The organism is Vibrio sp. 1069 (assembly GCF_033340555.1).
This window is the reverse complement of the sequence record NZ_JAWOWP010000002.1, coordinates 346,028-403,698: the sequence shown is the minus strand read 5'-3', so window position 1 is coordinate 403,698 and position 57,671 is coordinate 346,028. Positions and strand designations below refer to the sequence as shown.

Below are 57,671 nucleotides of genomic sequence, written 5' to 3'. Positions count from 1 at the left end.
AATAATGATAAGCAGCCCTGTTAGCGTAAACATGGTGCTTGATATGTACTGCACATCAAAGAAAATGAACGTCGCAGACGCCAATACCATGGCAGAGTAGGTCATCGCATGGATAATTTCATTCTTCTTTAAAACAAGGATTCCAAGAAAACAGACAATACCCACGCAATATAAAACAAGAATTAAAGGCAGTTTAGAGACCGTAGGTACAATAAATAAAATACCGCTTGTCCATTGTTCAAACCCTCCTTCAACGTAATATGCTAGCGTTAGATAAGACCAAAGAACGAACATTGCTAACATCAAGATGTAAGTCAACATGGCTCTAGAGTCAAAACCTTCTTTACTAAACAAAAATACCGTAAGAAACGAGACAGGAAGTAACGTGGCTAAAATGGTTAGCTCAAGTAAAGCGGTACCACTTTGAAGCGGGACTTGTAGGCGGTGCTGTATCACGAAGTAGGCTAGCAACATTGCCAAGCACACCATGGACTCTCTGCCTTGCTTAAATGAATAACAAAGGAGTAGCGCACAACCTAATAGTATGTACGGCAAGTTTGCGGCAATGCCCCAGTTTGCCTGAGTCATCTGAATAATGCTGTCCATGCCCGAACTCACTATGCCCAGTAGCAAAAAAGGGGATAAGAATCTGAAGCCTGATGAAGTCATTGACGATGAGGACATCTATTACAAACTGCCTGAAAATAGTTGACTATATAATTGGTTAGGTAAATCGTTTTATCAATATGGATATTTATCCGTTATTGAATTTCGAACTTTGAGAACTAGCAAGAATACGTCTATTTGTTCCTTTTCCCAAGTATTTTGGAAGACATTACGGCAAAAAGAGAGAGATTGATTAAATTAAGAGCAATCAATAAGTTGTTATAAACAAGTCGTTGCTATACTCATTTCATAGGAAAAAGGAGATTTACAGATGCAGATAAGCTCAGATGTGCACAATTACATGGAAACATTAGTAGGCCAGGTTCTCAGTTTGCCCGAATTTTTAGAACAGTATGACAACGAACAGTTAGCCGATATTGCTTGCCTTGCGCTTATCCAGCTCAAGCCTGTCTATATCCGTCATGATATTGATTTTTTGTCTTCACTTCCTGAACAAAAATTAAGCCAGTTTAAGCAAAGCGCGGATATAGCGGTGAAAAACGCCGCAGAAATGGTGAAAGAAGACAGGCGTAAGAACCGAGAGTATGATGTGCCTGTAATTTTTTCCCATACTAGTTATGATGATGACAAAGAGTTGGATTGGTATGAAAAACCGATCCTTAACGTTAATATTAAGTAAGAGTCGCTCAGTTGACTAGTGAGCTGACCCAAGGAGGAATCGTGGGATTTTTTTCGCGTTTGTTTGGTGGTAGTGAGAAAACGGTTGAAGCCAAAAATATCGAACCAGTTGAGTATAAAGGTTTCCTTATTTACCCAGAGAGCCTTTCAGAGGGCGGACAATATCGCATCGCTGGTCGAATAGAAAAGCATGACAATGATGAAGTGAAAACACATCGGTTTATTCGCTCCGATTTGCTTGGCTCAGAGCAAGATGCCAATGACCTTATGTTGAAGAAATCTCAAATGTTTATTGATCAAATGGGCGATAAAATCTTCGACTAGCAATTTACTGCAATTTGATTCCAGTCATCATAAAAAGAGCCATTAGTGTATATGCTAGTGGCTCTTTCTTTTTAACGCTTAAATCTCTGTTAAGTCAGTATTTAATCGTCACCTGGTTAGACCTCAGTCTAGTACGGTGTTGCGTTGTTATTTTTCGTGCACAGAGCGACAATCATTCATTACTTAGCGTTATATGTAATGAAATTTAGTATTTAAATTACAAAACACTTGAAGTAATGAGACGCGTTCGATACAAACAGAATAATAACAGGGCTGTTAGTCAAGGTGTTATTGTGCAAATGGGTGTCCCCAAACATCATCTTTCGTTTGCAATTGTCTTGCGTGGTAAACAGATAGAAATAAAAAAGAATTAGAGTAGAGCGACGCTCTGTTTTGGGACTAATTTATTGATATGTATACAAGGAGTATGCGTTTTGCAAATCGGTGTACCTAAAGAGATACTCGCGGGTGAATCGCGAGTGGCTGCATCGCCGAAGTCGGTTGAGCAGTTAATAAAATTGGGATTCGATGTCGCGATTGAATCCCAAGCGGGGGTGCTAGCGAGTTTCGATGATGCCGCTTATGAAGCAGCTGGTGCGAAAATCGTTTCTAGTGAAGAAGTTTGGGCATCTGGCCTTATTTTAAAAGTTAATGCGCCAATTGTGGATGATGAGCAAGGCATTGACGAAATTGCGTTACTGCAAGATGGAGCAACACTGGTTAGCTTTATTTGGCCGGCTCAAAATGCTGAGTTGATGGAACAACTTTCAAGTAAGAACATTAACGTTCTTGCCATGGATTCCGTTCCTCGTATCTCACGTGCACAAGCCTTAGACGCGCTATCTTCGATGGCTAATATCGCTGGTTATCGTGCAGTGGTTGAGGCAGCTCATGAGTTTGGTCGTTTCTTTACAGGTCAAATTACGGCTGCCGGTAAAGTACCTCCAGCGAAAGTATTGGTTGCGGGTGCTGGCGTCGCTGGCTTGGCGGCTATCGGTGCTGCAGGTAGCTTAGGTGCCATTGTCCGTGCGTTTGACGTCCGCCCAGAAGTAAAAGAGCAAGTTGAATCGATGGGCGCTGAGTTCCTGACCGTTGACTTTCAAGAAGAGTCAGGCTCTGGGGATGGCTACGCAAAAGAAATGTCTGATGACTTCAACAAAAAAGCGGCAGAGTTATACGCAGAGCAAGCTAAAGATGTTGATATCATTATTACGACCGCGCTCATCCCTGGTAAACCTGCGCCGAAGTTGATCACCAAAGAAATGGTCGACAGCATGAAAGCGGGCAGTGTAATTGTTGACTTGGCAGCCGCTAATGGCGGTAACTGTGAATATACAGTGAAAGACCAAGTTATCATGACGGATAACGGGGTAAAAATTGTTGGTTACACTGACATGGTTGGTCGTTTGCCTACACAATCTTCTCAGCTTTACGCGACAAACCTTGTTAACCTTCTAAAACTGCTGTGTAAAGAGAAAGATGGCAACATCAATATTGATTTTGAAGATGTTGTTATCCGTGGCGTTACCGTGGTGAAAGAAGGTGAAGTTACTTGGCCAGCGCCACCAATTCAGGTTTCAGCTCAGCCGCAAGTGAAACAAGAACAGCCTGTGAAGCCAGAGCCTAAAGTAGAAGAACCTACGTCTCCAACGAAGAAAATTATTGGTGTGGCAGCGGCTGTTGGAGCCTTTGCTTGGGTTGCTTCTGTTGCTCCAGCGGCGTTTCTCTCTCACTTTACTGTATTTGTTCTAGCGTGTGTTGTCGGATACTACGTAGTATGGAATGTTACCCATGCACTTCATACTCCACTAATGTCAGTAACGAATGCTATCTCTGGCATTATTGTCGTTGGTGCATTACTGCAAATTGGACAAGGTAATGGCGTCGTTTCATTCCTATCTTTTATTGCTGTATTGATCGCGAGTATCAATATCTTCGGTGGTTTCACCGTCACCAAGCGTATGCTTGAAATGTTCCGCAAAGATAAATAGGAGTCACAATGTCTGCAGGATTAGTACAAGCAGCTTACATTGTTGCTGCATTATTTTTCATCATGAGTTTGGCGGGGCTTTCAAAGCAAGAGTCTGCTCGTAATGGTAACTACTACGGTATCGCTGGTATGACGATCGCGCTGATAGCGACGATCTTTAGCCCAGATGCGCAAGGTTTTGGTTGGATCATTATCGCGATGGCGATAGGTGGTGCGATCGGTATTTTCTATGCGAAGAAAGTAGAAATGACCGAGATGCCAGAACTGGTTGCGATTCTACACAGCTTTGTAGGTTTAGCTGCGGTTTTAGTTGGCTACAACAGCTACCTAGATGCGCCAGAAGCAGCAACACATGCTGAGCATGTTATCCACCTTGTAGAAGTATTCTTGGGTGTGTTCATCGGTGCCGTAACTTTCACCGGTTCAATTGTCGCATTTGGTAAGCTGCGTGGTGTGATTTCTTCGTCGCCACTTAACCTGCCTCATAAGCACAAAATGAACCTCGCAGCGGTTGTTATTTCTACGCTTCTTATGATCTACTTCGTAAAAGCAGATGGCAGCATGTTCGCTCTTATTGTGATGACTTTGATCGCGTTCGCATTCGGCTACCATTTAGTCGCTTCAATCGGTGGTGCTGATATGCCAGTTGTTGTCTCTATGTTGAACTCATACTCAGGTTGGGCAGCAGCGGCAGCAGGTTTCATGCTAGCAAATGATCTATTGATTGTAACAGGTGCTTTGGTAGGTTCATCAGGTGCGATTCTTTCTTACATCATGTGTAAAGCAATGAACCGTTCGTTTATCAGTGTTATTGCCGGTGGTTTTGGTCAAGAGATAGTGATTTCAGGTGACGAAGAGCAGGGCGAATATCGTGAAACAACGGCTGAAGAAGTTGCAGAGATGTTGAAGAACTCAAAATCAGTAATCATCACTCCAGGATATGGCATGGCAGTAGCTCAGGCACAATACCCTGTTCATGAAATTACTGATGTACTTCGTTCACAAGGTATTGAAGTTCGCTTTGGGATTCACCCAGTAGCGGGTCGTCTACCGGGGCATATGAATGTGTTACTCGCTGAAGCAAAAGTACCGTATGATATCGTTCTTGAAATGGATGAAATCAATGATGACTTTGCTGAAACCGATACCGTATTGGTTATCGGTGCTAACGATACGGTCAACCCAGCCGCACTGGAAGATCCGAACAGCCCAATCGCTGGTATGCCCGTATTGGAGGTATGGAATGCGAAAAACGTAGTGGTATTCAAGCGCTCAATGAATACGGGTTACGCAGGGGTACAGAACCCACTGTTCTTCAAAGAAAATACATCAATGCTATTTGGTGATGCGAAAGAAAGTGTTGAGTCTATTTTTAAAGCACTTTAACCATTCTTGATTTAAAACTATACAGGGTCAGCAATCGCTGGCCCTTTTTTGTTCCGTTTCAATGTTATAGTAATGCAAATCCTTCTGTTAGCTGATGTCAATTGCTTGTAGATTGATGTATAGTTTTGGCTAATGTAATAAGTGACGGTAACAGTTTGATTAAAAAGTTTTTGCTCGGTTTTGCAACTGTATTGCCGCTTTTTTCGGCACCTGCATTTTCCGATTCACTACCAGAAAGAATAGATACGTTTACAGAGCTATTTAACTATGAAGTAGCTCTTAAGTCGTACGATATTCGTATTCTGCAATCAAATTATCCTACCAAGTTACTTGCGCCAGATTCGCTTCTGCCGCAAACGTCTGACTATCCGTTAAAAGATATCCAACAGCTTTACAGCTTGGCGAATACTTGTCGTGGCAAATTACCATTAAGTCCTTTAATTACTGAGCCTTTAGTATTTACAAGAGCGATTTGTAAAGGGACGCAGCTGACACCTCGTTGGTTCTCGCGTAGTGGTCTCATTCACCCTGGTGGTGGGACGTACGCGGCACGTTATGTGGATAAGTATCCAGAACTCAAACCCAAACTATCTCAGTACATGCATATAAAAGAGCGTGATAACGAGGAAGGGGATGAGTTGCTAGAAAGCTTGAAAAACATGGATGACGACGCCATTAATGCTTTGATTGCAGGCGCGAGCATGTTTATTGAAGGTAATGAACTTTGGCTAAGACGTGGTGACCGTTACTTTGTTTTCGAGAAAGATATCTGGCAAGAGAACGTAGCGAATGCGGGTCTGTCATACGCTCTAGCCTCTCAAAGCAAAAGTTGCTTTGTTAAACGAGGCAATATTTGTTGGGATGTAGAAGATCACTCGCAAGTTTTGCGGATCAGTATGATCATACTGGTAATCGCCAATATTCTTTTGGTGATTGGTTGGGCGGTGTACCGTTGGAATAGCAAGCGAGAAGAACTACGTAGTAGAATGCTCGTGTTGCAAATTTTAACGCATGAGCTCAGAACACCGATTGCATCCCTGTCACTAACGGTTGAGGGCTTTCGTCGAGAGTTCGAGCATTTGCCTGAAAGTGTGTATGACGAATTCCGCAGATTGTGTGAAGATACGCGCCGCCTGCGTCAATTGGCAGAAGCGAGTAAAGATTATTTGCAATCTGATAACCAAATGCTTGCAACAGACTGGGTACCATCCGTTGCAGATTGGTTAGAATTTAAGATCGAAGAAGAATTTGATAGTGCCGTGCTTTTTAACATCAATGAAGATGTGGCTGCTAAAGTTAATGTGTACTGGTTAGGAACTTGTATCGATAACTTGCTTCGTAATGCGCTTAAGTACGGTGTCGCACCGGTTGAATTGGATGTCTCAACTAGTGAAGAAAAAATAGTATTCCAAGTCCGAGATGCAGGAGGCCTAACGGCTAAAGATTGGGCAAATTTGAAGAAACCGTTCGTAAGTAAGAGCGGGTTAGGACTTGGATTAACAATCGTTGAATCTATGGTAGGCCGCATGGGCGGAAAAATGTCCTTAATGGGACCACCTACAACTTTTATATTGGAGATACCTTGTGAAACAGACACTGCTTCTCGTTGAGGACGATAAAAACTTGGCTGACGGCCTGTTAGTAAGCCTGGAACAAGCAGGATATGAGTGTTTACATGTGGAGCGTATTGCAGACGTAGAGCCACAATGGAAAAAAGCTGACTTGGTAATTCTCGATCGCCAACTCCCAGATGGTGACTCTGTACAATGTCTCCCAGAATGGAAACAGATTAAAGACGTACCAGTTATCTTGTTAACGGCACTTGTTACCGTAAAAGATAAAGTTGCAGGCCTTGATTCCGGCGCGAACGACTACTTAACAAAGCCTTTTGCTGAGGCGGAGCTTTTTGCGAGAATCCGTGCACAGCTACGAGCACCGGATTCAGCAGAACAAAGCAACGCTGATAAAGTGATTACAAAAGACTTAGAGATTGACCGCTCGACTCGTGAAGTGACTTATAAAGACGAGCTAATTACGCTTACTCGAACAGAGTTTGATTTGCTGCTATTTTTGGCGTCAAACTTAGGTCGCGTGTTTACTCGTGATGAGCTACTTGACCACGTTTGGGGTTACAATCACTTCCCGACAACACGTACGGTTGATACACATGTACTACAGCTTCGTCAAAAACTGCCAGGACTGGAAATTGAAACACTTCGTGGTGTTGGCTACAAGATGAAAGCATAAGTCGTAATGAAAATACTACTCCCTGTAGTTGTCTCATTAGCGTTAGTGAAACCAGTCCATGCGATGGACTGGTTTCAAACTAACACGCCTTTAACACAGGCACATCAACACTTACTTGAAGATGATCTTGCGGGTATGTTCAACTCTCTTGTTGAACTCTGGCAAACGGAACCAAGTAAAGATTTGACTCCTCACCTTAATGATCTTCTTGGTCAGTCACTATCTAAAAACTGTGGCAAGGCTCTCACTGGTGTAACGCTGCCTGATTGGATAAGTGGTGTGAACGTTATTCGTCAGACTATTCAAAGCCCTGGGCGAGATACATTTAGATTGGTGATCAAGCTAAGAGCTACAACTGACATCGAAAATATTTCATTTAATCGATGGGTGGATGATTCTATATCCGCGGACAGTTCATTCAGCTATGAACAACAGCCGAACGGGACAGAACTTGCCAACGAGCGTAGTTACTCGAAACGCTATAACTTAACAGGCAAGCTTGAAGCTGGTTTATATCACTTAACCGTTGTTTCTACTGATAAACAAGAGTATCGAACTTGGGTAATACTTGGAGATTCAAACTCTTCTCAATATGTTCGTTGGACATCTAAAGAGAATTGGAAAGTAGAAAAGAGCGCACTTCGTAATCCCCATTGTCCATTACCGCAACTTGAAGTTGGTTTGTATGACTACATTGATGGCCAGTACGAGCAAATGTGGAAAAAGACTTATGAGTCTAACTATCCAAATTCATTGGAGCTAGCGGGTGTCCCAAACGATAGATACGTATTGGCGGTAAGTATCAATAGTCGCCGTTGGCAGGGCGATATAATTGTTGAGCAGGCTCAAACTATTAGCCGAACCTATGATCTTTCCCAGGAAGAATAGTTAAAGAAATACTACTTGTGCCGATAAAGGTTCAGGACGAACTAAAATCACAAGTGTAGTATGAAAAACAAATATAAAATTCTTGCCACTTCTGTTGCTACTATTCTTTTCGCTAATGCTGCCTCTGCTGCTACTTATGCGATAGAGGCTCGTAGTGATGCAATGGGTGGCGTTGGTACCGTATCAGCAACTTATCTAACTGCGCCTTTTTTCAACCCCGCTCTTACTGCGATTTATCGCCGAAATGACGATGCAGGCATGATCGTGCCAAGTTTTGGTGGCAGCTACGATGATCAATATGATCTAGTTGATGAGATCGAACGCATCAGCAAATTGACAGACGTCGATGAAATCAAAAAATCGATGGATGCTATCGATGGGAAAAAGACAGACTTTGATCTTGGTGGTGTCGTTGCCATTGGTATTCCCAACAAATTCTTATCTGCAACTGCATACGGTAAGCTATACACTGAATCATTCGTACAACCAAATGTTGATACCTCAGGTACTAATCCATTAGATGATAGCTATGTACAAGGTGTTTCTATTGGCGTGGCTGAAGCAGGTATTTCACTTGCTAAATACACTAATTTCATGAACCAACACCTTTCTTTTGGTGTTACTCCTAAACTTCAGCGTATATACACATACTCATACGCCACGAGTTTTCAGAATTTTGATACTAAAGACTTACGTGAAAATGAGACCGCGGAAACGATGTTTAACTTAGACGCCGGCGCACTTTGGTTCTTTGGCCCATATCGTCTCGGTATTTCAGCGAAAAATTTGATCGGAAGAGACGTTAAAACAAAGTCATTCCAATATGGCAGCGATACGATAAAATCATACGAATATAGCATGCGTCCTGTATACACCGTTGGGGCAGGGATTGTTGCCGATTACTTTACGATGAGTGTTGACTACGATCTTAACGAAGAAAAACGTTTTTCATCCTTTGATGATAATACGCAAATGATTCGAGCTGGTATTGAATTTGATATTTTGCGTCAAATGGCATTACGAGCAGGGTATATGAAGAACTTAGCTCGAAGTAATGACGAAGGAACCATTACTGCTGGTATCGGGTTGTCTCCACTTAAGTTGTTCGAATTGGATATCGCAGCTCAGTACACAAACGAGAACGCTATGGGTGCATCCATTAATTTCCTTGCTACCTATTAATTGAATCGTTATAGTCAGCTCCTCAAAATGAGGAGCTTTTTATGTTTGACGATTTACCCCCTCTATCTCACCAAGAGCAACAACAAGCTGTAGAGAGAATTCAAGAATTGATGGCGAAGGGCACAAGTACTGCAGAAGCTATCAAAATTGTTGCCGAACGGATTCGATCTGAGTACGCAGAAAAACAACAGCAACAAAACTAATCAATTCATGGACAGGGCATACGCCCTGTTTTTTTTGCGTTTCTATTTTCTATTCCTTTACATTCCCAAATACCACCATGGTTACGCTGTAACTACAATTTACTATACCTATATGATTTTAATCTTGCTCAATTACCTTTAAGACTAAATAGTGAGTTGGTAAAATTTTACCTCATTATTTTAACCTTGGTTTGCATAGTGCAGGTAATTAGGCATTTTTTAAAGAACTTATAAATTAAACTCAATTATATCAATTATTTACCTCGGTCTTTTAATCTGCCAACCATATTGGTCGCGATTGATCTTGTAATTTAATTACAAAGCCCAAGAGAGCCTCGTTCTCAGGCAGAAGATTATGCTAAAAAAAGAAAAAAGAGACACCGTAACTTATAACGATAATTCAACTGGAGTTATTAAATAAGCGATATAAAAACAGTAAGCACTCGCAGACATATGTAATAGATGAAGCGAAATTCATCTTATTGAGCTGCTTTTTTTAGCCGAAATACGTCTCCTGGATTTGAGCGGAGCGTTACATATTGAGCATGCTTAATCTAAAGTAGTTTTACTAAACTAGGCGACGTTGAAGTGGGTAATATGAAACCTCAAGAGTAGTAGAAATCAAGAGTAGTAACGCGTGTTACAACGTAATGTTTTCTGGCATCCTTCCTGTTAAATAGTCCGATAATTAGAGAAGAAATTGGAAAAACATCGTTGATCTTTGGATGAGAGGAAGCAACAAGGTTGCAATGAAAACTATTTGCCTGTTTTACACTAAACTCCTTTAACTATCATGTAGCAGTAGTTTTGATGTTGTGTTCGCTCTATGTGGACTAGACTTAATATGAGAACAAAAACTAACCTAGGGAGGAATGATGGGTTATAAGCACGTTTTGGTTGCTGTCGACTTATCTCAATCTAGCCAAGCCGTTATCGAAAAAGCAATAATGCAAGCAGATAACTCAAGCAGCAAACTCTCATTTGTTTACGTAGATGTTGATCGCATAGTCATGGAAGCGAAGGAAGAGCAAGAATTGGAAAGAAGGCTGCAAGAGCTCGCTGATAAATGCTTATACCCAGTAAACGAGACCATGGTAGTAATAGGCGATCTTCATATAAAACTATCGGGAATCGTCAAAAAAGAGGGGATAGATTTAGTTGTCTGTGGTCATCATCACAACTTATTGAGTCGCTTTTTTTCATCGATACCAAAGGTTGTGAACGAAGTTGAAGCTGATTTATTAATCGTCTATTTAGACGAGTGATCGACAACTCTTGTTCGCACTCATCATTTTTTGTCACTAAAAAGCCGAACTTTTATGTTCGGCTTGGTGTATCGGTGATAATAAAAGTTTTTAGCCAGGAATGATTGATGTCTCATGAGATAAAACAGATGCAGACTCCGCGTTTGACTGCAGATCAAAATGTACGTTAACTTGCACGCCTTCTCGCTCAAAAGTGACATCATCAAAATCGGTCATAGCGATTTTGAATCCATTTCTAGCAAAAAAGCCAGTCACCATAGTTCGCTGCTTAATTTCTAATGCAGACGCGAGTAGCTTATCCATGGCATTCTCCTTGGTTATTGTGGGGATATGGGTAGAAGATACACATAGATTGGTATGAAATCAATTTTATATAAAGTTGCCTTTGATGAAAATTTTAATGTAAGTCAATCTATCGTTTACCCCACGTGATTTATTCCACGCAAAACCTTGATAACAAGACGGCAGAGCATCTCACATTGTGATAGCAAGCATAAAGATGGGGGTGTTAATAAATACCTCTGAAACAATATGTTACAAAGATTAGCGTTAGGCCTAGTTGAGTAGACAACGCATCTGAACAACCGCCCTAAAATGACTCACTCTTCAATACTTGTGATAACTCAGACCTAATAAAAGTAGATATCTCAGCTAGCTTTCTTGGCAAAGGGTTTTGATAAGGGTAGGCAATATACATGGAACGTTCTATATCAAAAGTTTTCGATATTCGGATGTTTTTGTCTATATAGTTACTTTTAACAAGATAGTTTGGAATGACACCAACCCCAACTCCCTCAGAAACAAAGTTTATTAAAATAGAGGTGTTATCAACTTCGATAACATCAGTATATTGATTTTTAATTGATTCCTTATTCGAATGATGTTTGTAGATTAATAGTGTTTTGTTGTTAGCATTACTTACCCTAGATATCAAAACATCACTATAATCACCAATTTTATGTGCAATAAGAGTGTCATCAATAACATTATTAAGCCTAATCGCTAAATCTACATTGCTTTCTAATAAATTTTCTACATTGTTACTTGATGATATTTCAAAATCAACTTTTGGATATCGTTCTTTTAAGTCTTTAAGAACAGAACCAAAAATAGAAGAGGCTATAGAGTTGGGCATTGTGATTTTGAACTTTCCATCAATGCATTCACTCAACGAGCTAGCTCTGTAATTTAACTCGTGCAAACTCTCTAACGTCTTGATAGCAAGCTCTCTAATGCTTTCGCCATGATCAGTTAAAACGAGTTTCCTTGTTGTCCTGTGGACGAGTGTTACGCCAAGTTGTCTTTCTAATGCTGCTAGCTGCCTGCTGACTTGAGCTTTCGACTTTCCAAGTTCTTTTGATGCCTCTGTAAGAGAGAGGTGTTTACAAATGGCAGCAAAGCAGATCAGCTCATTGTTCATCAATTCCATGATTGTTACCTTTTTGCAACTCTGAGTCACGTTGTCTTTTAACTGGTGGGAAAGTATAACTTGCATCATCGGAGGGGGACAATGATATTTAAAAGCCGCCATGAAATAATGGCAGACTACTATCTTAATAAAACCATATTGGATATTAAGTTAAACCGATATCCTGAAGGAATTAACTCAATCGGATTAAATATAGAAAATAAAGATTTAAAAATAAAAAAATTGTCTCGCAAAATTACTAAGTTGGATTCGGGTGATTTAATGTTGATTGTGCATCATTGATAAAGACTCATTTCATATCGGAAAAAGTAATAATAAAAGTTGAAATTGATTCTTTAAATTATAAAGTTAAACGTGTGAGGATATTTAAATATGAAGACTGCAACACAAAATTCGAAAAGATCTGTTTATCAGAAAGATACATTGTATAGAATTATAAATAATATTAGTACTTTGTATACCAAATCACTAGTAAAATTATTTGGTGAAGAGTTGAGAGTCCATCATTGCAAACATAAGATTAATGTAAGAACCACTAACGAGTTGAGTGAACATATGAAGAAAGATCTAGGTATAGATTGAAAAGTAGCGAGTTTACACTTGTTAGATTCCTTGTTCCTATAAAGATAATCTAGTACTTACACTTTTGGGTTAAGCAAATGCGTGTCCATGTTGACTCATATTGAACGAGCAAGATGCAAAACCAACGTGCATGGTGTCGGACGTAACCAAAGATACAGTTCAAGTGGTCGCTGTGGTGGAATCGAAACCAAAGATACATTTCAAGTGGTCGCTGTGGTGGAATCGAAGTTCATGGCCCATACAAGACAGCTGATGAAGCTTGCAAAGCAGCAACAGCCAAATACGGTGTAACTAAACTGACTTCACCAATGCTAATCTTCTTACCCTTAAGTTCGTATTATATGTGTTATGTTAAATAGCCTGGGTTTATGGTTAGGTTCATGACTATGCTTAAATCAACCACTTACCAACCAGATCACGTACTTGCCAATTTATTATGATGAGTCTACGATAACTTCATAAGTAAAAATTATGTGGTTTTCGTTAGGTTCATAAATAAGTTTATTTAACAGTATTCTGATTTACCATAAAATAGCTAATATCGATCTATCAATCTACGATTGCTTGCTCTTCAATTAGCAACTTATAAAAAATGGCGTCTATTTCTTTAGACGCCATTTTTGTTTACTGGAAATATTAAATTAGCCACCGGCTAATTTGACTGTCATGCCTTTCTTTTCAAGATGTGCCTTGATCTTGTCTCTAGCATCACCTTGAATCTCGATATTGCCATCTTTTACAGAGCCACCACAGCCACAGACTTTTTTGAGTTCTGCCGCTAATAACTTTAAAGGTGCATCATCCAAGTCTAAACCTGTAACAATGCATACGCCTTTACCTTTACGGCCTTTCGTTTGGCGCTGAATCCGAACAACACCATCGCCTTTAGGGCGAGATACTTTTTCTTCTTCCGGTTTAATTCGACCGGTTTCTGTTGAATATACCAGAGTCATTCTATTGTTTCTTTTGTTGTTGAGCTTGCATCGCTTTTTGCTTTGCAACCAAATAAGCTTCGATATGGCGTTGAATAGCGGCTTTACTGCCCTTAATCAGTTTACCATTAAACATACAGTACCAAGAGTTAGGTTGGCCTGTATCGTTTTGAATAGTATAGCCGTTAAAGACCTCTGATTTTGCAACACCAGTTTGCTGCACTCTTTGTCCGAGTGAAGCAAACTCTTTGGGATCAATAATCGATGCGGTGTCACACCACCAATCAATGCTTTTCTTTACCGCCGTCAAACTGCCCTGTAAAACGTGGTTCTTGATTTTAACCTTCCAAACACTGCCATCTGATCCGACTGACTGCAGGTTAAAACCTCTATAATTTGAAATCGCCATACCACTGAGTCATCTGTTTAATGCGTTGATATAATCATAATTGCTACTGAGCAATATTCAAATACGGCTTGAATAATCCTTGCTCTAGAAAACAACTTGTATCATAAAACGCGTCTCGATAACGTTAATCACTTTGCACTGTTTATACAATCTTCCAAGAACTCATGAAATTTGTGCCCGTTGTTTTGAAGCATTTTAGGGAACATTGAGATCGGAGTCATTCCTGGAAATGTGTTTACTTCGTTTAAGTAAATCTCATCATCTTCCGTTAGGAAAAAGTCGATACGAGATAAATGACGAAGATTCATTTGTTTAAATACCGTCTCTGACGCGTGTTGGATGGAATCTAATTGTATTTGAGTTAGATTCTTCGCCTCAACTTCTGTGAGCGAGTGACTTGAACTGCTGTACTTTTCATCGTACGAGTAAAAAGCACCATCAGGCGCGATGACCTCGCCTGGCTTAGTGATATGTAGTTGGCCATTCATCTCATATGCAGCAACTTCAAGTTCTCGAGGTTTTACTGCTTTCTCAACCAACACTTGGTCAGAAAACCCAAAAGCATCATTTACTGCATTAGAAAGCTTGTCTTTTTCTGTGACACTGTAACAGCCAACGGAAGAACCTTGGCGAGCGGCTTTAACAAAAACTTTTCCCCACTTTTCAAAGGCTTTATGAGCTTGAACGTGAGCTTCTTCATCGTTTCGCGTTAAGAATAAGTATGGCGTATTGGGTATGCCAATAGCGTCGTACCAAAGCTTAGATGTGATTTTATTGAAACTATTGCTACTCGCTTCTGGCCCGCAGCCAAGATAAGGAATACCTGCGATTTCAAACAGAGATTGAATGTCGCCTGTTTCGCCAGGAAAACCATGTATACAAGGCACGATGAAATCAATGGTTTGATTAGATTCACTTGAGCACAACTGCTTGGTATTGAGATCCAAGTAAACCAACTCACCTTGGTTGGTCATCCAACCTTCGTTTTTTATTTCTACGCGTGTAACGTGAACGTCTTCAATAAGATTTAGTTGTTGTTCGACAAAGTTTGCAGACAATAATGAAATCTCGTGCTCAGAAGAGCCACCGCCGCATAGTAAAAGAATATTTTTAATCATGAATCCATCTTTCCGTGACCTACAAAAGATACTATTTATTATGATAAACCTTTGAAGTGTGACGTACAGTAATTTTAATGTGAGGAATGTTGTTCGAATAGGATTTGAGCAAATAAATAAGGGAGCTATTCGCTCCCTTATTTGATGTGTTAATTTAATTTGTTAAGCGTTGGGTAAGCTGAGTTTTTGATTGCATCAATGCTTTTAACAAATGGTCTTAACTGCTGAAATTGAGCTGGCAAAGTCGAAATCGCTTGCTTGGCTTCTGCGCTTGTTGCGTAGTCTCCGTATAAAACTGAGAACCACTTAGTACCGTTTACAACTTTGTAGTTTTCCCAAATTGGCTGACCGTTCTGTGGCAGCTTATTTGCAAACTGATCGACTTTAGCTTGGCTACCCACAGCTGCGACTTGAATGGTATAGCCGAATCGTTGAATGCCAGCTTGCTTTTTACTTGGTGGTACGATCTTAACTGGCTTCGCCTGCTCTTTTGGCGTTAGCTTGACTACTTTCTTTTCTTCAGGCTTTGCCGTCATTTTCACAACAGTTGGTTGTACGTCTTTTTCTACTACAGCGTTTTCAGACGCCATAATTGGTTTAGAGATACGATCTGATTTGTAGTCCTCTCGGTAACTTTCTGAGGTCACATCCGTGATGTAAGTTTCAGATGCACAAGCAGAAAGCAGAACTGACAAGCCGATGATTGCGATTTTTTTCATGAAGTAACAAATGCTCTGGATAAATATTACGATAAATCATGCCGATAGCAGGGCCGTTTATCAAGCATCAAATACAATAATCTGTGATTTTGATGTGATGAATAACACAAACTCCATAAGCATCGTACACATTTTCTGCAATGTCTGGTCTGAAGATGTTTTATCAGTAAATTATTCGTTTATGATTGATATGAAACCGAGAAGCCAACGTGACTTACAAACGGCCAGGAGTCAGCATGAATAAACTACATAAACTCTTTAAACCCAACTCTGTGGCCGTTATTGGGGCATCTCAAAAAGCATTGCGAGCAGGACATGTTGTGATGCGCAACCTTCTACAAAGTGGATTTGGTGGCGCGATTATGCCAGTAACGCCGCGATATAAAGCCGTATCTGGCGTGATCGCTTACCCTGATGTAGCTTCCCTGCCCTATACGCCAGATATTGCAATTTTGTGTACGAACGTTTCACGTAACGAGCAATTGCTTAAAGAGCTAGATGAGAGAGGCACACCGTTTGCGATTGTTATCTCTGATGACCCTAATCCTTTAGATATCTCATCATTGAACATTCGAGTCTTAGGCCCAAACAGCTTAGGTATCATCCTTCCTTGGCACAATTTTAACTGCACGTTTTCCCCTGTTGCAGCTAAACCCGGAAAAATTGCTTTCATCTCACAATCCGCGGCGGTTTGTACCACGGTTTTAGACTGGGCAAATGATAAGAACATTGGTTTTTCTTCGTTCATTTCGATTGGGCGCGGACAAGATATCGATTTTGCAGATTTGCTCGACTATTTGAGTATGGATGGAAACACTGAAGCTATTCTGCTTTATGTTGATAATATCCAAGACGCTCGCCGATTTATGTCTGCTGCGCGCGCCGCTTCACGTAACCGACGTATATTGGTGCTAAAAGCGGGCCGCTCTAAAGAGATGAATACTTTTGAGCAGCAAGACGGAGATACACTTGACGTAATTTACGATTCTGCTATTCGCAGAACTGGTATGTTACGAGTCAGCAATACGCATGAGCTTTTTGCCGCGGTAGAAACACTCACGCATTCTGTGCCACTTCGTGGAGAGCGTTTAGCGATCATCACCAATGGCGGCGGCCCTGCTGTTATGTCCGTTGATACTTTGATTGAACGTGGTGGCCAACTCGCAACGCTTGATGACGCTTCCATTGAGCAATTACAAGCAGTACTTCCATCCAACTGGCGTGCTCGAAATCCAATTGATCTGTCTGGTGACGCAACCCAAAAACGCTATATTGATACCATTAACGCACTGATGAATAACGACTGTGCAGATGCGATATTGATTATGCATAGTCCTTCTGCTGTTTCTGATCCTCTTGAAACTGCTCAAGTCGTTATTAATGCCATCAAATCTCACCCTCGGCATAAGCATTTTAATATCTTGACCAACTGGTCAGGAGAACAAACGTCGAGAGAAGCGCGACTGGCCTTTACTCAAGCAGGCATTCCAACCTATAGAACACCTGAAAGTGCGGTTGTAGCATACATGCACTTGGTCGAATACAGACGAAACCAGAAACAACTAATGGAAACGCCAACGACGGCAGAGCCATTACATTCTGGAAGTGTGAGTTCAGCAAAAGAATGGGTAAACGAACGACTACTGGATAAAAACACAGTTACCTTGGATACGCATCAAACCAGCCCATTATTTAAGCTGTTCGGGTTTAACGTTTTGCCTACGTGGATTGCATCTGACGACATTGAAGCCGTTCATATGGCAGAAAATATTGGATATCCTGTTGCGGTTAAATTGCGTTCTCCAGACATTCCTCATAAATCGGATGTTCACGGTGTTGCTCTAAATTTAAGAAACAGTCGAGAAGTTTCCAACGCAGCGCTATCCATTTTAGATACCGTAAAGCTCAGTTACCCTTCCGCCAATGTACATGGGCTGTTAGTACAAGGGATGGCAAAGCTCGGCAGCGCTGAAGAGCTACGGATTAGTATTGCAGTAGATAAAGTCTTTGGACCAGTGATCTTGCTTGGTCAAGGCGGCTCTGAGTGGAATATCGCCCAAGATGCCGTCGCTGCACTTCCTCCTTTGAACATGACGCTTGCGCGCTACCTTGTCGTTGTTGCCCTAAAGTCTGGAAAGATTCGCCTGCAGAAACACAAAGATGCGCTCGATATTACTGAGTTGTCGAAGTTCTTGGTTCGTATCTCCCAAATGGCAGTTGAGTTACCAGAAATACAAAAACTGGATATCCATCCAGTACTGGTGTCCGGAAGCGATTTAACTATCCTTGATGCAGATGTCACACTGTGTAAGTACGAAGGAGACGCCCAAAAACGGCTAGCGATTCGCCCTTTCCCGGCAGAGTTTGTCGAAACGGTGACGCTTCGAGATGGCCAACCTATCCTGCTCCGTCCTATCTTGCCAGAGGATGAGCCGCTGCATGCTCAATTCATTAATAGCGTATCGAAAGAAGATCTCTATAAGCGTTTCTTTTCTGAAGTTGGAGAGTTCAACCATGAGGCTTTGGCAAACTTTACTCAAATCGACTACGACCGCGAAATGGCGTTTGTTGCGGTAGCGTTTAATACTGACGGACCGTCTATCATAGGGGTAGCCCGCGCATTGATTACACCAGACAATAGTGACGCTGAGTTTGCTATTTTGGTTCGTTCAGATTTGAAAGGAAAAGGTTTAGGCAAAGTGCTGATGCAGAAAATAATCAGCTATTGCAAAATTAAAGGCACAAAGCAAATGTCTGGAATGACCATGCCAACAAACAGAGGAATGTTGATGTTGGCTCAGAACTTGGGGTTTGAGATCGATGTCCAGTTTGCAGACGGTACGGCAGATATGGTGCTCCCTTTAAATTGAAAAGCGCAGCATTAGCGATGACTTTTACTTCTTACATTCGATAATCAATGGGAATCTAAGAAGTAAAAGTTACGTTGTTACTTTAGTTTCCAATTCTTTTTTAAGTACTGAATACACCAGGATTTTGCCTCACCCATAGTGTTCCGGCGCCATGCCAAAATAATATCCATCGGCTGTTCTTCAGTGCCTTCGATTCGTTTCAATACACCACTATCAATAAGAGGTTGTGCAATTTGGCTTGGTAATGTACCAATACCTAAACCTGCAGTGAGCGCTTCTACTTTTGCCGTAAAGTTGGTGACGGTCAAGCGAGGCTGTTTTTGAATGATATTAATTGAGAGCGCTGGTTGCTCACGTGCGGTATCTGCAATAGCAATAATCCGATACTTTTCTCGCGCTGCTTCATCAAACTTACCACTACGCTTGTGAACATAGTGATCAGCGGAAGCTACCCAATACATACTCATTTTACCAATTTTTTCTGACTTAACTTCTTGAGGAAGCGTATCCAGTGATGGGCAAATCAGTAAATCAGCTCTCCCCGTATTCAAAGACTCCCAGCTACCAGCCAGAATCTCCTCTTGCAGCCTGACTCGAGTTGAGCTGACCTCGGCCAACGCATCAACCATCGGGAAAAAATTGGATATAGGAATAATGCCATCAAAGGCAATGGTAATATCCAGTTCCCAACCATTCGCCAATAACGTTGCATCGTTCACTAACTTTTCACTGGCTTGTAAAATGGCTCTTCCTCTTTCAAGAATAAGCTTACCTGCTTCAGTAAAATGGGCTTTGTGACCAGAGCGATCGAAGATAATAATGTCTAAATCTTGCTCGAGTTTCTGGATTTGATAGCTCAGCGATGACGGGGCTCTGTCTAACTCATTCGCAGCAGCAGCAAAACTCCCTCTTCGATCAATAGCATCTAGAATATGGAGTGCTTCTAACGTAATTGGACTCTGCACATGGCCTCTCTTAATGTGACATTTATCACATTCGTTGTATTTGGATGAACTTATCAAGAACTAACGACAAATTATATAACATATTGATAACTAAAGACTAGGAATGCTAATAGCCTAAGAAGAAGATTCAATACAAATCAATAAATGACAATGGTAATGATAGTAATTACCATTTAGATCCATTAATATCCGCGTGTTGTTACCTATTATGGATCTAAGGTATTGAAGCCAATGTATAAAAAATCAATTTTGTCAGCCTCCATTTTAGTTGCCCTTTCCCATACTGCTTATGCGGAAGAAGCTTCTAAGTTTGAAGAAGTCGTTGTGTCGGCCACCCGTACCAACCAAACCATAAACACTGTTGCTGCTTCTGTTGCTGTTGTATCAGAGAAAGACATCGAAGAAAACATGGTAAAGGACTTGAATGATCTATTCGAGTATACGCCAGGTGTTACTGTTAATGGCACTCAACGCCAAGGCGTCCAAAGTATTAACATTCGCGGGATGGAAGGTAAACGAGTTAAAATCTTAGTAGACGGTGCATCTCAACCAGGTGTATTCAGCGGTGGACCATATTCGTTTATCAATTCTAGTGCCGTTACTGTCGACCCCGATATGCTAAAGAGTGTCGAAATTGTTAAAGGAGCAGCTTCTAGCCTACATGGTAGTGATGCAATTGGCGGTGTTGTCGCATTCGAAACAAAAGATCCGAAGGATTTCCTCAAAGATGGCAAAGACTTTGGTGGTCAAGCTAAACTCTCTTATTCATCGGAAGATAACTCTTTTAGTGAGCATGTAGCTTTAGCAAAGCGTTTCGGTAGTACAGAAGCACTTGTAGCCTTTACACGCCGTGATGGTGCAGAGCTACAAAATTTCTCTAAGGCGCCTTACGATAACTATTCTGTGGACAACCAAGATTATTACAAAAACGATCTATTGGTAAAACTTCAATCTCAATTGAATGACGCTCATCGCTTGGAGTTTTTGGGAGAAGTTATTTACAACGAGACTGACTCAGAGATCGCACATAAAAGTTACAAAAACTTCAACGCTGAAGACACAACCAAGCAAAATCGCATTGGGCTCAAGCACATTTGGTTTGCAGATGCAGCTATCTCGGATACGATCACGTCCAAGCTTACATGGATTGGTAAAGAAGAAAACGGCGTCTCTAATCGCTTTATCGAAGCTAGCCCTGGTTACCCACCTTACGTACCGCCTAGTGGTGACAACCAACAGAAAAAAGATTACGAATATACTGAAGACAAATTTGAATTCGAAACTCAGTTAGATAAAGAGATTCAAAATCACTATATTGTTTACGGAATATCGTACAAACATAGTGACATCAGTAATACCAATCGCGAGTTTAATTCCGATCCTGGCACGCCAGATACTGTTTACGTTTACACACCGGATGCAAAAGAAGAAAGCTTTGGTTTATTCTTGCAAGATGAAATTTCGCTTCTTAATGACAAGCTAATTCTGACTCCAGGTGTGCGTTACGATTACTTCTCTACTAATCCTTCAAATACTTCTGAAGAGTCATTCGAGAAGTTTAGCGACTCTGCATTAACTGGTCGTTTAGGAGCAACTTACTCTGTATCGAAACCTGGCACGATCTTCGCGCAAGTGAGCCAAGGGTTCCGAGCGCCATCGTTCGACGAGCTTTACTACACCTACGATAATCCGGCTCATGGCTATACCAATCGCCCTAACCCAAATTTGGGATCTGAAAAGAGTTTGTCTTATGAGCTTGGTTACCGTCATAACACTGCAGCGTCTGCAACTGAAGTAGCGTTCTACTACAGTGATTACAGTGACTTTATTGAGCAAACGTCATCAAACAATGGTGGTTTAACTGAATTCACAAATATCAATATTAGTGAAGCAAACATTAAAGGGGTTGAGCTCTCTAACCGTCTTGATTGGCATGCCATTGCTGGTCTTCCATCAGGCGTGACAACTCGCTTTGTTGCAGCATACACAGAAGGTGAAGATGGTGATGGTAATCCTTTGAACAGTGTAAACCCATGGAATGCCGTAGCTGCTGTAAATTACGATTCACCAAATGCACTTTGGGGGACAAGCCTAAAAGTAAACTACACGGCTAAGAAATCGAACAGTGATATCAACTCTGATGGTGATAAAGGCGGAATCAAAGACCAAGTTGCTTTGCCGTCTGCGACAGTCGTTGACTTAACGGCGTACTACAAACCAATGAAAGATATAACCATTCGTGCTGGTGTTATGAATCTAACGAATGAAGAATACCATCTTTGGAACGATGTTCGCGGTAAGACTGAGTTAAGTCGAGACAAAACGCAAGCTGAGCGTAATTACAACATTAGTGTTAAATACGAGTTCTAAACCTTAAAAACACAAAAGCCAGCGTAATGCTGGCTTTTTTATGGCTTTCATTTCAAAAATGTAAAGAAAAGTATGAAAAATGAAAGTTTACTGTTTTGCCATCTCTTTTTTCACCATTACTGCTGCTGCAATGATGAAAGTGATGATCAGACCGAGTTCCATGAACTACCCCAATAGCTATGAGAAAATTTATAACCCAAATTAAGAGTCGGGCATAGTTTAACAGCTCTATATATACTTGCTACCTTTTGACCAGTAATTTACGATTTTTTCCGATTTGGATCAAAAAAGACGCAATTATGCGCCTTTTTGTTACTATTATGTAAATTAAAGATTAGGCATCTGGATAACCTTGAGGGTTAGTAGACTGCCAGCGCCATGTATCGCCAGTCATTTCTTCTAGAGTGCGAGTTGCTTTCCAACCTAACTCATTCATCGCTTTTGATGGATCCGCCCAACACTCTGCAATATCACCTGGACGACGCTCAACAAGTTGGTATGGGACATCTTTACCACTTGCGGCTTCAAATGCTTTCACCATGTCCAGTACACTGTAGCCGTTACCAGTACCGAGGTTATAGATATGAAGGCCAGCTTTGCTACCTACTTTTTCTAATGCAGCAACGTGACCATCGGATAAGTCCATTACATGAATATAATCACGTACGCCTGTGCCATCTTTGGTCGGATAATCACTACCAAACACAGAAAGGAACTCTCTGCGCCCTACCGCAACTTGAGAAACAAACGGCATTAAGTTGTTGGGAATACCTTGAGGATCTTCACCTAGCTCGCCTGTTGGATGTGAACCTACCGGGTTAAAGTAACGAAGAAGTGTAATGCTCCAGTCAGGGTTCGCATTTTGGAAGTCGGTTAAACACTCTTCTACCATTAATTTGCTGCGACCATATGGGTTAGTTGCGCTAGTTGGAAAGTCCTCTGTGATGGGTACAGAAGCAGGATCACCGTATACAGTCGCTGATGAACTAAATACCAACGATTTAACTCCGGCTTCACGCATTGCATCAACCAATACTAAAGTGCCATTAACGTTATTGTCGTAATACTCTAGGGGTTTTGCTACAGACTCACCGACGGCCTTTAAACCTGCAAAATGGATAACAGCTTCAATATTGTGTGACTTTAGTGCTTCTACCATCGCCAATTTATCTCTGATATCGGCTTGAATGAAGGTTGGCTTTACACCACATACCTTTTCAATTCGATCTAATACCGTAGATTTACTGTTGTACAGGTTGTCTAGAATCACTGGCGTCATGCCAGCTTCGATCATTTGAATACACGTATGACTACCGATATAGCCCATACCACCCGTAACGAGTACTTTCATTTTATTATTCCTTCTGACGCGAATTGGGTTAGTTTAAAGCTTTGACGTTACGATTTAAACTGTCTCTTGTAATTCGCATCCCATTAATATTGCTTGGCCTTTTCCGGCTTTCTTTGCTTGATACATTGCCGTATCCGCACTTTTTAAAACTCGAGTAGCATCGCGCTCATTTACGCCGACTAATTTTACGCCGATACTAACGCCAACTTTGAGTAAGTGACCTTTGTACTCAATTGGAGCACATATGCTCTCGAGCAACTGTTCTGCTATTCGGGTGACCACTTTTTGATTGGCGGGATTTACCAACATGACAAATTCATCACCAGAAAGTCTTGCGATTAAATCACTATGTCTCGTCGCAGATGTTAGACGCTCGGAAACTTTTTTCAAAACTTCATCACCTGCATCATGACCGTAGGTATCGTTAACTTCTTTAAATCCATCCAGATCGAGGTACAAAACTGCAAATTCGTCACGCAAGTATCCAGAGCGTTGTACTAGTTGTTCCAACTCTAAATGGAACTTAGATCGATTGGCTAACCCCGTTAAAGCATCGTGATGAGCTAAATGCTCTAATCGTTCCATCTCTTTTGCGCCGGAAAGGTCGGTAAGAACAATAACCAGATCATAGAAACCATAGTCTTCACACTTAACGATACGATTGACTCGAGCAAACATCGGTACAAACTGACCAATATGGTTCTTCTCGATAACTTCACCTTGCCAAACGCCATAATTTTCTATCGACTCGATGATACTAGGCATCATTTCCTGTAACTTGCGCCACTTTAGCGTTTGGATGAATGACTTCCCAATAAGCTGATCCACCTCTAAGCCGACTAACTTAGTGACGGCAGGGTTTACCATCGTAATGACACCGCGATGATTAAGAACAATGAGACCATCTTGGCTGCTTTCAAAAACACGTCCCGCAACACGTTGCCGGTTTATGGCTTCTTCAATTTCGGTGATATCTTGAATCGAAAACAGTAAGTATTCATGTGTCGAGAGGCGACGACTGGTTAGGCTCAACTGCTGTTCGTTATCTGCATTTTTGAGGTGAATATCATCGCACTCTAGGCCTCGACTCAGGATCTGACTCAGCTCATTCGGTGTTTTGGTTTTAATTAGATCACGAATATTGGCATATTTAAGTTCATCTAATTTTTTTTGAAATATTTGCTGGGTCGCCGTATTACAATGAATAACACGTCCGGAATTGTCTGTAATAACTAATGCATGCTGAACAGATTCGATAACCTCTTCTGAAAATGCGCGCTTTTGTTCTAGTGTGTCTAGCGAATGTTGCCGCTGCTTCTCACGTACTGTTAACCTATTCATCATTTGATTGAAAGAGCTCGCGAGGTCTCCAATTTCATCCTTGGCGTAATAGCGAGCTTGATTTTCCGTGTTTCGTCCGTGTGTCACATTCTCTATTACGCGGTTGAGTTCCATCACGGGCCTGAGAACAAGCCTCTCGATACTTATGTAAAAAACAGTGCCACCAGCGATCAGAAACAGAAGAAGTAAAGCGCCATCTCGAAGTAAAGATTGTATGGCTTCTACAATTGGGCGATGAGAAAGCGTAACTCTCATGCTACCAATGACATAGCCATCATGGATAATCGGCTCTAGAACATAAAGAAATTTGGTTGATAAGGCATAGCCTAGAGCGTGCAACCTACTTCTTTCGGTTTGACTTGGAACGGGTGCCAGTGCCCCACTTATCTCCATAACAGCGAATGGTTGGTCATCTTGGTCATAAAGTTTGACCCGCGTTACATTTGGCTGGTTTAAAAAGTTGGCGAGAATAGTTTGAGCTTTTTGCTTGTCCTTTGTTGTCAGCGCATCTTTAATTGAGAAAGAAACATTGTTAATCAGCTTTCTTGTCTGCTCGACCAGTTCATGCTTAGACGATTGGTATACAGTATACGAGGTGCAACCTTTTGAGATAACAAAGATAGCCGTTAAAAAGACCAGAAGAGGCCAAATAAGCTTCGCTCGTAATGACATATATATTCCTGTCGCAGACAACCACAAAAATGACAGAAGAACCATTATGCAATCTATCACCCATGAAGGGCGACAAGATTAACACGATGCTAATGCAAAATAACCTTAAATTCTCAAAAATTGGATGGAAAAGAAACGAAATACCTTAAAATTCGGATCAACTCAAATAACGGCAACATCTTTATGGACTAACGTGATCTTTTTCGTCAGCTATCTGCTCAAAAAGCTTCGTTTTCATGATAGAAGAATGAAGTGAGTCACTGAACCTAGATGCATTTTCCTGCATCGTAAACCCATTGCTTGTGTAGAAATAAAACGTATGACATTGAATAAACAGCAACTTACATTGAACTGTGATATGGGCGAGAGCTTTGGCTCTTGGAGTATGGGCGCAGATGAAGACGTGATGCCCCATGTTGATATGGCGAACATCGCGTGTGGTTTTCATGCCTCCGACCCTAATGTCATGCACGACACTATCACCCTAGCGAATGACAACGATGTTGATATTGGCGCACATCCAGGTTACGCCGACCTACAAGGCTTTGGCAGACGAAGCATAAGCATGACGGGTGATGAAATTACGAACATGGTTATATATCAGGTTGGTGCTTTACAAGCATTATGCCGGGCGCAATACACAGACATCAGTTACATAAAACCTCATGGCGCTCTATACAACGACATGATGAAAAGTGATGCGATATTTAGAGCGGTAGTAAAGGCGGCAGCACTGTTCAAAGTACCGTTAATGATCCTAGCTTCACAGGAAAACGAAAAATACTTAGAAATCGCAGACGATTATGATGTTCCCTTGCTATTTGAAGCATTTGCAGATCGTTTATACCAAGATGACGGCTTACTGACTCCTAGAACACAGCACAATGCCGTGTTAAAAAGCGAGCACGCGATACTTGAGCAAGTCCGGACCTTAGCTGACTCAGGGCGTGTCAAAACCGCTTCAGGCGGTTACATATTATTGGAAGCCGACACAATTTGTGTTCATGGTGACAATGAAGAGTCGATCGCGCTGATCCAAAAGATCCGCCAAAGCCTATACGCTGGAGGAAATTAATGCATAAAGAGAAATTTAATATCTCTTTGATCTCCGAGTGCAGTATTTTCATTAAGTTTGATGAGAGTATTTCTGAAAATGCAGTCGGAGAGCTTGCTCGCAGCATAAGAGAAACTTTCGCTTCAATTGTTATGAACGTTGTCCCCTCCTATCAAACTATTCTCATTGATTACTTACCTTTTCGAATCAACGAAAAGAACTTAGTCAATGAGCTGCAACAAATCGTGAGCCAGTTTGATACTCAATCACTTAAGCTTTCCCAGCCGAATCACATTACTATCCCTGTATATTACTCTGAAGAAACCGCGTTAGATCTATCTCGTTTTCAAAAGCGAGGTCTGTCATTAGACGATCTTATTACCCTGCATACGAAAACCGAGTACGCGGTTTCTGCAATTGGCTTTGCTCCAGGCTTTGCATTTCTCTCTGACGTTGATACTCAATTGCACATGGCAAGGCTTGCCACACCAAGAACTCAAGTGCCGGCCGGAAGTGTAGGAATCGCAGACTCTAAAACGGCCGTCTATCCATCAGATAGTCCTGGCGGATGGAACATTATTGGTAAAAGCCCGCTTGCGCTCTTCTCCGACTCTCCTCCTTTTATACCGTTTGAAGTGGGTGACAAGGTCACCTTTAATGCTATTTCAAAACAAGAGTTTATCGATTTAGGAGGCGTACTATGAGTTACGGTGGATTACTGGTGGAAAAGCCAGGACCGCTCTCTTTAGTTCAAGACTTTGGTCGTTTTGGCTTAGCGCATGTCGGTGTGACTCAAGGTGGCCCGGTCGACGACTATGCTTACAGTTGGGCCAACCATTTGCTTGGTAACGTAGTCAATTGCGTTGCAATTGAAATTACTCTGGGTAACGCTTGTTTTATTGCATTGCATAACTGCCACCTTGCTATATGTGGCGGTGATTTAAATGCAAAAATAGATGGTGAACCTATTTCAAATTGGTCTGACTTTACGTTGAAAAAAGGACAGAAGCTTCAGTTCGGAGTCGCAAGGAATGGACTTCGCTCCTACCTAGCGGTTAAAGGTGGGTTCAATGTTGCTCAGCACTTAGGAAGCGCATCGACCGTCTTGCGAGAATCTCTAGGTGGTTATGATTCAAATGGTGGCGCTTTGAAAGCTGGCGATATTCTTCCCTTTGTCCCTCATAACTTACCGAAACGTAAGCCAAGGCAAATGACGTTTCGCTTTAAGCCAGATTACAACTTACCCATTAAGTTGAGAGTGATTGAAGGCTATCAGAACGAGGACTTTGATGAAGACGCTCGCCAAGCATTTTACAACAAAGCATTCATCATCTCCCCCAATTCGAATCGCATGGGCTACCGTCTTGAGGGCAATAACATTCGTCCACCTTACGAAGGCGTACTATCAGAGGGAATTGCGTTAGGTTCAATTCAAATACCTAGCGATGGTAACCCTATTGTGCTGCTCAACGATCACCAGACTATTGGCGGGTATCCTAAATTTGGCTGCGTAGCTCGTATTGATTTACCTAGACTGGCACAGGCGAAACCCGGACAAAAAGTCAATTTTGTTAAAGGAGACAGACTAGGCTTGCAAGAAGTATGGTGCCAATGGGCTCAGTTTTTTGGGTATTAATACAACCACTGAGCCCAAACACAGCCGATTATGCAGGCATACCATAACGCACTGCTAAAGCTTGAGGATAGCCTCGCTCTTGAGTGAGTTTAATCGCGTACTGCTCGACCTCTTTTTCAGACCACTTTACAGCGACCGGATGCTGTGTTTCCACATTTTGGTTAGGATCGATGTCAAACCAGAATTGAAGCATTTTTTGCGCTGCGAGTAGTGTCGATGACGCTTTTACCACCTCTATTCTCGCGTAGTGGTTATCTTCAAAAGTCACATCTGCCGCTCTGAGTACTGGATCTGTTCCGGGAATTTGCTGAGCGCCAAATAATGCTTTTCCTCCTTTTACAGCAGAGTGATAGTCGGGAATAAACTGCGCCATGTGTTTGATGGCGTTGTTCGTTCGCTCTTCTAACACTTCTTCTCTCCAGCCGTAACGGATCTTCGAGAGTAAAGGCATAGGCAGTTCAGGTTGAGCAGATGAGTTCGTGCTCTCCACTAAACCATCTTCAAACAGCGTGATTCCTTTTGTCATACCATGAAGTTGAAAGTAACCATCGCCATAAGGCGTCAATTGAGCCATTCCTTTATCGGTTCCACGCGGGCCATGAAAAATAACTTCTGGCCATTGTTGTTGACAGTCTGCCCACCTCGTAACGTAAGCGGCTTTAAACTCCACCAACCTGTCTCGCTTGGCACCAACTGTGTTGTCAATTGAGCCTGTTTCAAAGCCACACGCGTTAACCAAGTAGTCGCATGTCATCAGGTAATCGATACCTTCACGTTCATAGCCAAGTTGCCAGTGTTCCCCCATCCAATCGGCTTGCTTAAACGTTGCTTGTGTGAAGACCGAAGCATTAGGAAGCGTATCTAGTGTTAAGTTGGCAATTGCGGCGAGGCGAAAAACACTCCAACCATATTCTTGAACTGCGACAACAGGATACTTTAGCGCTTCAAGATCAGCATGTTGAGCAAAAGGAATGCACCACTCATCGAAGTTTGTAGGATGACTTGGTTGAGTACGTTGCGCGAGAGCTTCTAGCTCCGCTTTTGAATACAGTTTGTAGTATTCGCTTGGCTCGCCGAGCACTTTATTACTCTCATCTTTATCAACGAGCGTCTGATAAGCACTTTTCACAACCTCTAATCGCGAAATTAGTGTGGATGGGTCTCCACCATCGGAATGAGGAACCGCGATGATTGTCGGACGAATATTCAGTGAAAGCGGATACAGGCGAACAGTATCAATAGATTGTGCTAACAAGTCTAAGCACTGTTGCTCGGAAATCTCTCGATATAAATTACCACCAGCATGCAAATGACAAATGGGTGGACCATTTACTAGTGATACGCCCTTCTCTATTACGGAAACTTTAAAACCCAGCTCCGCAAAATGAATTGCTGCTGTTGCACCCGCTACACCGCCACCAACAACAGCGATATGCTTATCTTTATAACTTGGAAACTCAGACTTCATTGCTTCACTAAAAATTTTATAAGGAAAATTCTTTACTAACGGTGGATTCTACTCGTGTTTGGACTTGATTAAAATCACAAAAAGTTCATGGGTTTGCGAAATATCCAACAGCGCCAGTAAAGTGCATTAAAGTAGAAAAAATTTGCGAAAAAGTACTTGACGACATGGTTAAGAAGACACTTTTTTGTGTCTATGTGAATAAGAATTTCACTGTAAGACCCATGGCGCAAAGCCTGCAGAAACACCCCACTTTTTACCCCATTTAGTTATCCCAAAAGTTATCCACTGTTTTTGTGGATAACTAAAATAAAAGTGTCATGGAGTGTTCCAAACTTGATAACACTCGCTGCGATTAAGTGTTTACTGGCGTTAACAATCTTTTCAACAAACTCATCACTACAAGTGCCAACGTAACAAATGTTGCAAGCGGTAAAGCTATCCACAATTCGGGGTGAATTTGTGCATTGAGATCGAATCCATATGTCATGACTGCGGCCACACAAACTTCCGCAGCGAATACCGCAACACCACTAGCAATCAACGCCATAATTCCGTACTCGGCCCACAGGGTTGTGTTGATCCGTTTCTTACTTGAACCTAATGTGCGATACAAACGAATCTCTTGTTGACGTTGGGACAAGCTTAACCTCAGTAGAGTAAAGATGAGCAGCAGACCAGCAACAACGCCTAAAAGAGCAAGGATGGTGATTGCTGATACGATTTGCTGAATCAAAGCCTGAATTTTCTCGCCCATAGTTCGGATATCTAAAACAGAAACCGTTGGGTGAGCACGTGACATTGACGTCAACAACGCTTCATTTCCTTCTTCAATCCTATAACTGATGAGGTAAGAACCAGGTAAATTAGCCATCACGTCAGATGAGAAAATAAAATAAAAGTTAGGCTTCATGTCACGCCATTCGACATAACGGATGGTATCTACTACTGCATCGTAATTCTGACTGTTTATTACAAAGCGCAGCGTATCACCGAGTTTGATGCCTAAGTCATTTGCTACATCCGCTTCTACAGATACACTCCCTTTGTTTGTCCATTCACCCGAAAGCACATCATTATATTCTGGTAGGCTATCCCCCCATGTCAGGTTTAGCTCTCGACGTATCGCGTCAGAACCTTCTCCTTCGTACTCAACCTCTTTGACGTTTTGACCGTTGATCTCTGTTAGTCGTCCACGAATTATTGGATAAGCTTGTGACCGCGTAACTCCATTTTTATCTAGGGTTTCTAGGTAGTTATCGAGTTCATAATCACCAATGTTCAAAGCGAACACATTTGGCGCGTCTGCAGGTAAGGTTCTCTCCCAATCAGCGAGAATATCGCTGCGCACAAGCCAAATGATAGACAGCAACATCAAAGATAATGCCAAAGCACCAAACTGTAGGCCGCTGGTTACTGGCGTCCGGTTGATACGACTCAACGCAAGCTTCATTGCAGGATGGGTTGACACACGTGCAAACAGCTTTGTGAGTGTGACGCTAACTGCTGCGAGTACCACAAACAGTACCGCTATACCAGTGAGCACGATCCAAACTAAGGTGTTATCTGCATACAGTAAAAGCAGTGGAACAACGGGAACTAGAACAAGTAACATTCGCTTCCAAGAACGTTGCGCTTTACCCTGCTCTAGCACTTCTAACGCGGGAGTTTTAATCAAGCCTAACAATGGTATACCGAGAGCAGGCACCGTAATCAAGACTGCTGAGATAAATGCCACCAAAAATGGTGTGACACCGTAACCAGGGAGTGGCTCGGGTAATAAGTCTTTGAGTGGAATGCGTAATAAATACTCCAACCCGCTCCCTAGCAGTAGGCCGACGACACTGGCACTAATGAGAAGGATTGTGACTTGAATAAATAACCACTTTTCAATCCATCGGCGGCTCGCACCAAGACTTTTCAACATCGCGATAGTTTGTGTCCGGCTGTTCACGTAATTTTGACAAGTAAGAACCAATGTTGTCGCCGCCATAATGATGACAATCGCTACGGTCAACGACAGATACTGCGTCGTGCGTTCAAAAACCTCATTACTACGACTGGCAGTATCTTGCGTGCGCCAGCGATCGCTCGGAGAAAGCTGCGTATCATCTTGCAAGCTCTTTAGTGTTTTGTCATCGGCTTGTAAAAACAGACGGTATTGAACTCGGCTCCCAACTTGAATTGCTCCTGTTTTATCTACGTCACTTTGATGAATGTATGCAGAAGGCATTTGCTGAAATGGATTAAAGCTCAAGCCTGGTTCCATCAATACTGCGCCTGATACAGTAAACTCGGCATCGCCTATCGTGACGCTGTCACCTGATTTTACGTTTAGTTGAGTCATAATCCGCTCATCAAGCCAGAGTTGGTTCTCTTTAACGCGACCGGCTGGATTATTTTCAAGAACGAGCTCTCCCATTAAAGGGTAATTATCATCCACCGCCCTTACAGAAATAAGCTGCATACCATTATCGCTAAATGCCATAGTGGCAAAGCGTGTCATCGTCGAACGTTCAAGGCTTTCAGTCGAGGCTAACAACATGTCCGGAATGGGATTAGCAGACACAAACACCGCATCTGCCGTTAATGCGTCCTTCCCCTGCTTGACGATCACCTGCTCCATTCGTTCTGCTAATGCAGAAAGCGCAAAGATACTCGCAATCACGAGAATAAGAGCAACGCTAATAGGCCAAAGATTCCCCTGCCTTATTTCGCCGAAACTCCAGCGTATCAAACTTTTATTCGGCGAGTGCTGTGTTGTACTGTTTTGCTCTGTGGATGTTGCTTCACTTGATGATACTGCAGACATTACATCTCCTCCTTAAGCTCACCCGCCTCCATACGATAAATACGGTCACATCGGCTTGCTAGATGACCATCGTGTGTTACTAAAATCAGAGTTGTCCCGTGCTGTTCATTAAGATCAAATAGCAGCTCAATCACTTTGTCTGCGGTTTGATGGTCAAGATTGCCGGTAGGCTCGTCTGCGAACAACAGCTCAGGCTGTGTCATAAATGCACGCGCTAGCGCAACTCGCTGTTGTTCACCACCAGATAACTGGCTTGGTAGATGGTCGACTCGTTTTTCCAATCCAACAGCAGATAATAATTCCGCTGCTCTTGCTTCATCTTCGGCTTCACCACGTAAAAGACAAGGAAGCGTGACATTACGTAATGCACTCAAACTCGGGATTAACAAGAAACTTTGGAAAACGAAACCTAAAGAGTCAGCCCGAATTTTCGCACGTGCTTCATCGTCCAGTTTTGATAATTCATGACCTAATAAAGTAATTTCGCCTGATGTCGGCGTATCAAGACCAGCTAGCAACGTCATCAATGTTGACTTACCTGCACCGGAAGTTCCGACGATGGCGATTTTTTCTCCTTTTCGGATGTCAACATTTACGTCTTTGAGGATTGTTAATTGTTCTTGATTAGTAGAGACTTGTTTAGAAACCAAATTGGCTTGAACAATAGGTGCATTAAGTACAGGTGTTTGCATGATTCGTATACTTTCCTTAGTTCTATTTTTTTGTTTTTCCGCTACTGCACATGCGAGCGAAAAGCTACTTGTCTTGGGTGATAGCTTGAGTGCAGGCTATCAGATGCCGATCGAAGAGAGTTGGCCTAGCTTACTCCCTGATGCGTTGTCAGAACATGGTCAAGATGTAACAGTTATTAATGCCAGCATTTCTGGCGATACAACCGGCAATGGCTTAGCACGGTTACCTCAGTTGCTAGCTCAGCATAGCCCTGACATGGTACTTATTGAGTTAGGTGCCAACGATGGCCTAAGAGGTTTCCCTCCTAAACTTATTACGTCGAATCTTTCAAAAATGATTACCATGATAAAAGATTCTGGTGCGGACGTTGTCATGATGCAAATTCGGGTTCCACCTAATTATGGTAAGCGCTATAGCGATATGTTTTACGATATCTACCCTAAGCTTGCACAGCATCAACAAGTTGCCTTGATGCCATTCTTCTTAGAGCATGTTGTCACCAAACCAGAATGGATGATGGATGATGGCCTTCACCCAAAACCAGATGCACAACCTTGGATCGCTGATTTCGTTGCTCAAGAATTAATTAAACATCTCTAATTTTAATGGTCTAGCTCAATAAGTTTTACGTAACTTTACGTTAATCTATTTTCAATTCCACTCATCGAGGATAGATAACAACATGCGAATAGAACCGTTAATTCAAGGTGTTGTTGCTCGCTCTGCGCACCCCAAAGGGTGTCATGCATCTATTAAAGAGCAAATTGAATACGTAAAGCACGCCCCACAGATCAAAAAAGGCCCAAAACGGGTTTTGATTATTGGTGCCTCCTCTGGTTTCGGCCTAGCGGCACGAATAGCCCTAACGTTCGGTGGCGCTAACGCCGATACCATTGGCGTCTCATTTGAGCGTGGCCCTTCAGAGAAAGGGGGTGGGAGTGCGGGTTGGTATAACAACGTCTTTTTTAAGCAAGAAGCAAATCAAGCCGGGCGTACCGCAATAAATATTGTTGGCGATGCATTCTCTGGTTCGGTGCGCAATCAAGTGATTGAAGCCATTGAAACGTACTTTGAGGGTGAAGTTGACTTAGTCATCTATAGCTTGGCAACCGGTGTTCGACCTAAACCTGAATCTGATGAGTTTTGGCGCAGTGTCATTAAACCTATTGGTGAACCTGTCACTGGCGCTTCTATCATGCTCGAGAACGATAAGTGGATAGAAACCACCTTAACGCCTGCAACAGAAGAGGAAGCCAATGCCACCATTAAAGTAATGGGCGGCGAAGACTGGGAAAGCTGGATTGACACACTCATCAATAACGACTCTATCGCAAACGGCTGCAAAACCATCGCCTTTTCTTACATGGGCCCTGACATTACGCACCCAATTTATCTCGATGGTACGTTAGGTCGAGCGAAAATCGATTTACACCAAACCAGTCATTTATTAAACCTCAAACTCGCCAACTTTGACGGCGGTGCTTACGCAACCGTGTGTAAGGCGTTGGTGACGAAAGCCAGTGTATTCATCCCTGCTCTAAGCCCTTACCTGTTAGCGCTTTATCGAGTGATGAAGGAAAAAGGTACTCACGAACGCTGTATTGAACAAATGCAGCGACTGTTTACTACGAAGTTATACGATCAAGAGAAAGTGCCAGTTGACGGCGAACGCTTGATTCGAATAGATGACTTGGAACTTGAACCGCAAGTTCAACAAGAAGTCCACGCTCTTTTAGAACAGATGAATGCTGAAAACTTTAAAGAGATTGGTGATTACCAAGGTTTTAAAGATGAGTTTATGAAGCTCAATGGCTTTAACTTTGAAGATGTCGACTATTCGCAAGACATTTCTATTGAATCGTTAATGTCGCTTAAGCCTTGATACTTGTTACCTGTTTCAAGGATGAGATATGTGACAACTATTCCTAGTCCTGAACACTTTTCAGGACTTTTTTTTGTTTCGAGCCCTAGCCACCCTATACTTAATTAAAAAGCGAGAACAAAATAGAGCAGTCTGCATTTTTAATTCACAGGAAGTGAAACCACGTAAAGGATGACCTATATGGGGAGATTGCAAACATTAGACTACGAAATCCCTGAGTCTATGCGAAGAAGTTGGCAGGAAATCGTCAACTTACTGGCTCAAATAACACACGTACCTACCACATTAATTATGCGTATCCATCCAGATCGCATAGAAGTAAATACATCTAGCGAAACTCTAGGTAATCCTTATCGTACTGGCGATGCAGAGCTGCTTGGTAACGGTTTGTATTGCGAGCAAGTTATAGAACAGAAAGGCGAGCTTGTAATCCCCAATGCGCTTGAAGATGAAGAATGGCAAAATAACCCAGACATCAAACTAGGCATGATTTCTTATTGCGGCTTACCGCTATTCTGGCCAAATGGGGAGACATTTGGAACAATCTGTATGCTTGACTCTGAGAGAAACGAGTACAACGATAGTTACCGTCAGTTGCTTGAAACTTTCAAAGATTCAATCGAAGCACAGCTTTCAGTTGTGTACCAACAACATAAACTTCAGCGACTTAACACCGAGCTAAAGAGTCGAATTGAAAATCGTACCACGGATTTAGCCCAGTTAAGTTACTCCTTAACACAAGAAATTGATCGCCGTAAAGCCGCGGAAAAACAAGTGAGTTACCAAAAAACACATGATCAGGGAACTGGATTTCTAAATCGCTCTGCACTTGAGAACATTGTCCAATACACCTTACAGTCCCTTGATAGTGATCAGCAATCGCTTGTGGTCATCAACATTGGTTTTAGTAACGCTCGCAGTATTCAGACCAGGCACGGGTTCGAGGTCTTTGACAACATTTTAAAAGAATTTCACTCCAGATTAACCAGACACGGTGCTAGCGGATTTATCACTGGTAGACCAAGTTCGAATGACATGGTTTTATTGATTTGGGGAGAGGATATTGAAGCTCGGTTAAATCAACTATTAGATGATATCACTAAAATTAGCGTAGATGGATTTGTCTTCAACAAAACAGAAATACATTTGCACACGTACATCGGTATAGTTCAAGCTTACAAAGATTGCAGCAATGCTAAGCGTATCCTTCAACATGCATGTTACGCGATGCTTCTATGTAAAGAATCCGGCGAACCTTTTAGTTATTTTAGAGAAAATCATTCGGCGGATCTCAATAGTCACAATGAACTGGAAAGTTACCTTTTACAAGCGGTGCGTAACGACGATTTAGTGTTGTACTTTCAACCTCAAGTAGACTCCAAAACACGTAAATGGATTGGCGCAGAAGCCTTGCTTCGCTGGAGACATCCAATACTTGGCGACGTTTCCAACGAAGCATTGATACATATGGCCGAACAAAACGGGCTTATCTTTGAAGTTGGCTCTTTTGTTCTGCGTACCGCGATAGACAAAGCGAAACAATGGTCTGAGTTAATCGATAACTTCAAAATTGCCGTCAACGTTTCTCCCATTCAATTACAAAACGTAAATTTTGCAGAACAAGTGCAACACCTACTCGACACTTTCCATTTGCCAGCACACTTTCTCGAACTCGAAGTAACCGAGAGCGCTCTAATTGCCGATGAAATAGTAGCACGCACAACGTTAAATAAGTTGCACAAACTAGGTGTGACATTGTCACTTGATGATTTTGGTACAGGATATGCCTCGTTCAGCTATTTAAAGAAATATCCATTTGATGCCATCAAAATTGATAAAAGCTTCGTCCAGCAAATGGAAAAGTCGGACGATGATCGCGCGATAATTTGTTCTATCATACACATTGCGAAAAAACTGGAACTCCAAGTCGTGATCGAAGGCATTGAATCTCCCCAACAAGAGCAGTTTCTCATTGGTGAGGGCTGTGATATCGGACAAGGTTTTCTTTATGGTAAACCTATGCCTTGTAATGAATTTGAGCAAAGTTTGTTTAATCAGCGCCTTTCTGGCGGGCAATACGCCTACTCTTCCTAAGCATTCTCTTTACTATGAGGGCGGTGGTTTCTATAATCGCCGCCCGCTTCTATTAAAAGGCTAATATCTTCATGGATCAGTTGACTGCCACGCTTAAGAAAATTGAAAAGCAGAACTATCGAGCTTATCAGCAAATCAAAGGTCAATACGACTTCACTGATTTCACTTTGTTTATCGATCATGTACAGGGTGACCCTTATGCATCGGCGTCACGTTTTCGTGCGACTCGCGCATGGTCTTTGACTGGTCTTGAGTGGCTAAGAGACGAGTCTCCTGCATTTCAAAGAGCTGCACGTGATTTTATTGCGCGTAGTTTTGAACAGTTTGCTAAACAAGAAAACTCAGTATCAATTTCACTGACAGGCCAAACTGTACTGGATAGCACCGCGGTGTTGTTTACTGAAGAAGGTATTGAACTGCGTTTTCGAGTTAACTTACCAGCCGAAGGTCGTTCAGTATTGGGGAAAAAAGCCAACAACATACTGACTTTCCACCTGCCTAAGTTTATCCGTCGAGCAACTTTAGAGCGTGAACTCGACAAAGCCGCTTTAATTAAGCACTGCCAAGTTGTTGAAGACCAAGATGCCCTGCGAGAACAGTTGGAGGCCAATAACTTAGTCGCGTTTGTCGCAAACGGCAGTATCCTTCCTCGAATTGCAGGTAATTGCGACCTTCCTATGAAAGAAGCCGTTGAGTTTAAAGCCCCTGAATCTCTACAAGTCACTTTACATGCGCCAAACAAGGGCCATGTCACAGGATTAGGAATTCCAAAAGGTATCACACTGATCGTAGGTGGCGGCTTCCACGGTAAATCTACCTTATTAAATGCAATAGAGCGTTCAATTTACGATCATATTCCAGGAGATGGTCGCGAATACATTGTTGCCGATAACAAGGCTATGAAGATTCGTGCCGAAGATGGCCGATGCGTACACCACTTGAACCTGTCGAACTACATCAACCATTTACCAATGGGTAAAGATACGGCGGACTTTTCTACTCAAGACGCATCAGGCTCAACGTCGCAAGCCGCTTGGCTTCAAGAGTCTATTGAAGCCGGTTCAAGCACATTATTGATTGATGAAGATACTTCTGCTACCAACTTCATGATTAGAGATGAGCGTATGCAGGCATTGGTGGCAAAAGGTGATGAGCCAATTACTCCTCTCGTCGACCGCATTGGTCAATTACGAGATGATCTTGATATCTCTACCATTATCGTTATGGGTGGGTCGGGCGACTACTTAGACGTTGCCGATACCGTCATTCAAATGCACGACTACCAAGCCGTTGATGTGACTGAAAAAGCGAAAGAAGTTATCGCTCAGCACCCTACTCAACGCCATAACGAGTCAGAAGAACGTTTACAGACCTTCCCACCTCGAGCACTGAACCGCGTTGCGTTGATGAATATTCTGACTGACGGCAAGTTCCGTGTGAATGCGAAAGGCAAAGAGTCACTTCGATTTGGTAAAGAGTTTACTGATCTTAGCGCTTTGGAACAGATAGAGTCAGCCGATGAAGTCAACACAATTGGCTGGTTATGGTTCCAAATTGCTCAACTTCCAGGTTGGTGTAATCATCCGGCGAAGGAGATTGAAGAAATGCTGTCTGGTGAGTGGCATGCCGCTCTTCCTAAGCAAGGCGACTTAGCCAAACCACGCACACTAGACGTTATGGCTGCCCTCAACCGCATGCGAAAATCTCAGTTTAAGTCATCATGCTAGTTTTGATACGCTGACAGAGACAGTTCAATCAAAAGGCAGCTATAGTTAGCTGCCTTCCTTTATCTTTATTCTTAGCGAATCATTCGTTTCTCAGTACATTCCACGCTTCACAAAGAACTCTAAATCTTTCTGCATCGCCATTTTCTCGATCAGGATGCCAACGAAGCGCGAGTTTTCGCCATTGTTTTCTAATTTCCGCAGGCGTAGCGTCAGTGTTAAGTTCAAATAGTGACAGTGCCTTTGTCTTATCTACGCTGGCTACTGACGAACCACCGATGAACTTTTGATAAGTTGTCCAAAATTCATTCAACAGTCGACGCACTTCATCTTCATCCGCTTCGTAATTGCGCCAATCTAAGTAATACTCACGCAAAGGATCATGAATATCGATCTTATGCCTCAAAGCTTCCATCGAAGACATGAGCTGAATATCCATGGCTTCGACTTGAAGCCAACTATCCGGATACAGAGTGTCTTGCAGTTGATATAATGCATTCATGATCAGGAAATTTCTTTTGAATAAATCCTTATCGGGAGAGTCGTCCAGCTTTGAAATATAACCTTGTTCACCCAACGAGCTTGCCAAGGTGTGCACTTTCCAATTAGAGGGCTGTTTTCTCAGAATTTCTAACATTGGCCAAAGCAGCGGATTTTCTATTGCATGAGGCTCAATACTATTGACAGTACGTTGTCCTTCCATTCATCCTCTCTGACACGAGTTTAGGGCCCCATTCACGGCACAAAAAACATAGTTTCCACTTTGTAGCATAAATGCAAAAAGGCCGATAGTCATTCACCATCGGCCTTTGTAAGGAGATCACGTAAAGGTTAAATAACCCCTAGCTCACGTAAACGTTCCATAAGGTAGCTATGTGCAGTGTAGCGCTCAGATAACACCACTTCCGGCTTTGGATGCAGGAACAACGGTAATGAGATACGTGACTTTTCTTGACGGCCACCCGTAGGGTTGATTACACGGTGAGTCGTTGAAGGGAAATAACCACCTGACGCTTCTTGAAGCATATCACCAATGTTGATGATTAAGTTCCCGAAGTCACATGGTACATCGATCCAATCACCCTCTTTACTCTTTACTTGCAGTCCAGGTTCATTAGCAGCAGGCAAAACCGTTAACAGGTTAATGTCTTCATGCGCAGCAGCACGAATAGCGCCTGGCTCTTCTTCGCCTGTCATCGGTGGGTAGTGAAGCACGCGTAGTAATGTTTTGTCACTGTTATTGATCATTTCTGACAACGCGATAGAGAACTTCTCTTGAACGTCCTTAGGTGCGTACGCTTCAACCCAACCTAATAGCTCTTGAGCAAATGCATTGGCACGCTCGTAGTACTCTAAGATTTCAGCTTTAAGCTGCTCTGGGATCTGCCCCCAAGGGTAAACATGAAAGTACTCTTTGATGTCTTTCACTTTTTGCCCTTTCGCCACTTCAGACACAGAAGGTGGGAAGTAGCCATCTTGGGTGTCTACGTTAAAGTGAAAATCATTCTTTTGATCTGAACAGAAAAACTCATGCCAGTTTTTGTAAATTGACTCTACAAGCTCTTGTGGAATCGGGTGGTTTTTCAACACACCAAACCCCGTTTCTCGTAGAGAGGTAACGAACTGTTGAGCAGCATCGTCAGCAAGATAATCGACAGTTTCCAGTTTCATGGCTTTACTTCTTTTTTATTAGACTGAATCATGGATTCTATGGATGGGCATGTTGTAAATCAAACTTTAATGAAAAGTGCACGCGCAAACGTTTTAATGTTGAGCAGTTTGCCAATAAATCAACATTTTCAGTGATCAAAAAACCCATTAAAATATCAATTGCACACCGTTCAATTAAGTGCAATCATTAACACAATCTATGGAGTCCCACTGTAAGATAAATTGAAGGATCAAATAACTCTATGAAAAGCACCTCGACACTCTTAGGATTAACGATTTTTTATGCCATCGTGTTTTTATTTTCTGCGTTGGAACCTAACTCACGTGCAGTTTGGTTTGCGGAGATTATCCCGGCGATTGGTATTCTTGTTGCTATTTGGGCGATTTCGATTCGCTATCAGTTCAGTAATACGGCTTACTTTTTAATGTTCATCTGGCTCTGTTTGCACACTATCGGTGCGAAATATACGTTCTCCGAAGTGCCGTTTGACTGGTTTAACGACATGATTGGTTCAGAGCGAAATAATTTTGATCGCGTTGCGCACTTTTCAATTGGCCTTTACGCATATCCGATCGCTGAATACTTGATAAACAAAAAACGGTTCAACAAAGCGTTCTCTTGCTGGTTTGCTTTGTTTGCTATCATGTCACTTGCTGCTGGCTATGAGATTATCGAATGGTGGTATGCGGAGTTGGCTGGTGGCGATGAGGGAATTGCCTTTCTGGGCTCGCAAGGTGACATATGGGACGCCCAGAAAGATATGTTGTGCGATACCGTTGGTGCAGTGTTGTCGTTATTCTTAATGTCGGCTCAACGTCGATTCTCTCAACCATTCTAAATAAGGGTTAAACCCATCAACAATTGGAACCTGTACGATTTGAGCGACCTCGTATTCGTGCAGGTTTTCTATTTTCTCTTCCACCAATTCATAAAGTTCTCGACGAGTTTTGATCACCAGCAACCATTCGTTGTCAGTACAAATCTCCCCTTTCCACACATAGTGACTTTCAATAGGCATCGTTTGAATACACGCGGCTAATTGAGCATCTAGCAAACCTTTAATGATCTGATCTCGATTTTTTTCATTACTGGTTGTACTTAAAACCATGCAATAGTCATGTTTCATACTCATTTTCTAGCCCTTTATTATTTCATCGTCACTTTGCCGCCAATCATTTTGTAAGCGGGGGTTCCTCTTACTAAAGTATCTCTTGCAAACTCTTGTCCGCAAGCGGGGCAAATACATGGGGTTTGTGTGAAATCGTCAACAATGCGCTCTTTGAAGCATTTAACCAGTGCGCCTTTCCCGCCTTTACGGTACTTAAATAGTTGAGTTTTACATTTAGAGCAAAAGATATCGACGGTTTTCGTCGGTTGTTTTTTATTCGGTTTCGCCATGGTTACTTTCTATATCCGGTTTGACCCATACATTATTAAAATCAAACCAACCTAAGGCATTACACTTTGCATTTTGTAACGCACCGCTGTGGTCTTTATTCACGCCTAGCCAGCAGTGAAACATAGGAATCACCTGACAGCTTTTTACTAACTGTCGTCCTAGCTCACGCGCAGGAAAGTCTGTGTGCATGCCGGCACGCCATTGATCGACAAGTTTAGCCCATTCACTAAAATCGTAACCTGAACTGAACTTCTCAATATCACTGTAATCCAGGAGCCAGCCCGCCAACGCGTCATTTCGGTTCGTTGCAATGCCCATAGCTTTCACCCAGATATCCACTTCCCCAGGCGCGGGCGGTTGAGAATCATAACGAATAAACTCAACCTCTATACCGTGCGGTTTTAAGAGTGTCTTGATGGCCTTGGCAACTACTGGAAACATCGGATGCTTTTTCTGATACGCTACGGAAATTACCTTATTAGCCTGTGGTACGCTGCCCGCTTCCGCTGGCCTGAGATCAATCCAACCGGGCTTAAGGCCAAAGGCTTGCAATACTCCCAGTTCCATCACTTTATCTTGTGGAACATGCGCGTAAATCTGGTGACTGTTGAGGGTTTGCGAGAGGAACTCTGCCCAACGTGGATCTTTTGCAATTCCGGTGTTTTTGTTTAGTAATAGGAATGTACAGCCAGGGTCCAGCTCGACTTCATCGGATGAACCTTGTTTATCCATCTTCGGCTTTGACAGGCTTGGATAAACCATTGAAGAATAGGCTTCATCGATTACCCACACCTCCACTTGGTCAAGTAAAGGGCGAAAACCAAAGTAGCCATCAAAAGCAGTCAAAATAAGACGCTTATCATCATTCATTTTAACTTGGAACGGCCCTGTCCCTATCGGTTGTCTATCGAAGCTTTCAGAACGCAAAGCACTCGGTAGCAAAATTTTTGCTTGCGACTCACTCAGAGCCAGAGGAAGGTAGCGATCAGGACGGACGAGCTCAATATCAACGGTCCACTCTTGTGGTGAAGACACCCGCTTTATGTGAGAAAACAAGTTCAAGCTATTTAACGCAAGCACACTTTCAAGAACACAACTAGTTGTTAACGGTTCACCGTTATGAAAGCGTACTCCACGACGAAGATAAAAACGCCAATGTGTATCAGAAATTGCTTCCCACGTGTGGGCTAAATCTGGTTGAAGTTGTTCATTTTCATCAAGGCGAGTGAGTCCGCTAAAAATTTGTCTGGCGATGTGCTGTTCAGAACGCCGCATCGGTTTCTGCGGGTTTAACATCGACAATGGTCGATAATAAGGCAAACGCACGACCTGCTCGCCCTGTCGATGTTGAAGCCCTAGATAACCTTGGATAACCTGCGTCAATCGTGCCGCATCGTTATCAAGCGCATCTAGAGCCTGACCGATTTTCCCTTCATCGAGATAACGCCTGGCGAGGTTTTCGCTGACGTCGCTTCGATTACGTTTAAAAACGAGTTTCGAAAGTTTTCCTCGACCCGCTGCCGGATGCCACTCAATCCAGCCCTCTTCTTCAAGTTTATTTAGAACAATACGAGCATTACGACGTGTACAAAACAACGCTTCGGTGATGTCTTCGAGCTGAACGTCCGTATCGTGACCGGAAAATTTTTCAAACAGTGTTTCGAACTGAACACGTAAACGAGGGCTACTCATAAAGAGGAAATTCTTATCTTGTTGTCGATAAGCTAAGTTTCCTCATTTTTACCAAAAAGTGCAAACATCACACTATAGATTATTGAATATCGATACCAATTTCTCGCGAAAGTTCAGCCAGTTGTTCCTCGTTGTCCAGCTTGATAGACCATTTGCACTCTGCTCCATGAGATAAAACAACGTTCGCTCCTCTACCCAGCAACTGAATTGCATCGGTTTGCGCTTGCAAGGTTACCATTGCACTACCGGAGAGCTTAATCACTATTTCACGCTGGGTTGCAATGATTTTTCCTAATGAAAACTCAATCACCATCTTAGTTTATACCGACTTTGTTTTGTGTTGTTTCACAGCGATGGTCAAGCGACTGGTACACACTAAACGGCCTCGCTCATCAGTGATATCGATTTGCCACACTTGCGTTGAAATACCCAGATGAAGCGGTTTTGCCGTACCAATCACATGACCACTTCGCATGGCTCGCACATGGTTCGCGTTAATATCTAAACCGACGCAGTAGCTGCCTTCATCGACAGAGAAGTTTGCAGCCAATGAGCCTAATGTTTCTGCGAGCACGACTGATGCACCACCGTGAAGCATTCCTAAAGGTTGATGAGTAAAGCTGCATACGGGCATGGTTGCTGTAAGGGAGTCGTCAGTGAAATCTGTATATTTAATTTGTAGGTGCTCGATCAGGGTATTTTTTGACGTGGCATTCAGAATCTCTATGCTTACGGGCTTTTTCCATATACTCATTGTTTTACTCTTAGTTTCACAAACTGGTTTGTTAGGTTGTAACGATGTGCTAGGAAGCTAGCATAGACGCTACTTGGGCATAACTTCAAGACGTAACATCTCACCCTCTTTATTAATCAGATGAATAACTTGATCCATGCATCATGTTACTATTTGGGTATATACTATTGCTTCAAAACAAAAAATTAAATGGAGCCTGTTATGAAGGTATGGATGAAAGCCTCTGCTCTTTTAACTATCGCGGGTTTAACAGCGTGTAGCGCATCACCGACGGGTCGCAACCAGATCCTGATGTTTTCAGATCAGGAAATGTCATCGCTTGGCGCTAAATCTTTCGAACAAATGAAGAAAGATATCCCAATCAGCAAAGATCGCAAAACGAATGCCTACGTTCAATGCGTTGCCAAACACATCACTGACACCATTCCCGCTCAATCTGGATTTAAAGACTGGGAAGTCGTTGTTTTTGATAGTGAACAAGTCAATGCGTTTGCTCTACCAGGTGGGAAGATCGGCGTGTATACCGGGCTTTTAGATGTCGCGAAAAACCAAGATCAGTTGGCAACAGTTATTGGTCACGAAGTCGCTCACGTCCTCGCTGACCACAGTAATGAACGTCTTTCACAAAGTCAGTTAGCAAATGCCGGGTTGTCTCTAGCAAACGTTGCCATTGGAGCTTCCGAGTACAAACAGTATCAACAAATGACGATGGCGGCACTTGGTGTCGGTGTCCAATACGGTGTTATTTTGCCATACGGTCGTACTCAGGAATCTGAGGCTGATATTGTCGGGCTGGAATTCATGGCAAAAGCAGGTTTCGACCCACGTCAAAGTGTCGATTTATGGAAAAATATGAGTGCTGCATCAGGTGGTTCTCAACCACCTGAATTCTTCTCAACCCACCCATCGCACAGTACGCGCATTAAAGATTTACAAGCAACCATAAATAAGCTGCCTGCGTATAACGCGAAAGCACCAAGATGTGGCTAATTCATTGCTACTATCGTCTACTACTTAAGCTTGCCAAATAAAAAAGCTCCCTAGGGAGCTTTTAATGATTCTAATCAAGTGCCCAATATCTGTAGCGGCAAACTTAACAAACTATCTCCGAGAGTGGCAAAATACCAGATGATAGAAACAAAACCTCCGACAGAGACCAAGTACCAAGCAAGTGAAAATAGTTGCCCATAACGGGTTAATGGCAATAAATGGCTTTGATGTCGAGCTCTCCATTCCATCACCACTTCCAACATTCCCATTAACAATAAAAACCCTAGCAACGTCAGACCGAAATAGTAACTGATAAAAATGCCTAATAAAGCGGTCGCAATACTGCCAACTAACCCGACCCAAGTATTCATTGAGAAGGTAATACTTTTGAGCACATGGCCACCATCTAATGGTAAAATAGGCAGCAGATTAAATAGGTTTAGCAAGGCGTTAAACACAGCAAGCCCAGCGAAGATCACCTCACCAGTCATCCAATAAAGCAAAGTAAAAACAATACTAAGTACTAAACCGAAAAATGGTCCCATGATTGAGATAACCACATCCTGCCAGCGCGTGTTTATCTTTTCGTCACTTAGCGCCAAACCACCTAGGAATGGAATCAAATAGATCCCTTTGGTCTTCATTCCAAAATACTTCATCGCTCTAATGTGACCATATTCATGGAAAACCAAGCAAGCGATCAACGCTAGCGCGAACTCGATGGAAAATAGCCAAGAATATGCAGCGAGACTTGCAGACGCTAACGCCACTTTAATAACTTTCGCACTTTTAAGTGCTTTCATCCCAAGAGATACGAGACCTATTATACTTAAACGCTTTTCGGATGGTGGCGTAACTTCTGGCACTTGGCGCTCGATGTCTTTTTCATTTCGACAACCTTCGTTGACGAGCTCACCGTTAATTGTGACCTTGTAACTCAATTCAAACGGTTGCCATGTTAAAGAACACTCTAAATGACAGTTCAGGATTTCCTCACCCGCAGAGAGCCTAAACTGGTGTAGACAAGTCTCTGCGGTATTGTCACTGGCATCGATTTGAGACACCAACGTATTATCCCAATATAACTGCTGCCACCCAGCCATCGATCCTTCGAGCCTTAGCGAACGACCTAAAAATTCAACATTCAGTAATTCCAATGCGGCTCCTATTGCGTCTATTGAATAACTACATAGCGAGCGCGAATTATGCCTGTGAAGTGAAGAAACAGCAAAGCGAGCTATCTCTTGATTTGATCGTTATTTAACTATAAAGCTCGCAAAACAATTCTGGTCGTACCATTCTCTTCAAAAATATAACGATAATACATGCCCTTACAAGCCATCGTTTGACCTATGCATCATATTTAAAACGCAAAATACGCTCAAACTTTGACAAGTTATTAAACATACAATTAACATTACATTTACATCACCGTTGTATTTCGCGTATTAACAATTGGTGTAAGTACCACACAACAATTACAAGGACTTCGGTCCAGCATTATGACACCCTAGGAGGGTCAAGGATGAACAAGAAGCACTGCTCTCTGCTTACAATTTCAATATTGTTTGCGTGTAATGCCCACTCAGCGGGCTTCCAGGTAGCTGAACATTCGGCATCTGGTCTTGGTCGAGCATTTTCAGGTGAAGGGGCTGTCGCAGATAATGCCAGCGTCCTTGCTCGTAACCCTGCAGCAATGACACTTTTCAAAGAAGCTCAATTTTCGGGCGCGTTATCTATCATCGACCCTGAAGTCGATGTGTACGACACTGTAAACAATGAACACGCGAAAGATGTCGCCCCTTTACAGATCGTGCCAGCAGGTTATTACATCAGCCCTATCAATGATAACTGGGCTTGGGGCATCGGTATGTTCACAACATACGGTGTTGCCACTGACTATCCAAATGATATTTCCGCAGGTGATATGGCGGGTGACACTTCCCTACTTTCAGTAAACATCAACCCTAATGTCGCTTACCGTATCAACGAGTCTTTCAGTGTCGGTGGTGGTATCAACCTAGTATACGCTGAAGCAGAGCTGACTCGCCACAAAGGCGCACTCGCCGGTATTTTAGGTGGTAATAAGTCCGATAACCTTGTCGGCATGGAAGGTGAAACTTTCGCTTGGGGATGGAATGTCGGCGCTTTATTTGAGCTAAATGAAAACAACCGTTTTGGCTTTGGCTACCGCTCTAAGGTTGATCTAGATTTTGATGACGGTGAGTTTAGTAGTTACGACTCTGGTCGAGCTTCATCACCAAAAGTTGATGGCCGTTTAAAAATCTCTCTCCCTTCAATTATCGAATTATCGGCTTTCCATCAACTGAATGAACAATGGGCTGTACATTACGGCTGGCAACAAACCGACTGGAGCACATTTAAAGAACTAAAAGCGACCAGTAACGAATGTAATGACGGAGTATGTTTCTTTAAACCTGAGAAATATGAAGACAACAATCGCTACTCCATTGGTGCAACTTACAAACTTAATACAGACTGGACATTCCGTGCAGGCTTTGCGTACGACGAACAAGCAGGTGAAGCGACATTGAGTATTCCTGACAGTGACCGTTTTTGGTACAGCGCGGGCCTAACTTACGCAATGAGTGAGAATTTAACTTTCGATGCAGGCTTTGCACTTGTTAAGAGTAAATCAGGCTCTTTCACTGAGACAAATGCTCTGGGTGAAGAGATTAAGTTTGACTCAGAAGGTACTGCTTACATCAGCGCGGTACAGATGAACTACACCTTCAAATAATGGGATTACGGAGTAAACCAATGAAACACACGTTTAAATTATCAATGCTTTGTTCTGCAATCCTTCTTGCTGGTTGTGGTGATGATACCTCCAGCTCTGGTACTTCCGACAAAGTTCAATTTGAAGATGAAGTCCAAGCATTGCTTGATCGCGAAACATCCATCAGTTTTACGCTTCAAGGAGCGAACGCAGATGTACCGGCACCGTCTTACTTATTAATGGACACAAGCGATGGTACGCTTGGTCTGCCAACTGATGGCGATGATGCTTTAACCAACCCTAGAGCCTCAATGAACACGATGGATGGATGGTCAACGTCTATGCCAATCGTTCTTAACTTCAACGGCGACGGTTTTGCAACGGGCATGCTGTCGTCTGGTGTTAAAGTCATCAAGATTAACCAACGCTTAACCGAGTGGGACGGTAAATCTAACCCAATCGAAGAGGTACTCGTTCAGAATCAGGACTACGTAGTTCAAGCAAAAGGTAGCTCTCTATACATCCAGTTCTTGGCTGCACTTGATGAGTCAAGCGAGTACATTTTTGCGGTTACACAAGATGTTACTGACGTGAATGGTGAGCCAATTGGTACATCAGCAAGTTATGCGACTGGTAAATCGAAAGAAATCGTTTATGAAACTGGCGACCTTGCTTCTGTTCAAGCAGTCACTCAGGCGGTTGAAGGCATTTTTGGTCTAGCTCAAGTTAATCCTAACGACATCGTTTACTCCTCATGGTTCAGTACCCAGTCTGTAGGTGATACGTTAGCGGCAGTCAAAGGAGTAACCGCTACTGGTTTTTCTACTGGCGCAAACACACTAAATACCGTTTACAAAAATGACTCAAACGAAGGTTCAGTAGACTTATCAACGGCCTACACAATAACGCTCGGTGAAACCCAAGACTTTAGCACTGCGCTAGACTCTGACGATGACTTTAGTAAATACATTAGCGATCTAGACGCAGCTAAAACGGCAATTAAAGGCCTTTACATGCAATCAGGTGCCGATGTAAGCGTGACACAAGGTGTGGTAAGACTGCCTCATTACTTGGAAAAAGGCGCAAGCTGGAACATGCAACCAATGGTATCTGCGATGCCAAGCCTAGCGAAGCTAAGCGCAGCATTAGCGGATCCGAACGAGCAAGCAAACATGGTTCAGCAGCTATCAACAGGCGTTTTTGCAAATGATCCTGTTGATGTGACAAAGCTTGCTACAGATCCTACAGAGCAGCTAAAACTTGTTGGAGCTAAGCTTACTCTTACCGATGGTACCCAGCTTGATAGTGAGCGTATCATTACTCGCTACTCGCCTGTTCCCGTAGTGAAATCGGTTGAAGATGTCGAAGTACTGGTCTTCACACCTAAATCTGGCGTCGCGAAAGACGTTGTGATTTATCAACACGGCATCACCTCTGCGAAAGAGAATGCGTACGCGTTCGCGTTCAATATGGTAAAAGCAGGTGTGGCAGTTATCGCTATTGACTTACCTATTCATGGTACGCGCAGCTTAGATGAACAACGTTCCGCAAATGCGAATGTACTGGCTTATCTAAATCTTTCCAACTTAGCCGTTGCGCGTGACAACCTACGTCAGAGTGTTCTGGATGTGTTAGGTTTGCGCGCTAGCTTAGTAGTATCTGCTCAAGGCGGTCTTTTAGCTGGAGGTCCTCTGCAAGGCTTCAACCCAATGACGGGTTCAAAAGTCAAAATGCTAGGTCATTCACTTGGCGGTATTGTAGCTACATCTGCCGTCGCAGCAGCAAACAATACACTGGGCAGCTCTACTGCGGATGCGCTGTACACCTTTAGTTCTGCATCAGTACAGAACTCTGGTGGACAAATTGGTAATTTGTTACTGGGTTCAGACAATTACGGCCCTCAGATCAAACATAACCTCGCTTATGCAGCATCAAAAGACTATGCGAATTACGCTGATGCATCATGTGCGGATCTAGAAGATAAAACATGTTACGAAGCATTTGAGGCTGCGGCAACGGAAGCTCAAGTAGCAGCGCTAGAAGCAGGTTTCTCACAATTTATCTATGCAGCACAGACTACACTAGACACTGTCGATCCGTTCACAAACGCTTCAGATTTAGTGGCATCTGGTTCGCTAACGACACCATTCTTTATGACAGAAGTGGATGGCGATAGCACAGTACCAAACAGCGTTCCAAATGCACCATTCGCGGGTACTGAACCGCTTGCTAATAAGCTAGGGTTGAAGACTGTGAACAGTACGGACACTACTGTGAATGCAACTGCGAGCTTTGTACAGTTTAATGCTACTGCATCGCACAGTACTTTTGCTTCGCCAAATGGCACTTTGTCTGATATTGATCATCATGTAGAGATGCAGATGGAAAACACTGACTTCTTAATGGATGACGCACTAACAGGTGTCACTAACACTTCTGTTTTGAAGTAATCGCAACACCCTTCCTACCAAAGCCCAGTTTCTACTGGGCTTTTTCATTTCAATTCTATTCAAACCCACTCATATTTCCTCTGCTATAGTTAAATCGATGTCTTTGCCTAACTCACTTGTTTAAAAGGAAAACTCTATGCGCGTATTGACTGTTATTGCCACTGTATTACTTCTTTCTGCATGCGGAAGTAGCCAATATCTGATGTCGACAAATGAAGGGAAAATTATTACCTCTTACGGTAAACCAGACCTGAACGAGGAAACGGGTATGTACGAATATGAAGACATGGATGGTAAAGAAATGAGTATTTCAAAAGAGCATATTGTCCAGATTGTCGAACGTTAACGACAGGCCCTCTGTAAATTAGAGGGCTATGTTCTAGCCACCCTCTCTTTACATTTACCTCTTTTAGGCTTGTAATCGTTGTAGGAATTGACACAACCAATTCATAAGCCAAAACAATCAATAGTGTCTTTTATACTTCCGTATTATTTATTTAGCGAATATTTTACATCTTCACCTTAATCAGGTTGGAGTATTGTAAAATCTAGTCTTTAATTCGCTAACACCCTTTTATTTCTCAGGATAAAGTGGATAATACCGCCACAAAATAACATTACTAAGGTGAGTCCTTATGTCTATTGAAGCTACTCTGCTTGCGCGCTGCGAGTCAAAATGTGAACTGTGTTCTTCTGAATCTCAACTAACTGCATACGCTGTCCCACCTCACGGTAATGTGACGGTTGATACTGCCATCATGGTTTGTGATAAGTGTCTGGGTGAGATCGATGAGCCAAAAGACATTAACCACTGGCGTTGTCTAAACGAAAGCATGTGGAGCCAGGTTCCTGCTGTACAAGTGACGGCATGGCGCCAACTCACTCGCCTAAACACAGAAAGCTGGGCTCAAGATGCTCTTGACATGATGTACATGGAAGAAGAGCAAATGAACTGGGCAATGAAAGGGATGTCTGCTGACGATAAAACGGTTGACTGTAACGGCACTGAACTTAAGAAAGGTGACGATGTAACAGTAATTAAAGACCTACCAGTAAAAGGCACTAATCAAGTAATCAAGCAAGGTACCGTGATTCGTGGTATTAGCCTTGGCGATGATCCAAAGCTAGTTTCGGGTAAGGCAAATGGTGGTCAGTCGATGTACGTGATCGCAGAATACTGCCGCAAGAAGTAATATCGCACTTCAGTCATGTCAAAACGGGGCACCAATGGTGCCCCGTTTTTCTATACAACACTTAATCTACTCTCATGTCTACCTCCTCTAGAGTGTTTCTTTTCTAGGGCGTAGGTTGAGTAGGCATGTTTTACAAATAAAAAAATACCGGCTCATAGGCCGGTATTTCTTACATTATTTCAATATTAACGGTACATACCGATGTCTTTTTGAATATGTGCTGACAAGTCTTCTGCGTAGTAACTGCGTGGCGCAGTGTTATCTACAAATAGAATGTCCAGTAAGTGAGCAATCAGTCCTTTGAAGTTAACCGCGTAGGTTTTCTTATCCATAGAGGTTGGTAAAGCTACATTTGTCATTTGCATTGCTTGTGCCATGATTGCCTCTCTTTAAAAGCAGTAGTCTGTTTAGTTGGTTGTATATTAGTCAGTTTCTTATTGTTTAAGAAATGACAAATTTTACCCATTCAAATTAGAATTTCTAATAAAACAAACTCATTACAAAACTCAAAAATACAAATGAATAATAACGGCATAAATAATCACAATTCCCGTAATTACATTGAATAACTGAACATTACCTGCATAATCGCCCCTTAACTCACAACATATATTTAACAATATTTTTCGTTATTTCTTTTGATTTTTGTTCTTACTTTATATTTTTTGATTAGTAATATTAACGCTAGTTTGACGCTTCGCTTTATTTTTTAGGAGTGATGCCACCACTGCCGATGTCATCACAACAACTAAAAATGTGAGAGACCATGTTGTCGGAATCTCATATTCTGTTCCAACCAATAGCATTTTTACCCCGATAAACATCATGATTACTGATAATGCTGGTTTTAAGTATACAAACTTGTCTAACATTGCTTGAAGAACAAAGTACAGCGATCGCAAACCCAATAATGCAAATACGTTCGCAGCTAAGACTAAAAATGGCTCTCGCGTTACCGCGAATATAGCTGGTATAGAATCCAACGCAAACATAACGTCCATTACTGCAATGACACCAACAACGATCAGCATCGGTGTTGCCACCCACTTACCAGCTTGCTTTAAGATTAAGTGATTTCCTTGGTAGTCATCTGTAACTGGCAATACCTTTCGAATCAACTGCTCCGGATATGGATTAACTTCTTCTGCTTCGCCTTTGTCGCGAGCTAGCTTAACACCTGTCCAAATAAGGAAAGCAGCAAATAAGTACAATACCCAGTGATACTGTGCAAGTAACTGAGCACCAACCGCAATCATGACAGCGCGTAAAACTAGCGCACCTATCACCCCCCAAAGCAATGCTCTCGGACGCAAATGCTCCGGCACACTGTATTGTGCAAAGATGATGGCAAACACAAACAAGTTATCAACGCTTAACGACTTCTCTAGTAAGTAACCAGTTAAGAATGAAATCGTTGCTTTGTCGTTCGTATAAGCGCTATGTGGCGCGTAAAAGTCCCAGAATAAATAAATAGAACCTGCAAAAACAAAGGCAAGCAAGAACCAAAAAACACTCCAAACGATGGCTTTTTTCATCGTGATAACGCCACCACGTGTTTGATAGATATCAAGCGTAACAAGAACAAGGGTAAATAAACCAAAAGCACCATACATCGCTAATGATTCTTGAAGAGGCACCGATTGGCTCAATTGGGTGGTATTTTCGATAAGAGACATATTTCCTCCCATGGCGGAAGGACTTCGTTTGGTGACCTTCCGCAGACAATAACAACCAACAGCCACATAACGATTATGTGCTGCTAGTCAATGAATGCGTTGGTCTCGTTGAAGTGTTGACGTGAATGAACCACGTAACACCTTTACTTACCGGATAAGCTGATGCTTAACGAGATGACGATAAGTAAACTTGCGCTAACTACTCCCCAAACGCCGACATAATAACGCCGAGCGTCAGGCTTTCCAACAAAAAAGCCTTGTCTTATCGAAATAAAATTCTTATCAAAAATCAGGAAGCACTATAAAAAGAAAGAAGTGGATTCAACCACCTGAACTTTAGTAAACAGACAAAAAGCAGCAAATGGCTCAAGACAAACTCTTCATTGGTTAGAGCCCTAACGGGGAAGATAGATACAAAAAAGGAGCATTACTGCTCCCTTTTGTAGCATCCACATTCTTAGCAATTCAAAAGCCGCTTAGAGGCACAAAGTAGACCAGTGTTGACCAAATTGCGATCCAGGCAACCACGACTGCCGTATCTGCCCAATCTTTATTCCACATACTGCCATCCTCATCAACCCATGTAGTAAGTGGAGAGCAGCAAAATCAATACCAGTATCTATTATCGACGTCGCTTTGTGTAAAGTTTGTGACTTTGATTCAAACAGTTTGGCTCATCGGTCAGGAGTTCAATAAAACAATCAGCCATGGACAAACTGGTCACACGCCCTTCTCCTTTCATCTCCTGCAATGCGTCGTACCCCTCTTTCCCTTTCATCGTATAGGCAGAAGAAGTCCCTCGATACCAAACATCATCTTGAACACCAACCCATTGTTTGCCATCAAAAATCACTAATGATTGAACTCTTTCACCTTTTGGGGCATCTGCGTGATACTCGAAGTTTAAATTGTAAGTGTACGGATAACTGCCAGATCCAGTGCCTTCTACGCCATTGTTGAGTGCATTATTTATCGCGCCTTCAAGTGCACGGCGAATAGCGCTGCCTTTTACATCGTAAAAGCCGATAGGAACGGCAAAAGGCAACAGCCGTCCGGCAATGTCTGCCACTGTGATGTTGCCAGGGTTCAAAGAGGTTCGCACGCCACCCGCATTATGAATTGCAAATTGAACGTCATATCCACGTTTGTTTAAACAGTGCAGAAATGATCGGGCAACGGAGGAAGCCAACTCACTCTCACCAAATTCATCGGGAATTCTCACATGACGCTTTTTGGTGTCAACACTAGCAATGACTTGTGACTGTAACTGCCTGACCTGAGGAATATATTTATCGCTCAGGATCGCTTGAGTTTCCGGGTGTTTCTTACAAACCACGACATTCGGTTGACCATGGATGAAGTCGCACGCGGTTTCGAATACACCTTGGTCGAGCTGTTGGTTTAGCGTCGAGTCCCAAAAAATACGTCGACCAAGCAACAGTTCATTTTGTCCACTCAACATCGTTGCTTTACCGTGTTCATCAAACTCAATGACGCAGTGCCCCATTGTCAAAGCATGGAAACCCGCTTGCACCACATAGGTATCATTAATTTTGATACCGTAGGGATCGTCTTGTCCTAACCCTATTGATGAAAAATCACCTTGCAACCGGTGGCTGTGTCCACCAACAATTATACCAAGACCTGCGACTTGCTCAGCTAACTCTAAATCACCTTCATAACCTAAGTGGCTCAGAAGAATAATATTTTTTATACCTGATGAATGGATTTGTTTTACGGTCGCCTTGGCGGTTTCAATTGCTGAGTGAAAAGGCGTGTCTGCATCAGGGTTTGCGATGTCGCTCATTTTATCTATGGATAATCCGAAAATCGCGACCCGCTCACCATGGAATTCTTTAACAATGTATTGAGCGCTCTGTGTATCCGGTTGGTAACTATATACATCCTTACAATCACTGATACGGTGAGGTTTTTTAAGTGATTCATTGGATAAATCCCAGTTGCCAGCAAGCAATGGGAACTGAGTACGTTGGCAAAACAATGCAACTGGCTCATTCCCCATATCTAATTCATGGTTACCTAACGCCATTGCATCAATCTTTAATGCGTTCAATAAGTCGGCATTGGCTTTGCCTTTAAATAGTGAGAAATACAGCGTACCTTGGAAGCAATCTCCGGCATGGAGGAACAACATCCCATGACCTTGGCGCTGAGCATCATCTCTTAACTGCTCGACTCTGGTTGCGATACGAGAAAAGCCGCCAGCACTGACATAGGGTTCTAGCGTGAGTTCATTGTTTATCTTAAGCTTTAACTGTAATGACGTTGGTTCAAAGTAGGAATGTGTGTCATTGATGTGTGCCAGTTTGATTCTCACTGGCTTATGATTGTTATTCATCTTCATCTTCTCTTTTTTCATTCCTTATAATAATAAGAAGTGAATCATGACAGAATCATGAATTTTATGAAACTGCGATTTAGGATTTCATGTTTAAGTGATCACGATCCTGTCCCCCAGCTTTGAAAGCAAGCCTCGCTTGTAACGGTCTCTATTCAGTAAGAGGCTCTCGTAATTTTGTGAACTGAGCTTAACTCAAAAATTCCGAATTCATATATGCTTAGGAGTAGCAAAATAACTCTCGATAATTCAAATAATTGCAAGGAGGATTGAGATGAGACTAGAACGCATCGAAATCTCCGGGTTTAGAGGCATCAAACGCCTTTCACTCTCTTTTGACGAACTCACCACGCTTATCGGTGAAAACACGTGGGGCAAATCATCATTGCTCGATGCCCTTTCCATCGCTCTACCTGCCAATGGCTCATTGTATCAATTCAAACTGAAAGATTTTCACGTTGACTACTCAATTTCTCATCCACAAACACAACACTTACAGATCATTGTTTGTTTTAAAGCACAGGATAAAAACGAAGTAAAAGCGGGACGCTACAGACGCATAAAGCCTACATGGTGCACCAACGAAGATGGTGAGCAAGTCATTTACTATCGTATTAGTGCGTCTCGCGATGAGCACGGCATTAATACAAAGTACGCGTTTTTGGATCATAACGGCAAACCCAAAAAACTTCACCACTCAGAGAAACTCGCTATTGAGTTAATGACACTTCACCCTGTAATCCGACTACGTGACTCCCGACGCTTCCCAGATTTAAACCATGTCAACGGCGATGGTAAAAATGCTCGGATTGAAAAACGAATCAACAACACCTGTCGACGCTTATTGGCTATGCCTGGCCATGTGAATAAAGGTGAGATTCGTAGTAGCCTCGACTCAATGCAAACGCTTGTTGAACACTATTTCGCGTTCAGAAGTGTCAGTAAAGGCAACCCACGCAAACCTCGTGATGGTCTTTTCTATACAAGCCCTTCCTCTGATAAAGGCTTGAGTCAGTTCTTGAAAGAAACCAATGACAAACAAAGCCGCTTGCTTTTAATGGGGTTACTCAATGCCTATCTTCAAGCTAAGGGTCCCACCGATTTAAGGCGCTGTGCGAGACCAATACTGATTATTGAAGATCCAGAAGGTCGACTGCATCCAACTCATCTAGCGAGAGCGTGGTCCTTATTGCAATTGTTGCCAATGCAAAAGATATTAACCACCAACAGTGGCACGTTACTCGGTTCTGTTCCACTGTATTCAATTCGACGTTTAATTCGGCTATCAGACAGAACCATCGCTAAGAGTTTAAACTCAACAAAGTTTGGTCGAGATGAGTTGCGCCGAATTGGTTTCCATATTCGTTTTCATCGTTCAGGAGCATTATTTGCACGGTGCTGGTTACTTGTTGAGGGCGAAACCGAAGTTTGGCTTTTTCATGAACTGGCTCGTCAATGCGGGTATGACTTGGCTGCCGAAGGGGTTCAAATCGTTGAGTTTGCTCAATCAGGTCTAAAATCACTCATCAAAGTAGCAAAAGAGTTTGGTATTGATTGGCATGTCGTTACCGATGGCGACCCAGCAGGGAAAAAGTACGCGCATGCAGTGCGAGCACAGCTCGACCATGATCAGGAAAGGCATCGGCTTACGGAGTTACCCGACCGAGACATCGAGCACTTTCTGTACAACAATGGTTTTGAACTTTTCTTTAAGGACATCATCAAAGTTCCTCATGACCACCCTATCCCTGCTAAAAAAGTCGTAAGTCGTGTTTTGAAAAAACATGCAAAACCGGACTTAGCTTTGGCTATTGTTTCTCATTGTGAAGAGAAAGGCA

General features: G+C 42.5%; 52 protein-coding genes (2 of these 52 running past the window's edge). 28 read left to right on the top strand and 24 right to left on the bottom strand.

Features of this window, described 5'->3' with window-relative positions:
* Positions 1-684, bottom strand: the 5' portion of a protein-coding gene (locus tag R7040_RS04870) for a sensor domain-containing diguanylate cyclase (RefSeq protein WP_031778917.1). The gene continues 555 nt to the left of window position 1, outside the view; only the first 684 of its 1,239 coding nucleotides appear in the window; it begins with the start codon at positions 682-684; its stop codon lies beyond the left edge, outside the window.
* Positions 685-937: 253 nt separating this feature from the next.
* Here R7040_RS04870 and R7040_RS04865 point away from each other — a divergent pair, with 253 nt between their 5' ends.
* The 10 genes from R7040_RS04865 to R7040_RS04820 all read left to right on the top strand — a co-directional run bounded on the left by R7040_RS04865 (position 938) and on the right by R7040_RS04820 (position 10,790).
* On the top strand, positions 938-1,306 hold the full coding sequence (locus R7040_RS04865; RefSeq protein WP_005376241.1) for a late competence development ComFB family protein: 369 nt from the start codon (positions 938-940) through the stop codon (positions 1,304-1,306).
* Between the two features lie 41 nt (positions 1,307-1,347).
* Positions 1,348-1,629 carry an HlyU family transcriptional regulator gene (locus R7040_RS04860; protein ID WP_005376244.1) on the top strand — a complete coding sequence of 94 codons (282 nt, stop codon included), beginning with the start codon at positions 1,348-1,350 and terminating at the stop codon, positions 1,627-1,629.
* Positions 1,630-2,063: 434 nt separating this feature from the next.
* Positions 2,064-3,620 (top strand): Re/Si-specific NAD(P)(+) transhydrogenase subunit alpha, encoded by a 1,557-nt coding sequence (locus R7040_RS04855; protein WP_054575447.1) that lies wholly within the window; start codon positions 2,064-2,066, stop codon positions 3,618-3,620.
* Between the two features lie 8 nt (positions 3,621-3,628).
* Complete coding sequence (pntB, locus tag R7040_RS04850) at positions 3,629-5,005, top strand: Re/Si-specific NAD(P)(+) transhydrogenase subunit beta (protein ID WP_005376248.1); 1,377 nt, start codon at positions 3,629-3,631, stop codon at positions 5,003-5,005.
* A gap of 155 nt (positions 5,006-5,160) precedes the next feature.
* Positions 5,161-6,615 (top strand): sensor histidine kinase VxrA, encoded by a 1,455-nt coding sequence (gene vxrA / locus R7040_RS04845; protein ID WP_025767766.1) that lies wholly within the window; start codon positions 5,161-5,163, stop codon positions 6,613-6,615.
* Entirely contained in the window at positions 6,590-7,252 is a 663-nt protein-coding gene (vxrB, locus tag R7040_RS04840; RefSeq protein WP_005376251.1) for a response regulator transcription factor VxrB, read from the top strand. The genes vxrA and vxrB overlap by 26 nt, the downstream gene beginning before the upstream one ends.
* Before the next feature lie 6 nt (positions 7,253-7,258).
* Positions 7,259-8,140, top strand: coding sequence for a DUF2861 family protein (locus R7040_RS04835; RefSeq protein ID WP_005388048.1), 882 nt, complete (start codon positions 7,259-7,261; stop codon positions 8,138-8,140).
* A gap of 60 nt (positions 8,141-8,200) precedes the next feature.
* The gene (locus tag R7040_RS04830; protein ID WP_005388052.1) at positions 8,201-9,322 is read left to right on the top strand and encodes a conjugal transfer protein TraF; all 1,122 of its coding nucleotides are present in this window, start codon (positions 8,201-8,203) and stop codon (positions 9,320-9,322) included.
* A gap of 41 nt (positions 9,323-9,363) precedes the next feature.
* Positions 9,364-9,525 carry a YoaH family protein gene (locus R7040_RS04825; protein ID WP_005376257.1) on the top strand — a complete coding sequence of 54 codons (162 nt, stop codon included), beginning with the start codon at positions 9,364-9,366 and terminating at the stop codon, positions 9,523-9,525.
* Positions 9,526-10,400: 875 nt separating this feature from the next.
* The gene (locus tag R7040_RS04820) at positions 10,401-10,790 is read left to right on the top strand and encodes a universal stress protein (protein WP_017634770.1); all 390 of its coding nucleotides are present in this window, start codon (positions 10,401-10,403) and stop codon (positions 10,788-10,790) included.
* 90 nt (positions 10,791-10,880) lie between these two features.
* On the opposite strand, the gene R7040_RS04815 is transcribed toward R7040_RS04820, so the two are convergent.
* Positions 10,881-11,093: a hypothetical protein gene (locus R7040_RS04815; protein ID WP_213895843.1), complete on the bottom strand. Its 213-nt coding sequence runs from the start codon at positions 11,091-11,093 to the stop codon at positions 10,881-10,883.
* 286 nt (positions 11,094-11,379) lie between these two features.
* Positions 11,380-12,219 (bottom strand): LysR family transcriptional regulator, encoded by an 840-nt coding sequence (locus R7040_RS04810; protein WP_318081106.1) that lies wholly within the window; start codon positions 12,217-12,219, stop codon positions 11,380-11,382.
* Positions 12,220-12,300: 81 nt separating this feature from the next.
* Here R7040_RS04810 and R7040_RS04805 point away from each other — a divergent pair, with 81 nt between their 5' ends.
* A complete protein-coding gene (locus R7040_RS04805) occupies positions 12,301-12,501 on the top strand; it encodes a hypothetical protein (RefSeq protein WP_226975298.1) in 201 nt (66 codons plus the stop codon).
* Positions 12,502-12,888: 387 nt separating this feature from the next.
* The gene (locus tag R7040_RS04800; RefSeq protein WP_318081105.1) at positions 12,889-13,092 is read left to right on the top strand and encodes a hypothetical protein; all 204 of its coding nucleotides are present in this window, start codon (positions 12,889-12,891) and stop codon (positions 13,090-13,092) included.
* Positions 13,093-13,442: 350 nt separating this feature from the next.
* Here R7040_RS04800 and yciH read toward each other — a convergent pair whose 3' ends face one another.
* From yciH to R7040_RS04780, 4 genes are all read right to left on the bottom strand, one after another.
* On the bottom strand, positions 13,443-13,754 hold the full coding sequence (gene yciH / locus R7040_RS04795) for a stress response translation initiation inhibitor YciH (protein WP_005376292.1): 312 nt from the start codon (positions 13,752-13,754) through the stop codon (positions 13,443-13,445).
* A gap of 1 nt (position 13,755) precedes the next feature.
* Positions 13,756-14,142 carry a DUF3319 domain-containing protein gene (locus tag R7040_RS04790; protein WP_005376294.1) on the bottom strand — a complete coding sequence of 129 codons (387 nt, stop codon included), beginning with the start codon at positions 14,140-14,142 and terminating at the stop codon, positions 13,756-13,758.
* Between the two features lie 128 nt (positions 14,143-14,270).
* Positions 14,271-15,260, bottom strand: coding sequence for a D-alanine--D-alanine ligase (locus R7040_RS04785; protein ID WP_033907069.1), 990 nt, complete (start codon positions 15,258-15,260; stop codon positions 14,271-14,273).
* 149 nt (positions 15,261-15,409) lie between these two features.
* Positions 15,410-15,979, bottom strand: coding sequence for an SPOR domain-containing protein (locus tag R7040_RS04780; protein WP_005390018.1), 570 nt, complete (start codon positions 15,977-15,979; stop codon positions 15,410-15,412).
* 236 nt (positions 15,980-16,215) lie between these two features.
* Between R7040_RS04780 and R7040_RS04775 the strand changes: the two genes are divergently transcribed.
* Complete coding sequence (locus R7040_RS04775; RefSeq protein ID WP_085569030.1) at positions 16,216-18,849, top strand: bifunctional acetate--CoA ligase family protein/GNAT family N-acetyltransferase; 2,634 nt, start codon at positions 16,216-16,218, stop codon at positions 18,847-18,849.
* A 77-nt stretch (positions 18,850-18,926) separates the two neighbouring features.
* Here the strand turns inward: R7040_RS04775 and R7040_RS04770 are convergent, their stop codons facing one another.
* On the bottom strand, positions 18,927-19,814 hold the full coding sequence (locus R7040_RS04770) for a LysR family transcriptional regulator (RefSeq protein ID WP_017634152.1): 888 nt from the start codon (positions 19,812-19,814) through the stop codon (positions 18,927-18,929).
* 231 nt (positions 19,815-20,045) lie between these two features.
* On the opposite strand from R7040_RS04770, the gene R7040_RS04765 reads away from it, so the two are divergent.
* Complete coding sequence (locus R7040_RS04765; RefSeq protein ID WP_064354781.1) at positions 20,046-22,184, top strand: TonB-dependent hemoglobin/transferrin/lactoferrin family receptor; 2,139 nt, start codon at positions 20,046-20,048, stop codon at positions 22,182-22,184.
* Between the two features lie 334 nt (positions 22,185-22,518).
* On the opposite strand, the gene galE is transcribed toward R7040_RS04765, so the two are convergent.
* Together galE and R7040_RS04755 are read right to left on the bottom strand one after the other, a co-directional pair.
* Positions 22,519-23,535 carry a UDP-glucose 4-epimerase GalE gene (gene galE, locus R7040_RS04760; protein WP_005386320.1) on the bottom strand — a complete coding sequence of 339 codons (1,017 nt, stop codon included), beginning with the start codon at positions 23,533-23,535 and terminating at the stop codon, positions 22,519-22,521.
* A gap of 54 nt (positions 23,536-23,589) precedes the next feature.
* Positions 23,590-25,548: a diguanylate cyclase domain-containing protein gene (locus R7040_RS04755; RefSeq protein ID WP_213967852.1), complete on the bottom strand. Its 1,959-nt coding sequence runs from the start codon at positions 25,546-25,548 to the stop codon at positions 23,590-23,592.
* 319 nt (positions 25,549-25,867) lie between these two features.
* Here R7040_RS04755 and R7040_RS04750 point away from each other — a divergent pair, with 319 nt between their 5' ends.
* From R7040_RS04750 to R7040_RS04740, 3 genes are read left to right on the top strand one after another with little or no spacing between them, the layout of a single operon-like run.
* Positions 25,868-26,623, top strand: coding sequence for a 5-oxoprolinase subunit PxpA (locus R7040_RS04750; protein ID WP_054579603.1), 756 nt, complete (start codon positions 25,868-25,870; stop codon positions 26,621-26,623).
* Positions 26,623-27,306, top strand: coding sequence for a 5-oxoprolinase subunit B family protein (locus R7040_RS04745; RefSeq protein ID WP_005386313.1), 684 nt, complete (start codon positions 26,623-26,625; stop codon positions 27,304-27,306). Before R7040_RS04750 ends, R7040_RS04745 begins: the two co-directional genes overlap by 1 nt.
* Positions 27,303-28,238 carry a biotin-dependent carboxyltransferase family protein gene (locus R7040_RS04740; RefSeq protein ID WP_085569034.1) on the top strand — a complete coding sequence of 312 codons (936 nt, stop codon included), beginning with the start codon at positions 27,303-27,305 and terminating at the stop codon, positions 28,236-28,238. Before R7040_RS04745 ends, R7040_RS04740 begins: the two co-directional genes overlap by 4 nt.
* Positions 28,239-28,266: 28 nt before the next feature.
* Here R7040_RS04740 and R7040_RS04735 read toward each other — a convergent pair whose 3' ends face one another.
* The 3 genes from R7040_RS04735 to R7040_RS04725 all read right to left on the bottom strand — a co-directional run bounded on the left by R7040_RS04735 (position 28,267) and on the right by R7040_RS04725 (position 33,207).
* Positions 28,267-29,706, bottom strand: a complete 1,440-nt coding sequence (locus R7040_RS04735) for an FAD-dependent oxidoreductase (protein WP_213967851.1) — start codon at positions 29,704-29,706, stop codon at positions 28,267-28,269.
* A 352-nt stretch (positions 29,707-30,058) separates the two neighbouring features.
* Entirely contained in the window at positions 30,059-32,515 is a 2,457-nt protein-coding gene (locus tag R7040_RS04730) for an ABC transporter permease (RefSeq protein ID WP_318081093.1), read from the bottom strand.
* A complete protein-coding gene (locus tag R7040_RS04725; protein ID WP_318081092.1) occupies positions 32,515-33,207 on the bottom strand; it encodes an ABC transporter ATP-binding protein in 693 nt (230 codons plus the stop codon). The genes R7040_RS04730 and R7040_RS04725 overlap by 1 nt, the downstream gene beginning before the upstream one ends.
* On the opposite strand from R7040_RS04725, the gene tesA reads away from it, so the two are divergent.
* From tesA to R7040_RS04705, 4 genes are all read left to right on the top strand, one after another.
* Positions 33,206-33,808, top strand: a complete 603-nt coding sequence (gene tesA / locus R7040_RS04720; RefSeq protein ID WP_025767778.1) for a multifunctional acyl-CoA thioesterase I/protease I/lysophospholipase L1 — start codon at positions 33,206-33,208, stop codon at positions 33,806-33,808. The genes R7040_RS04725 and tesA overlap by 2 nt on opposite strands.
* Before the next feature lie 82 nt (positions 33,809-33,890).
* Positions 33,891-35,090 (top strand): enoyl-ACP reductase FabV, encoded by a 1,200-nt coding sequence (gene fabV, locus R7040_RS04715; protein ID WP_318081091.1) that lies wholly within the window; start codon positions 33,891-33,893, stop codon positions 35,088-35,090.
* Positions 35,091-35,270: 180 nt separating this feature from the next.
* The gene (locus R7040_RS04710; RefSeq protein WP_005376326.1) at positions 35,271-37,184 is read left to right on the top strand and encodes a sensor domain-containing phosphodiesterase; all 1,914 of its coding nucleotides are present in this window, start codon (positions 35,271-35,273) and stop codon (positions 37,182-37,184) included.
* A gap of 71 nt (positions 37,185-37,255) precedes the next feature.
* A complete protein-coding gene (locus R7040_RS04705) occupies positions 37,256-38,911 on the top strand; it encodes an ABC-ATPase domain-containing protein (protein WP_064354773.1) in 1,656 nt (551 codons plus the stop codon).
* Positions 38,912-38,990: 79 nt separating this feature from the next.
* On the opposite strand, the gene R7040_RS04700 is transcribed toward R7040_RS04705, so the two are convergent.
* Both R7040_RS04700 and R7040_RS04695 read right to left on the bottom strand, forming a co-directional pair.
* The gene (locus R7040_RS04700) at positions 38,991-39,611 is read right to left on the bottom strand and encodes a DNA-J related domain-containing protein (protein WP_005376328.1); all 621 of its coding nucleotides are present in this window, start codon (positions 39,609-39,611) and stop codon (positions 38,991-38,993) included.
* A 128-nt stretch (positions 39,612-39,739) separates the two neighbouring features.
* Positions 39,740-40,579, bottom strand: coding sequence for an isopenicillin N synthase family dioxygenase (locus tag R7040_RS04695; RefSeq protein ID WP_318081090.1), 840 nt, complete (start codon positions 40,577-40,579; stop codon positions 39,740-39,742).
* Between the two features lie 242 nt (positions 40,580-40,821).
* Here R7040_RS04695 and R7040_RS04690 point away from each other — a divergent pair, with 242 nt between their 5' ends.
* On the top strand, positions 40,822-41,418 hold the full coding sequence (locus R7040_RS04690; RefSeq protein WP_005376330.1) for a DUF2238 domain-containing protein: 597 nt from the start codon (positions 40,822-40,824) through the stop codon (positions 41,416-41,418).
* On the opposite strand, the gene cutA is transcribed toward R7040_RS04690, so the two are convergent.
* From cutA to R7040_RS04665, 5 genes are all read right to left on the bottom strand, one after another.
* Positions 41,380-41,712: a divalent-cation tolerance protein CutA gene (gene cutA / locus R7040_RS04685; RefSeq protein WP_005376332.1), complete on the bottom strand. Its 333-nt coding sequence runs from the start codon at positions 41,710-41,712 to the stop codon at positions 41,380-41,382. The genes R7040_RS04690 and cutA overlap by 39 nt on opposite strands.
* Before the next feature lie 14 nt (positions 41,713-41,726).
* Positions 41,727-41,978 carry a hypothetical protein gene (locus tag R7040_RS04680; RefSeq protein ID WP_005376334.1) on the bottom strand — a complete coding sequence of 84 codons (252 nt, stop codon included), beginning with the start codon at positions 41,976-41,978 and terminating at the stop codon, positions 41,727-41,729.
* Positions 41,962-43,671 (bottom strand): SgrR family transcriptional regulator, encoded by a 1,710-nt coding sequence (locus R7040_RS04675; protein ID WP_005376336.1) that lies wholly within the window; start codon positions 43,669-43,671, stop codon positions 41,962-41,964. Before R7040_RS04675 ends, R7040_RS04680 begins: the two co-directional genes overlap by 17 nt.
* Before the next feature lie 79 nt (positions 43,672-43,750).
* Positions 43,751-43,984 carry a DUF3389 domain-containing protein gene (locus tag R7040_RS04670; protein ID WP_005376338.1) on the bottom strand — a complete coding sequence of 78 codons (234 nt, stop codon included), beginning with the start codon at positions 43,982-43,984 and terminating at the stop codon, positions 43,751-43,753.
* Positions 43,985-43,990: 6 nt separating this feature from the next.
* Complete coding sequence (locus R7040_RS04665) at positions 43,991-44,425, bottom strand: hotdog fold thioesterase (RefSeq protein WP_005376340.1); 435 nt, start codon at positions 44,423-44,425, stop codon at positions 43,991-43,993.
* 201 nt (positions 44,426-44,626) lie between these two features.
* Between R7040_RS04665 and R7040_RS04660 the strand changes: the two genes are divergently transcribed.
* Positions 44,627-45,415 carry a M48 family metallopeptidase gene (locus tag R7040_RS04660; RefSeq protein WP_017634168.1) on the top strand — a complete coding sequence of 263 codons (789 nt, stop codon included), beginning with the start codon at positions 44,627-44,629 and terminating at the stop codon, positions 45,413-45,415.
* 74 nt (positions 45,416-45,489) lie between these two features.
* Here the strand turns inward: R7040_RS04660 and R7040_RS04655 are convergent, their stop codons facing one another.
* Positions 45,490-46,518 carry a site-2 protease family protein gene (locus R7040_RS04655; RefSeq protein ID WP_047103591.1) on the bottom strand — a complete coding sequence of 343 codons (1,029 nt, stop codon included), beginning with the start codon at positions 46,516-46,518 and terminating at the stop codon, positions 45,490-45,492.
* Positions 46,519-46,940: 422 nt separating this feature from the next.
* Here R7040_RS04655 and R7040_RS04650 point away from each other — a divergent pair, with 422 nt between their 5' ends.
* From R7040_RS04650 to R7040_RS04635, 4 genes are all read left to right on the top strand, one after another.
* A complete protein-coding gene (locus R7040_RS04650) occupies positions 46,941-48,176 on the top strand; it encodes a porin (RefSeq protein WP_064354770.1) in 1,236 nt (411 codons plus the stop codon).
* 20 nt (positions 48,177-48,196) lie between these two features.
* A complete protein-coding gene (locus R7040_RS04645; RefSeq protein ID WP_064354769.1) occupies positions 48,197-50,605 on the top strand; it encodes a VolA/Pla-1 family phospholipase in 2,409 nt (802 codons plus the stop codon).
* A gap of 136 nt (positions 50,606-50,741) precedes the next feature.
* Positions 50,742-50,951: a YgdI/YgdR family lipoprotein gene (locus R7040_RS04640; RefSeq protein ID WP_054575997.1), complete on the top strand. Its 210-nt coding sequence runs from the start codon at positions 50,742-50,744 to the stop codon at positions 50,949-50,951.
* Between the two features lie 289 nt (positions 50,952-51,240).
* Positions 51,241-51,798, top strand: a complete 558-nt coding sequence (locus tag R7040_RS04635; protein WP_005376350.1) for a PhnA domain-containing protein — start codon at positions 51,241-51,243, stop codon at positions 51,796-51,798.
* A gap of 185 nt (positions 51,799-51,983) precedes the next feature.
* Here the strand turns inward: R7040_RS04635 and R7040_RS04630 are convergent, their stop codons facing one another.
* The 3 genes from R7040_RS04630 to R7040_RS04620 all read right to left on the bottom strand — a co-directional run bounded on the left by R7040_RS04630 (position 51,984) and on the right by R7040_RS04620 (position 55,839).
* Positions 51,984-52,175 carry a hypothetical protein gene (locus tag R7040_RS04630; RefSeq protein ID WP_005376351.1) on the bottom strand — a complete coding sequence of 64 codons (192 nt, stop codon included), beginning with the start codon at positions 52,173-52,175 and terminating at the stop codon, positions 51,984-51,986.
* Positions 52,176-52,454: 279 nt separating this feature from the next.
* Positions 52,455-53,474: a TerC/Alx family metal homeostasis membrane protein gene (locus tag R7040_RS04625; protein WP_064354768.1), complete on the bottom strand. Its 1,020-nt coding sequence runs from the start codon at positions 53,472-53,474 to the stop codon at positions 52,455-52,457.
* Positions 53,475-54,096: 622 nt separating this feature from the next.
* Positions 54,097-55,839, bottom strand: coding sequence for a bifunctional UDP-sugar hydrolase/5'-nucleotidase (locus R7040_RS04620; RefSeq protein WP_318081089.1), 1,743 nt, complete (start codon positions 55,837-55,839; stop codon positions 54,097-54,099).
* Between the two features lie 268 nt (positions 55,840-56,107).
* On the opposite strand from R7040_RS04620, the gene R7040_RS04615 reads away from it, so the two are divergent.
* Positions 56,108-57,671, top strand: the 5' portion of a protein-coding gene (locus tag R7040_RS04615; RefSeq protein WP_064354767.1) for an ATP-dependent endonuclease. Its footprint extends 71 nt past the window's final position; 1,564 of the gene's 1,635 nt are visible here — the first part of the coding sequence; it begins with the start codon at positions 56,108-56,110; the stop codon falls past the right edge of the window.

What these genes read in the sequence shown, in the direction of transcription:
- R7040_RS04865 (WP_005376241.1), top strand. Translation starts at nt 938, where the DNA reads ATGCAGATAAGCTCAGATGTGCACAATTACATGGAAACATTAGTAGGC.
- pntB (WP_005376248.1), top strand. Translation starts at nt 3,629, where the DNA reads ATGTCTGCAGGATTAGTACAAGCAGCTTACATTGTTGCTGCATTATTT.
- R7040_RS04835 (WP_005388048.1), top strand. Translation starts at nt 7,259, where the DNA reads ATGAAAATACTACTCCCTGTAGTTGTCTCATTAGCGTTAGTGAAACCA.
- R7040_RS04830 (WP_005388052.1), top strand. Translation starts at nt 8,201, where the DNA reads ATGAAAAACAAATATAAAATTCTTGCCACTTCTGTTGCTACTATTCTT.
- R7040_RS04825 (WP_005376257.1), top strand. Translation starts at nt 9,364, where the DNA reads ATGTTTGACGATTTACCCCCTCTATCTCACCAAGAGCAACAACAAGCT.
- R7040_RS04820 (WP_017634770.1), top strand. Translation starts at nt 10,401, where the DNA reads ATGGGTTATAAGCACGTTTTGGTTGCTGTCGACTTATCTCAATCTAGC.
- R7040_RS04815 (WP_213895843.1), bottom strand. Translation starts at nt 11,093, where the DNA reads ATGGATAAGCTACTCGCGTCTGCATTAGAAATTAAGCAGCGAACTATG.
- R7040_RS04810 (WP_318081106.1), bottom strand. Translation starts at nt 12,219, where the DNA reads ATGGAATTGATGAACAATGAGCTGATCTGCTTTGCTGCCATTTGTAAA.
- R7040_RS04805 (WP_226975298.1), top strand. Translation starts at nt 12,301, where the DNA reads ATGATATTTAAAAGCCGCCATGAAATAATGGCAGACTACTATCTTAAT.
- R7040_RS04800 (WP_318081105.1), top strand. Translation starts at nt 12,889, where the DNA reads ATGTTGACTCATATTGAACGAGCAAGATGCAAAACCAACGTGCATGGT.
- yciH (WP_005376292.1), bottom strand. Translation starts at nt 13,754, where the DNA reads ATGACTCTGGTATATTCAACAGAAACCGGTCGAATTAAACCGGAAGAA.
- R7040_RS04790 (WP_005376294.1), bottom strand. Translation starts at nt 14,142, where the DNA reads ATGGCGATTTCAAATTATAGAGGTTTTAACCTGCAGTCAGTCGGATCA.
- R7040_RS04785 (WP_033907069.1), bottom strand. Translation starts at nt 15,260, where the DNA reads ATGATTAAAAATATTCTTTTACTATGCGGCGGTGGCTCTTCTGAGCAC.
- R7040_RS04780 (WP_005390018.1), bottom strand. Translation starts at nt 15,979, where the DNA reads ATGAAAAAAATCGCAATCATCGGCTTGTCAGTTCTGCTTTCTGCTTGT.
- R7040_RS04775 (WP_085569030.1), top strand. Translation starts at nt 16,216, where the DNA reads ATGAATAAACTACATAAACTCTTTAAACCCAACTCTGTGGCCGTTATT.
- R7040_RS04765 (WP_064354781.1), top strand. Translation starts at nt 20,046, where the DNA reads ATGTATAAAAAATCAATTTTGTCAGCCTCCATTTTAGTTGCCCTTTCC.
- galE (WP_005386320.1), bottom strand. Translation starts at nt 23,535, where the DNA reads ATGAAAGTACTCGTTACGGGTGGTATGGGCTATATCGGTAGTCATACG.
- R7040_RS04755 (WP_213967852.1), bottom strand. Translation starts at nt 25,548, where the DNA reads ATGTCATTACGAGCGAAGCTTATTTGGCCTCTTCTGGTCTTTTTAACG.
- R7040_RS04750 (WP_054579603.1), top strand. Translation starts at nt 25,868, where the DNA reads ATGACATTGAATAAACAGCAACTTACATTGAACTGTGATATGGGCGAG.
- R7040_RS04745 (WP_005386313.1), top strand. Translation starts at nt 26,623, where the DNA reads ATGCATAAAGAGAAATTTAATATCTCTTTGATCTCCGAGTGCAGTATT.
- R7040_RS04740 (WP_085569034.1), top strand. Translation starts at nt 27,303, where the DNA reads ATGAGTTACGGTGGATTACTGGTGGAAAAGCCAGGACCGCTCTCTTTA.
- R7040_RS04735 (WP_213967851.1), bottom strand. Translation starts at nt 29,706, where the DNA reads ATGAAGTCTGAGTTTCCAAGTTATAAAGATAAGCATATCGCTGTTGTT.
- R7040_RS04730 (WP_318081093.1), bottom strand. Translation starts at nt 32,515, where the DNA reads ATGTCTGCAGTATCATCAAGTGAAGCAACATCCACAGAGCAAAACAGT.
- tesA (WP_025767778.1), top strand. Translation starts at nt 33,206, where the DNA reads ATGATTCGTATACTTTCCTTAGTTCTATTTTTTTGTTTTTCCGCTACT.
- R7040_RS04725 (WP_318081092.1), bottom strand. Translation starts at nt 33,207, where the DNA reads ATGCAAACACCTGTACTTAATGCACCTATTGTTCAAGCCAATTTGGTT.
- fabV (WP_318081091.1), top strand. Translation starts at nt 33,891, where the DNA reads ATGCGAATAGAACCGTTAATTCAAGGTGTTGTTGCTCGCTCTGCGCAC.
- R7040_RS04710 (WP_005376326.1), top strand. Translation starts at nt 35,271, where the DNA reads ATGGGGAGATTGCAAACATTAGACTACGAAATCCCTGAGTCTATGCGA.
- R7040_RS04705 (WP_064354773.1), top strand. Translation starts at nt 37,256, where the DNA reads ATGGATCAGTTGACTGCCACGCTTAAGAAAATTGAAAAGCAGAACTAT.
- R7040_RS04700 (WP_005376328.1), bottom strand. Translation starts at nt 39,611, where the DNA reads ATGGAAGGACAACGTACTGTCAATAGTATTGAGCCTCATGCAATAGAA.
- R7040_RS04695 (WP_318081090.1), bottom strand. Translation starts at nt 40,579, where the DNA reads ATGAAACTGGAAACTGTCGATTATCTTGCTGACGATGCTGCTCAACAG.
- R7040_RS04690 (WP_005376330.1), top strand. Translation starts at nt 40,822, where the DNA reads ATGAAAAGCACCTCGACACTCTTAGGATTAACGATTTTTTATGCCATC.
- cutA (WP_005376332.1), bottom strand. Translation starts at nt 41,712, where the DNA reads ATGAGTATGAAACATGACTATTGCATGGTTTTAAGTACAACCAGTAAT.
- R7040_RS04680 (WP_005376334.1), bottom strand. Translation starts at nt 41,978, where the DNA reads ATGGCGAAACCGAATAAAAAACAACCGACGAAAACCGTCGATATCTTT.
- R7040_RS04675 (WP_005376336.1), bottom strand. Translation starts at nt 43,671, where the DNA reads ATGAGTAGCCCTCGTTTACGTGTTCAGTTCGAAACACTGTTTGAAAAA.
- R7040_RS04670 (WP_005376338.1), bottom strand. Translation starts at nt 43,984, where the DNA reads ATGGTGATTGAGTTTTCATTAGGAAAAATCATTGCAACCCAGCGTGAA.
- R7040_RS04665 (WP_005376340.1), bottom strand. Translation starts at nt 44,425, where the DNA reads ATGAGTATATGGAAAAAGCCCGTAAGCATAGAGATTCTGAATGCCACG.
- R7040_RS04660 (WP_017634168.1), top strand. Translation starts at nt 44,627, where the DNA reads ATGAAGGTATGGATGAAAGCCTCTGCTCTTTTAACTATCGCGGGTTTA.
- R7040_RS04655 (WP_047103591.1), bottom strand. Translation starts at nt 46,518, where the DNA reads ATGGCTGGGTGGCAGCAGTTATATTGGGATAATACGTTGGTGTCTCAA.
- R7040_RS04650 (WP_064354770.1), top strand. Translation starts at nt 46,941, where the DNA reads ATGAACAAGAAGCACTGCTCTCTGCTTACAATTTCAATATTGTTTGCG.
- R7040_RS04645 (WP_064354769.1), top strand. Translation starts at nt 48,197, where the DNA reads ATGAAACACACGTTTAAATTATCAATGCTTTGTTCTGCAATCCTTCTT.
- R7040_RS04640 (WP_054575997.1), top strand. Translation starts at nt 50,742, where the DNA reads ATGCGCGTATTGACTGTTATTGCCACTGTATTACTTCTTTCTGCATGC.
- R7040_RS04635 (WP_005376350.1), top strand. Translation starts at nt 51,241, where the DNA reads ATGTCTATTGAAGCTACTCTGCTTGCGCGCTGCGAGTCAAAATGTGAA.
- R7040_RS04630 (WP_005376351.1), bottom strand. Translation starts at nt 52,175, where the DNA reads ATGGCACAAGCAATGCAAATGACAAATGTAGCTTTACCAACCTCTATG.
- R7040_RS04625 (WP_064354768.1), bottom strand. Translation starts at nt 53,474, where the DNA reads ATGTCTCTTATCGAAAATACCACCCAATTGAGCCAATCGGTGCCTCTT.
- R7040_RS04620 (WP_318081089.1), bottom strand. Translation starts at nt 55,839, where the DNA reads ATGAAGATGAATAACAATCATAAGCCAGTGAGAATCAAACTGGCACAC.